Below are 55,751 nucleotides of genomic sequence, written 5' to 3'. Positions count from 1 at the left end.
ATGATTTCTGAGGAAACTCAGGCGGCAGAAGAGGAGACCGGCGGCATTACCGATAAAGAGCTGCGCAGCGTGTTCTGGCGCTCGTTCCAGATGGAGTTCTCCTGGAACTATGAACGGCAGATGAACCTGGCGTTTGTTTACGCGATGATCCCGGTGCTGAAAAAGCTGTATACCCGCAAAGAGGATCTGGCCTGCGCGCTGAAGCGCCACCTGGCGTTCTTCAACACCACGCCGCACATCGTCACGCTGATCCTGGGCATAACGGCGGCGATGGAAGAGAAAAACAGCCAGTCGAAGGGCATGGACGCGGCCTCCGTGGACAGCGTAAAGGCCTCGCTGATGGGGCCGCTGGCCGGGCTGGGCGACTCGTTCTTCTGGGGCACGCTGCGCCTGATTGCTACCGGCATCGGCACAAGCCTCGCCCTTAAAGGCAGCATTCTTGGTCCCATTCTGTTCCTGCTGGTGTTTAACATCCCGCACCTGGCCGTGCGTTTCCTGTTTACCCGCTGGGGGTACGTGCTGGGAACCGGCGTGCTGCAGCGTATCCAGAAGAGCGGGATGATGGAGAGCCTGACCTATGGCGCATCGATAATCGGCCTGATGGTGGTGGGGGCAATGACCGCCTCCATGATTGATATCACCATTCCTATTACCTTCGGGACGGGGGATGCGAAAACCCACGTGCAGGACATCATCAACGACGTCATGCCTGCTTTACTCCCGCTGCTGAGCTTTGGCATCGTCTACTGGCTGCTGGGCAGAAAGGTTAAACCGCTGGCCATTCTGGGCGGCATGGCGGTGGTGGGAATATTAGGTTCATGGATTGGTTTATTCTGAGGATTATACAATGTCAACCATGCTGGATTATATCGACCGGGAGTCAGAGGCGCTGGGGGTTATTCTTAATGAATACGAGGCTAAGCTTGCGCCGCTAAAAGAGTACCTGGCTAACAAAACTGTAAATAAAATAATGATTCTGGCAACGGGATCGTCATATAACGCGGTGCTCTGCGCGAAGTATTATTTCGAAGATCGCTTCGGGATACTGGTAGATATTAAAGAACCTTATAATTTCACCCATTATGAACGGCTGGATCCGACAACGGATTTGGTTATTGCGGTGTCACAGAGCGGTAAAAGCGCGTCGACGCTTGAGGCTGTGAAAAAGGTGCAGGCACAGCGCATTCCAGTCTTTTGCCTGACCTCTAATCCCGCAAGCCCGGTTGCTCAGCAGGCCGACGGCGTGCTGGATATTAACACCGGCATTGAAAGCGTGGGGTTCGTGACGCTGGGCTTCAGCGCCACGGTGCTGAACCTGTTGCTCATCGCCCTGACCGTTGCCGAACACGGCGGTCTGCCTGAGGCGGGAGAAAAGGAACGGGCGCTGGCAGAGCTGAAGGATATAGCGCTGGCGATACCGGGCGTGATAGACAAAACCAACGCCTTCATCGCTCGCCATCGGCAGCATTTCATCGGGGCGCAGCGCTTTGTGGCGACTGGCTATGGCGCGCTGGTTGGCGTGGCGAAGGAGTTCGAAACGAAGTTCACCGAAACGGTGCGGCTGCCCTCCAGCGGCTTCGAGCTGGAGGCCTACATGCACGGCCCGTACCTTGAGGCCAGCGCAAAGCACACAATCTTTTTCATTGAAGACCGGCCCCATGCGCGCAGCGCTGCGTTACGGGACTATATGCGGCCCGCGCTGGGCGGCGCGTTTACCGTAACCCTGGCTGCGGAAAGTAATGACGAGAATACGCTGGCGCTGGATTATTCAGTAAGCCATAACTTTGCGCCTTTATTATTAATAGTCCCGTTCCAGCTGCTGGCTTTTAATATCGCCACGGCGAAAGGCACGGATCTAAGTGTGCGTATTTTTGATGATTTTGACAGAGTGCTTAAAAGCAAAATTTAATTCCTTTTCAGGAGAATAACTATGTTAGGTTTTAATCAGGACGAGTACCTGACCAGTGCTCGCGATATTATCTCTGCGCGTAAAGTTGCCGAGCAGGTGGCCGGAAATATTCACGACGCCGGGTTTAATAATATATTTTTCGCCTCGGTGGGCGGTTCGCTGGCACCGATGATGGCCATGCAGGAGTTTGCCAAAGAGGTGACCGCGCTGCCGGTTTATACCGAGCAGGCGGCGGAGTTAATCTCTAAGGGAAATAAAAAGCTCACTAAAGACTCTGTGGTGATTACGCTTTCAAAATCAGGCGATACTAAAGAGTCGGTGGCGATTGCCCGCTGGTGCAAAGAGCAGGGCATTCGCGTGGTGGCCATCACTAAAAATGCGGACTCGCCGCTGGCCGAAGCGGCAACCTGGCACATCCCGATGCAGCACAAAAACGGCGTGGAGTTTGAATACATGCTGCTGTACTGGCTGTTCTTCCGCCTGGTCGCGCTCAACGGCGAGTTCAGCGGCTACGATCGTTTTGCAGGCCAGCTGGAGCTGCTGCCGGAAAATCTGTTACAGGCTAAACGCAAATTTAACGATCGCGCCGACGAGATTGCCAGCCGCTACCATAACGCGGAGTACATGATGTGGATCGGCGGGGCCGAGATGTGGGGCGAGGTCTATCTGTTCTCGATGTGTATTCTGGAAGAGATGCAGTGGAAACGTACCAAATCGGTCAGTTCGGCGGAGTTTTTCCACGGCACGCTGGAGCTGCTGGAAAAAGACGTGCCGCTGTTTCTGGTGAAAGGGGAAGGGAAGTGCCGCGCGCTCGACGATCGAGTGGAAGCCTTTGCCAGCAAGATCACCGACGATCTGGTGGTTATCGATCCTCGTGAATTTGCGCTTAACGGCATTGACGACGAGTTCCGCTGGATAATGGCGCCGTGCGTGGCCTCAACCCTGCTGGTGGACAGGCTGGCCGCTCATTTTGAACATTACACCGGGCACAGCCTGGACATCCGACGCTATTACCGTCAGTTCGACTACTAACAGCCCTGTCGGATGACGCTGCGCTTATCCGACCTACGAACCAGGTGGAGTGGATAAGCGGCAGCGCCACCCACCAGATATGAAAAACTTCGTAGGGTGGATAAGCGGCAGCGCCATCCACCAAATATAAATAATGCGTAGGGTAGATAAGCGGCAGCGCCATCCATCAAATATGAATGATGCGTAGGGTGGATAAGCGGCAGCGCCATCCACCAAATATAAATAATGCGTAGGGTAGATAAGCGGCAGTGCCGTCCATCAAATATGAATGATGCGTAGGGTGGATAAGCGGCAGCGCCATCCACCATTTTTACGCGCAAAACGGATTATGAAACGAAGTTAGCCGCCTGCTTCAGCACCAGATCGCACGCCTTGGTTTTCACCTTCTCCGCCAGCGGCGAGCTGCCGATGGTGGTCAGATCCAGCTGCTGGCCTTTGCCGGTATTCAGCAGGCCCATCAGCCCCTGGTTGTAATCCGGTTTTTCAACCGCCTTCGCGGTGTCTTCCATGCCGAGCTTGTTCATCAGCTGGCTTTTCAGGTTTTCAGTGCTGGTCACGGAAGCCAGCTTGTTCTTCGCGCAGTACTCCATCACGCCCGCCGCGTTGGTCATACTGTTGGCGCTAAGCGCCTGGTTGCCGCCGTTCAGCAGCCCGGTCAGCGTAGAGAGGGACAAGCCGCTGCTTGCGGTGCCCGCGGTGGAGGATGCACCGCTGCTGTTGCTCAGTTCACTCGCTGCGCTGGAGAGCTGGTCCTGCCAGCTTGCCGCCACCGCCTGGCCTGCAAGTACCGATGATGCCAGCGCCAGAGCGCAGATTACTTTGCTTGCTTTCATCTTGTTATTCCCTTTCGTTAGAGCTATCAGCTCTCGAGTATAACGTCTTGCGGCGAACGGACGGATGTAGAGAGTTCCTAATCTCTATGGCCCGATATATCTCAGTACCACTTTTACCGCCATTTCACGATAATGGGCAGTGTTCTGCGCCGGATCGACACCCTCTTCAAAAAGATTCGAAAACGTATAGCTGTTGGCGACATGGTGGAAGCTAAAGCTACTGATCAGACGGTGAACGTCTTTGGCGTTAATCGATTTGCTGAACAGATGCGCAGCCTGGCCGCGGCTTAGCACGTCCTCCAACAGCGTTAACGCGCTGCGGTTCACCTCACGCAGCCAGGTGGACTCTTTTACAAAGCGCCCGCGCTGCATGTTCTCCATGCAGATGATGCGAATGAAATCCGGGTTGCTGGCGTGGAAATCAAACGTCCACTCAACCAGCTGTACCATGGCTTCAACAGGGGGCAGGTCGGCGAGATTCAGCCTGCGTTCTGCGCTACGAATTTGGGTATAGACGTATTCCAGCACCTGGATATACAGCAGCTCTTTGTTCTTAAAGTGATAAACCACCATGCGCTTTGTGGTACCGGCTTTTTCGGCGATCTGCTCCATGCGTGCGCCGTTAAGGCCAAATTCGGCAAATAGCTCGATGGCACTAAAAAAGATTTTCTCCTTCAGGCTCGCCTCTTCAAAGCGTTCAGGGAGATAGATCTCGTGGCTTTCCATGCTGGCTCCTTCTGAATAAATCTAAAAAGTTATTATATAACCGGGAGTTGGTTATTGAATCATAAGGTTCGTTTTGTGAACGATATGTTTAAAAAATGTGATCCAACCCAGCGCGATGCTTGTGCTTATACACTAACTTCTACTGTTCCCGGGTGTCGTGTTGCGAATACTATCACTGACGTGGCGCCTTTCCACGGCGCGGAGAATCTTTATGTCGGATATAAAAGTCATGGATGTAAGAGAGTTAATCGATCACAGCCCGCTGGGTCGCTACCAGAAACTGATTGTGCTGCTGGGGTTCTGCGTGATTGCCCTCGACGGATTTGATATCGCCATTATGGGGTTTATCGCGCCGGTGCTGAAGACGAGCTGGGGCGTCACCAACCATGAGCTGGGTTTTGTCATCAGCGCAGCGCTTATTGGTCTGGCGCTGGGGGCGATGCTGTCCGGCCCGCTGGCCGACTGGCTGGGTCGTAAGAAGATAATCATCAACAGCGTGTTTTTCTTTGGCTTCTGGACCATTGCTACCGCCTTTTCCCACAACGTTGAACAAATGATTTTCTTCCGCTTTATGACCGGACTGGGGCTTGGGGCGGCAATGCCCAATATGGGCACGCTGGTGTCGGAATACGCGCCGGAGAAGAAACGCTCATTTCTCATCACGGTGATATTCTGCGGCTTTACCTTTGGCGCGGCGAGCGGCGGATTTGCGGCGTCGTGGATGATCCCCCATCTGGGCTGGCATTCACTGATGGCGCTGGGCGGAGTATTGCCGCTGCTGTTTGTTCCCCTGCTGATGTGGAAGCTGCCAGAGTCCGTGCGGTTTCTGGTCAGTAAACGAGCCGAGCAGCAGTGCATTCGCCAGATTGTGGCAAAGCTGTATCCCGGCGTTGTGAAGGCGGACAGCGAGTTTATGATCCCGCCGCCGCCTGCGGTGAAGCGTGGCTCGATAGCGATTGTTATGTCGGGGCAGTACCGCTTTGGCACCCTGATGCTGTGGCTGGGCTATTTTATGGGCCTGTTCCTGGTCTACGTGCTGGGGAGCTGGCTGCCGTCAATGGTCAATCAGATTGGGCTGACGGTGGCGCAGGCAGCGGTGATCGCCGCGCTTTATCAGGCTGGGGGCACCATTGGCTCGCTGTTTGCCGGTTGGTTGATGGACAGGATTAACCCGCACTGGGCGCTCGGATTGATGTACGCCACCGGCGGCGGCATGACGATTGTGATTGGCCTGGCGGGGCATAGTTTTATGCTGCTGGGGGTGCTGGCATTTTTCTGCGGCTCCTGTCTCAACGGAGCGAATACCGGAATGAACGCGCTTTCTGCCAGTTTCTACCCGACGGAAGCCCGCGCGACGGGATCGAGCTGGATGCATGGTATCGGACGCATCGGGGCCATTCTGAGCGCTTTTGCCGGTGCGGAAATGATGTCCCTGGGCCTCTCGTTCCAGACGGTATTCTTTATTCTCGCCGTGCCGGCCATGATCACTGCGGTGGCTATTTTTGCTAAGGGAAAGCGGGAGGCTGAAAGTAACGATCCCGCTGAGAAGGCCACCTTCACCCCAGCCCTCTCTCTGAGGGAGAGGGAGTAAATTGTGTTACACACGTGGGCGCTTGCGGTAGAGCCACAGGCCCGGCAGGGAGAGGCCGATGGAAAGCGCGCCCACGATAAACGACGCCTTCAGGAAGTTAGTCATCAGCAGTATCATCAGGTCTTCGCTGTAGCCGAAATGACTCATCTTTACGGCGGATATCATTGCGGTATAGGCGGAAATACCGGGAAACATCGGGATAACCGCCGCAACGGTGAAGACTTTCGGGTGCGCGAGATACCAGCGTGACCACTGAATACCGATAGTGCCGATTAGAATGGCGGCAACGAACGAACTCCATTCAATATTAATTCCTGCCGCCATCAGCGCCATGCGTGAACCGTGGCCAATCGCCCCCAGCAATGCGCAGTAGGGCAACGCCCGACGTGGGACGTTGAACACCATCGCGAAGCCGGCCGCCGGAATCGCTGCCAGCGCCATGTCTTGCAACAGCGCCAGAATAAAATCAGCTATACCCATCCGCGCAGCCCCCACAGAGACATTGCCATGATGACGCCGATGCAGGTTGCAAGCGTCAGCAGGCTGGCCATCGCCCAGCGCGCAAGTCCGGTATTCACATGGCCTTTAAACATGTCGGCCACGGCATTGATTAGCGGAAAGCCGGGTACCAGCAGCAGCACGCTGGCCGCCATGGCGATATTAGAGGTACTGGCAAACGGCCCTTTGGCGATCAGCAAGCCGGAAACGGTAGTCGCCACGAATGCCGTGATACAAAAGTTGATCTGCGGGTGAAGGTGACGCTGGGTGAGTATTTGCCGTACGGACATCGCCAGCGTGCTGGCAATAAAAGTGACAAACGCCCCGTCCCAGCCGCCGCGGTTGAGCTGACAAAAACAGCCGCAGGAGAGACCGACCATCAGCACCACCAGCCAGCGCGGATAGCGCAGCGGCTTGATATGGGCAAAGCGCTTGTGCACATCTTTATGATCCAACAGCTTATGTTCGGTCATGATCACAATATGCTGCACCTCGGTGACGACGTGCATGTTGATGCCGCGATCGACATTTTTCCGTGTGGTTGTCAGGCAGTGGCTGTCTTTAATGGTGCTCAGGACGATAGCATTAGCCGAAATGGAGCTTTCCACGCTGTCCATGCCCAGCGCCAGACCCAGGCGGGTGGACAACTCTTCGACCAGTGCGCTTTCAGCGCCGTGCTGCAATAAAAAAAGGGCGCACTGAATAGATAACCGGGTGGCTTCCCGCTGCATGTGAGTTTCTGTCTGCATGCTTTACCCTGGAGGATGAAATAAGGAGCGAAATGCTCAAATAAAAGCCTCTCATTAGTAACATAACCCCCCACCCACGCTCTGACGTGCCAGATCAATCTTTGCTCACATAGCTCAGCTGATGCACGATTTCACTAAAGTTTGAGCCCGCCCTCACTTCTGAGTAATTTTCGAAAAGTGCACGTTTTAGTCAGTTATTGGCCTTCTTTTTAACCGTCAGGCTGGCAAAAATGCAGGTGAATACATTTTAAAAACAAACTTAAAACAAAATTACAACATAACGATGAGTGAGCAAGCCCTATGAAAACTCAGGTGGTGATTATTGGTGCCGGACCTTCTGGTCTGCTGCTAGGACAGCTGCTGCAAAACGCAGGGATTGGCAATGTGATCCTTGAGCGGCAGTCCCCGGACTACGTGCTGGAACGCATCCGCGCGGGCATTCTTGAACAGGGGACTGTCGATTTGCTGCGTGAGGCTGGCGTCGCTAAGCGTATGGATGCCGAAGGGCTGGTGCATGAGGGTGTTGAGTTCCTTTTTGACGGCAGGCGCATCCCCGTTCCGCTCAAGGAGCTGACAGGGGGCAAGACGGTAATGGTTTATGGGCAGACCGAAGTTACACGTGATTTGATGGAAGCGCGGAAGGAAGCTGAAGGCGTCTCTTTTTACAACGTTGGCAACGTGCAGCTGTTCGATTTAAAAGGTGACTCGCCTTATGTCACTTTTGAAAAGCATGGAGAAACCTGCCGCATCGATTGCGACTTTATCGCCGGGTGCGATGGCTTCCACGGTGTTTCGCGGCAGGCAATTCCCGGCGATATTCTGCGTGAATATGAGCGCGTCTATCCCTTCGGCTGGCTGGGGCTGTTATCCGACACTCCTCCAGTCAATCACGAGCTGATTTACGCGCATCATGAGCGAGGCTTTGTTTTATGTAATCAGCGCTCACTAACCAGAAGCCGCTACTATTTGCAGGTGCCGCTGACGGACGGTGTCGAGGCCTGGTCTGACGACCGATTCTGGTCAGAGCTGAAGCGGCGGCTCCCTCAGGCGCTGGCTGACAAGTTAGTGACTGGTCACTCACTTGAAAAAAGTATTGCGCCGCTGCGCAGCTTCGTTGTTGAACCCATGCAGTACGGAAACCTTTTCCTCGTCGGTGATGCGGCACATATCGTTCCCCCCACCGGGGCAAAAGGGCTGAATCTTGCCGCCTCGGATGTGAATTATCTCTACCGCATTTTGCGTAAGGTTTATTTTGAAGGGCGCAGGGATTTGCTGGAAAGCTATTCGCCGATGGCGCTCAGGCGCGTCTGGAAAGGGGAGAGATTTAGCTGGTTTATGACCAATCTTCTGCATGACTTTGCGGGTCAAAACGAATTTGACCGTAAAATGCAGCAGGCCGACCGGGAATATTATCTCGGCTCCCGCGCCGGTTTGACGACAATCGCAGAGAACTATGTTGGCCTGCCGTTCGAAGAGGTTCGCTGAGGGCTTTTGCTGCAGCCGGATTGGCAAACGCATTGAATGAACTACACTTATTTGGGGGCTGGCCTCAGCCTTGAACCGAATGCGAGCGTGAGATGAGCCTGAATAATTCGATCCCCGTCTTTAAATTGTATGGCGAGAACCTGAACTGGCCAACCCGGGATTTGCTGCACTGCGAGTCAATTCACAGCCGCAGCAGCCTGTATGAATGGCATATCCGCGTCCATCAGCATGCGGACCTGGTGCAGTTACTCTATCTCCACAAAGGCCAGGCTGAGGTCGAGATTGAAGGGACGATCCATCACATAGAGCAGGCGTGTATCCAGGTTGTCCCTGCGCTCTGCGTGCATGGTTTTCGCTTTTCACCGGGTACTCAGGGTTACTCTCTCTCTTTTTCTGCCCCGCTGCTTGCGCAATTTGAACAGCAGTTTGGGCAGCCGTTACAGGTGCTGACTAAAGCGCTGTGCGTGCCTGTTAATGATTCCCGCAGCCAGATAAATACCCTGTTTCGCACTTTGCAGAGCGAATATGAAGGGGAGGCAGAGGCTCGCGATATGATGATTCACTCGTTAATTGGCGCGCTGCTCGTCTGGCTAAACCGACAAAATGTGCCAGAGCTTCCCGGAGGCGTACGTATCGAGCGTAAGCGGGCGGTGATCCGCTCGTTCAATAAGCTGGTTGAAAACCACTATCGTGACCATCTTCCTGTTTCGCACTATGCAGGCGTGATTGGGCTTTCGAGTGTGCATCTCAATAATCTTTGTCAGGAGTTTCATGGTCAGAGCGCGCTAAACGTGATCAATCAGCGTTTGCTGCTGGAAGCTAAACGCAGCCTGCACTATACGAGTATGACCATAAGTCAGGTTTCTGATTATCTTGGTTTTAGCGACGCGACTTATTTCTCTCGTTTTTTCCGCCGCTATGTAGGCACGACACCTAAAGCATTTCGCCGGGATGCAGAGCAGGTTATTGTGCATTTTTAGATGACATTAATCGCTTATTTACTTTTATTAGCCACTATTCGTATTGGTACTTAATGTTATATTCAGTGGGGCTTGCATCTATTTGTTTTATCCGTTGGCAATAATGGCGCTAACGCTTCAATTTCAATCTCAGTTAATATGCATTAACATTGTGCGCAGGCTTTGTGGCTGATATTAATTGATGTCATAAATATGAGCTGCAATATATATGTGTTTGGCAGAGAATAACCTGGGCGAGAAAGGATTGGCATGAATATTTTAGAACCAAAACGCAATATCCATGTGGCTATCAATATCCCTTGCGCAATCGTTGCTCTTGGTGTGCAACACTGTATCAGTGAGATAGCGGAAATGAAGTCCCTGAGCCTGACTGTGAGCCACCTTGAGCAGCCTCCATTGGTCACACCACTTCCTCCGGGCTCGATAGTCATACTGGATATCAGCGCCTATCCAGCTCAGGTTGCTGAGGCGATGACACTCCTTCACGCCAGACAATTTATGCAGCCCGAAACCTCTGTGATTATTTTGACCAGTAACAAGAATCCTCGTCTACTCAGTTATCTTTCGGCGCTGGATGTTCGGGCAATTATATCCTGTTATGAGTCCATGACGATTTTTAGAAATTTATTCATTAGGTCAATGGTTCAGGGAGAAGAGACAGACTTAAGCCCCCTGATTAAAATGATGATAAAGGAAGAACTGCCGAAAAAACTGACGGTTCGCGAAATTCAGGTGTTGGATAAACTTTTCCACGGTAAAAGTGTCAGTGTCATTGCAGAAGAGCTGGGGAGAGATATTCGCACAATCAGCACGCATAAACGGCGCGCAATGGAAAAATTAAACCTGAAAAATGAAAGAGACCTTCACCAGTTAGGCTGTGATTTATCAGGACAATAAATCACCCAAGGAGAATACTATGAAAGGAATTCATAGCTTAAGATTTTTACGCAATCCTGCTTGTCGTGTCATTGTTATTAGTCGAATCCCTCTTCTGTGTGAAGGGCTTCGAGTGATGATATCTCAGGAGTCTGCCGATGCCTCGTTGATGAGCCTCTCCTCCCTGCTGGATTTACGTAAATCACAGTTGGCTGGTATCAATGTGGTAGTCGCTGATTTAAGCGAAAGCACGTCAAATATTCACGAACTGCTGAATACCATCACTGAACTGCAGCACCATTCTCGTCATCTCTACTGGATTTTTCTGCTGCCTCCCTCACTGATTGATATAGCTGTTGAGCGGATGTTTACCTTGCGTACCTCTTTGATGTCCATCTGCGAGCCCGTTGAGAATCTTGTTGAACAGATTTTTAACTGTGAGGAGCGCTATAGCTATATCAGTCCTGCACTGCTGCAGGAAAAATCCCTTTTTCAGCCCTCCGGGAATGAAACCTGTGAGACTCATTTAACTTTTTCCGAGCGCAGCGTGTTAAGGCTGCTTGGCAAGGGGTGGCGCATCAATCAGATTGCGACCTTGCTAAAGAAAAGCAATAAAACGATCAGCGCCCAGAAGAAAAGTGCAATGCGCAGGCTGGCCGTGGATAACGATGTGGCTCTCTTTGCCTGGATTGTCAGTGACAGAGGAATGAGGGAGTTGAACTTGCTGTCGTTAAGGAGCGAGCTTGAAAAACCTGGCGCTAATGTGCAGGTAACGGATCTTCATGACTATCATTGAAATAAAAAAGGCCGCTGTGCGGCCTTTCAGACTGATGACAAACCTAAAGCGAAGGCGTTTCGCAAAGATTTCACCGAACAAATAACAAGGAAAATCAATTCATTGATTTTCGCCTGCTTACCACAAAGAAGGAAAAACCACGCTTTTTCCTTCTTTGTCAGCAATCTAAAAGGCCGCTGTGCGGCCTGTCAGACTGATGATAAACCTAAAGCGAAGGCGTTTCGCAAAGATCTCACCGAATAAATAACAAGGAAAATCAATTCATTGATTTTCGCCTGCTTACCACAAAGAAGGAAAAACCACGCTTTTTCCTTCTTTGTCAGCAATCTAAAGGCAAACATCCACCCATTTTGCGCCAGTGAGTTCGGCGAGACGGTCGGGTGAGATGCGCACGGCACTGTGTACTGCACCTGCGGCAGGCAAAACTTCCGCGTAGTGTTTAAGTGAGACATCGCAATAAACGGCGAGGGGATTCTCCAGCCCAAAAGGGCAAACGCCACCGACGGGATGACCGGTCCAGGTGACGACTTCATCGCTGCTGAGCATGCGGGCTTTGGCGCCAAAGGCGGCCTTAAGCTTTTTGTTATCCAGCCGTGCATCGCCTTTCGCGACGATAAGAATGACATCATTTTTGATTTTTAACGACAGCGTCTTGGCTATCTGGCCGGGTTGTACATTGTGCGCGGCGGCGGCGAGTGCAACGGTGGCAGTGCTTTGGCTGAGTTCGATAATATCGATATCGGGGGCGTGGTCAGCAAAAAATTGCTGAACGGACTGCAGACTCATGTGTTTCTCCTGATTTAGCTGCAAATAATTTCGCATAAGGTTGTGCTTTCTGTAAACCGCTTATAATCATTAGCCCTGCTTAATTTCATTTATTTGTCGATCTTCTTCACAATCACTGCAACCGGTTACAGTAACCGGTTGCAGTGCGGTAAAGAGCAGGGAATACTGAATTTGTAACCCCCCTGTACCTAATAATAAGAGCTGTCTATGAAACGTATCCTTTTATGCTGTGCCGCTGGTATGTCTACCAGCATGGTCGTGAACAGGATGAAGCAAGCTGCTTTAGTGCAACGGATTGACGTAGAAATAAAAGCAGTAGGTATTGAAGAGTTCACTGACGTGATGCCCGGTTATGATTGCTGTTTACTCGGCCCACAAATTAAATATCGTCTGGAGGATTTTAAAGCGCAGGCAGCACCTAAACAGATCCCGGTCACGGTGATTAACTCTATGGATTACGGAATGATGCGCGGCGATAAAATTCTCGCTGACGCACTCGCGTTGATAGCCTGACAGGAGAATAAAAATGTCTTCTAACCATGCCGCCTTTAATTTGATTTTCCGGTTTGTTGAAAACTATGTCAGTCCGGTTGCCGGACGTATCTCTTCCCAGCGCCACGTTATGGCTATCCGTGACGGCTTTATTTCCGCCATGCCATTTATGATCGTCGGCTCATTCCTGCTGGTCTTTGCTTATCCGCCGTTCTCGCCAACCACGACCTGGGGCTTCGCCCGCGCGTGGCTGGATATGGCAAAACAGTTTGAGGGGCAAATCCTCACGCCGTTTGATATGACGATGGGCATCATGTCGATCTATATCTGTATGGCGATTGCCTATAACCTCGGCAAGCACTATGTGAAGTCACATGCGCTGGATCCTTTCATGTGCGCCATGCTGTCTCTGATGGCATTCCTGCTGGTTGCTGCACCGAAAACGAAAGGCACCATGCCGGTCGACAGTTTGGGCGGAACGGGGATCTTCACGGCGATTCTGGTGGCGGTGTACTGCGTGGAGCTGATGAGGTTCCTCAAGGCGCACAATATCGGGATCAAGCTGCCGGACCAGGTGCCGCCGATGATCAAAAACTCCTTTGATCTGCTGATCCCGGTGCTGGTCGTGGTGCTGACGCTTTACCCGCTAAGCCTGCTGATCCAGTCTCAGTTCGATATGCTGATCCCGCAGGCCATCATGTCCGTATTCAAGCCTCTGGTTTCCGCGGCGGATTCGCTGCCGGCAATTCTGCTGGCGGTGCTGATTGGCCACCTGCTGTGGTTTGCAGGCATTCACGGTGCGGCCATTATCTCCGGCATGCTGCAAATGTTCTGGCTGACCAACCTTGGGATGAACCAGAGCGCGCTGGCGCAGGGTGCGCCGCTGCCGCATATCTTTATGGAAGCCTTCTGGACCTTCTTTATCGTTATCGGCGGTTCCGGGGCCACCATGGGCCTGGTCATCTGCTACCTGCGTAGCCGTTCAGCACATCTGCGCTCTATCGGGCGTCTGAGCGTAGTGCCAAGCTTCTTTAACATCAACGAGCCGGTTATTTTCGGTACGCCAATCGTCATGAACCCGGTTTTCTTCATTCCCTTCCTGCTGGCACCAATGGTTAACGCCGTGCTGGCATGGGGAGCGATGAAGCTGGATCTGATTGGCCGCGTGATTTCCGTTGTACCCTGGACGGCTCCGGCACCAATTGGTGCGGCCTGGGCGCTGGGCTGGGACTTCCGCGCGGCGATTCTGGTGGTGCTGCTTGCCGTGGTGTCCGCCATCATCTACTTCCCGTTCTTCAAAGTGTACGAAAAGCAGCTGCTTGAGCAGGAAGCCGAAGAGGCGCAAAAAGCCTCTGGCGAAGAGAGCCAGCAGGCGGCGTAAAGGTAAGTTGTGAAAACGGCGGGGAAACCCGCCGTTTGTTTTAGATGCTTTTTTGTGGGCTGGATAAGCGCAGCGCCATCCACCGGACGTTGTCAGAGGCTATTTTAAGGTGCAGTCACCGCAGCCCTGAACGCCTGGCAGCTTATAGCGCTGGCAGCAAGTGCGGCGCACCAGCAGTCCCTCACGGGGCACGACGGTGCGGTAGAGCGGGTTATCCTGTCCGTCCGTCAGCAGCTTCTCGAAGAAGCATGCCTGACGTAGTTCGGCGACAGCTTCATCACTCAGCAGGTCTTTGAGTTCGCCAAGGAACCAGTTGATGAGATACCCCGTATTCGCCCAGATAAGCTTGCCGTTGATATCTCCGCTGGCTTCAAGCGCATCCACCACCGGCTTCATCCCTTCGCTAATCAGCTTCTCCACACGCAGGCGCAGCGGTAAGACGGTTGTCGCGCTGTCTTCTTTAACGTCCAGCCAGAAGCTCTCTGCCCGGCCCGTTTCGTGAAACTTAACGTGGATATGCTCCGGGCTGATATTCAGTGCGCGAGAGTGAGTGACCAGCGCCATCAGCAACGGCGGCACAAGCAGACCGAGATACCACTGAGCCCAAAGGGATTTCAGCGGCTTGCCTTCGCGGGACTGCTGCGGATCGTTGCGGTAGATATGGTCTGAATAGCAGGCCATCAAGGACGTTAGCGTGGCGGGTTGCGCCCACTGGTAAAAGGTCAGGGCGTTAGCCGGTGCGCATTCGCTAAGCTTAATGAAATCGTTAAAGTAAGCGCGATGAAGGGTGAAATGGTCGCGTAGATCGTCGGCAAAGGCGGGCAACGCGCGCGTATACGGCGTTTGCCATGCTATGTCATCGATAAATCTCTGGGACTGCAGCGCCATTGCCTGATACGACCGGGAATCTAAATGATAATGATTGCCAATCCTAGCTACAGGCAAAAGCGTTAGCAAGGTGAATTTGTGCGTTCCGCAAGAGAAAGCTCAAATCTCAGGCGGCCTGCAAATTATCGCTGGTCAGAATGCTGTTACGTCCCTGGTCCTTCGCCCGATATAGCGCTTTGTCGGCCATCTCCAGCGCTTCTTCAATGCCGTCGTCCAGTAAAGGGGCAATACCGATGCTTATCGTCACGTTTGTTGCTACCTGCTCATTAAACAGGTGCAGAATTCTAAGATCGTAAACACGCAGGCGAATGCGCTCTGCGGTCTCCATCGCGTTTTCGGCATCGGTATTTGTCAGTAAGACCATAAACTCTTCTCCGCCGTAGCGGGTCACAATGTCCCTTGAGCGCACCACATCACGAATGGCAGCGGAGACGCGAATCAGCGCCTGGTCACCCATGCTGTGGCCATAGTTATCGTTGTAAGCCTTAAAATGGTCAATATCGAGCAGCAGCACGTAATGATTGCCGCTGCCGGCTGCCATCACCGTCTCCAGGCGGCTCTGAAAGCCACGGCGGTTATAGAGGCCGGTGAGCGGGTCGATCATGCTCAGGTCGGTGAGTGTCTCTTTCTCTTCCAGCAGCTTGTTCATCAGCCGTTGGGTGAAATTATCATTTCTGCGCTGAATAATATGCTGGATGGTGATGCCCACCCCCGGCAGGGCGACAGAGTAGAGCACTCGCAGCCAGTGTTCCCCCTGGTCGAGCCAGAGAATGGTCAGCGTTGCGGGCAGACAATGTAAGATAAAGGCCTGTAAATTATTGATAAAAGAGATGGCACCGATAAATAACATCGTCAGCAGGGCGATGATTAAAAACGAGGCGTCGGTATTGGGAATCGCATCATTTTTGATAATGATGTGCCATGCCCATAATAAGCCGAGGGCAAAAGAAGTATAATTTATATTAATTAATCTTTGTTTATCAATTAATTGCCATGCAAGTAATGAGGCGCTGATAAGCAAAATCAAACCAACGGGCACGGTAAACGGCATCGTTTGATGGATGGGGCTTGCCAGGCTGAAACAGGCAGAGATTGCGTTGAGTAACAGGAATAAACGTAAGGAAAGCTGATGCTTACCTTTCAGTAATGCCCGCCAGGTTTTTGCACTCATAGATAATTAGATTCTTTCGCCCAGATGTCGGGGTTGTCACTGCGTGATAGATAAAAGTTATTTTTGCGGATAACGAAGTAACGTCAGTTGTTATTGATTAGTGAATTTTCTTAACGTTATTGCTCAATCTATCACCTTCATGAATGTATGTCATCTGATGAAATGCAGCCGTCAGCGGTCAATATGCTGACAAATGAGAAAGCTTATCATATGATATTGGTTATCATTACCAATTGATGAGATAGCCCATATGTTGCATCGACAGCTGGAAAGCGCCTGGGGGATGATCGTGCCGGGTTTGATTGTCGCCGCGCTGGTGTGGATGGATCTGTCGTTCAGCCAGTGGCGGATGCTGGTAGTCATTGGCCTGCTTGCGTCAAGCGTCATGCTCTATCACAAGCGGCTGCGCCATTACGTGCTGCTGCCATCGGGCATTGCGTTCGCCAGCGGGCTTGCGTTGGTCATCATGAATTTTGGAATGAAATAAAAACGAGGTGAAAGCATGCAGAAAACAACTGAGGACTTACTGGATCACTTCTGGGAAACAACCAGAAAGTGGTGCGAAGAGAGGGACTTGAACCCTCACGTCCGTTAGGACACTAACACCTGAAGCTAGCGCGTCTACCAATTCCGCCACCTTCGCACAGTTTTTCTAAGCTTGCGCTTAAAGGTCAGATATCGCCTTCGCATGGTGCGAAGAGAGGGACTTGAACCCTCACGTCCGTAAGAACACTAACACCTGAAGCTAGCGCGTCTACCAATTCCGCCACCTTCGCGCAGTGCGAACGATATCTTGCGTGGTTGTTGGTGGTGCGAAGAGAGGGACTTGAACCCTCACGTCCGTAAGAACACTAACACCTGAAGCTAGCGCGTCTACCAATTCCGCCACCTTCGCATACCTGTAATACCGAAGTATCACAACCACGGAGGCGCATTCTAGATGTTTTCTGAGCTTCGTCAACAGTTAATTTGGCACCGCTTTCGCAATTGCTGCAAAAAGCGGCGCTGGGGCGTGTTTAGCGCTTCTTCGCCTTGGCTGCACGGGCCAGTACGGCACGGTAAACTTTAAAACGACCTGTTTGTGCGATGACCTCATGGCTGCCAAACACTTCGTCCAGCACGTTCGGGTAGGCCAGGAAGGCGTTGGCAACGATGCGGAGTTCGCCGCCCATGTTCAGATGACGAGCCGCCCCGCGGATCAGCTGGTGGGCCGCATCCAGGCTGGTCTGCATGCCATCGTGGAACGGTGGGTTGGAGATAATCATGTCGAAACGGCCATTGATTTCTGAATAGACGTTGCTGGCGATCACCTCACCTTCGATGTCGTTTGCGGCAAGCGTTGCGCGGCTGGCTTCCACTGCCGTAGCGCTGACATCACAAAGCGTCAGACGAACTTTCGGAGAGTGGCTCTTCAGCGTCATCGCCAGCACGCCCGCGCCGCAGCCGACATCCAGCACTTTACCTTTGGTATGCGCGGTCAGGGTGGAGAGCAGCAGCTTGCTGCCGGTGTCCAGGCCATCGCGGCTGAACACGCCCGGCAGGGTTTTCACCGTCATGCCTTCGTGATCGTACTCATCCCACCACGCCTGTTGGTCAAACTTAGGTTGCGTTTCGAGGCGACCATGGTACAGACCGCAGCGGCGCGCGCTGTCGATTTTGGTCAGCGGGCAATAGTCTTCAAGGATTTGTTCCGCACTCCGCACGCCGCTGCGGTTTTCACCCACAACGAATACGTCACAGCCAACCGGCATCAGGGAGAGAATGTTCATCAGCTGGAATTGCGCTTCCGGCTTGTTCTTCGGCCAGTAGTAAATCAGCGTATTACAGTCACCGACGATGTCGGCTCCCGCAACAAGTCCGTACTGTGCATTTTCACCCATCTGGGCGCTGAGCACCTGCCAGTGGTGGAACTGTTGGGTATGAGCGCGGCTTTCCGCGGTGTCGAAACGGGCGGGTAGATCGTCTTGAAGATCACCGGCAAACAGGACGCGGCTTTCGGTAAAATCATCGCTGTGGCGCAGCAGCACTTCGCTTGCCGGGGTTAACGCAGTCATCAAATTACTCCTGGAAAATCAGATCCAGGATTATAGAGGTTTAATGGCGCACATTCGATGTATTTGCTATATTTGCGCCCCAATTGGCACTCTCAAAAGGTTTCGCTATGACTTCGCGACGCGACTGGCTGTTACAGCAACTGGGCATCACCCAGTGGGAGCTGCGGCGACCGTTGGTGTTGCAGGGCGAAATTGCCGTCTCGCTGCAGGCGAATACCCGGCTGGTGATGGTGGCCGAAGACCTTCCGGCTCTCAGCGATCCGCTGGTCGGCGACGTACTGCGCGCGTTGGCACTGCTGCCTGCACAGGTCATGCAGCTCACGCCGGAACGTGCGGCAATGTTGCCCGCAGACTTGCCCTGCCACAGCTGGCGTCTGGGTGTCGAGGCACCGCTTTCTCTTCCCGGCGTGCAGTTGACGACGCCTGCCTTAAACGAGCTTTATCATAATGGCACCGCCCGACGGGCGCTGTGGCAGCAAATTTGCAAACATGAACATGATTTCTTCCCTGACGCCGGATGATTTGCCGGCGGCGTACGTTATCGAACAGCGCAGCCATGCTTTCCCGTGGAGTGAAAAGACCTTCGCCAGCAACCAGGGCGAGCGCTATTTCAATTTGCGGCTCGATGTCGACGGCAACATGGCGGCGTTTGCCGTCACCCAGGTCGTCCTCGATGAAGCGACGTTGTTTAATATCGCGGTCGATCCCGCCTGGCAGCGCAGAGGATTAGGCCGCCAGCTGCTGGAACATTTAATCCGCGAGCTGGAAGCAAAAGATGTCTTTACCCTGTGGCTTGAAGTGCGCGCCTCGAATGCCGCAGCCATTGCGCTCTACGAGAGTCTTGGCTTCAACGAAGCGACGATTCGCCGCAACTATTACCCGACAAAAGAGGGCAGGGAAGACGCGATTATCATGGCGTTACCGCTTGGTTGAAACGATAAGAAAGGTGTGTTGATGAACTGGGACTGGATTTTATTTGATGCCGACGAAACGCTGTTTACCTTTGACGCTTTCGGCGGCTTACAGCGGATGTTTCTCGACTACAGCGTGACGTTCACCGCTGAAGATTTCCAGGATTACCAGGCAGTGAATAAACCTTTGTGGGTGGATTACCAGAACGGTGCCATCACTGCCTTACATCTGCAACATCAGCGTTTTCAGAGCTGGTCGGAAAGACTGAATGTGCCGGCAGGTGATTTGAACGCCGCATTTCTGAATGCCATGGCCGAGATTTGTACCCCGCTGCCGGGTGCGGTCTCTTTGCTCAACGCGCTGAAAGGCAAAACGAAGATCGGCATTATCACCAACGGCTTCACGGCGCTGCAGCAAATCCGCCTTGAGCGTACCGGCCTGCGCGATGCTTTCGACCTGCTGGTTATCTCCGAACAGGTTGGCGTCGCCAAGCCGGATCCCCGCATCTTCGATTATGCTTTTGAGCAGATGGGCAACCCGCCGCGCGACCGCGTGATGATGGTGGGGGACACCGCCGAATCAGACATTCTGGGCGGCAACAACGCAGGCATTGCAACCTGCTGGCTAAACGCCCATGGGCGCGCTCTGCCAGAGGGGATTCACCCCACATGGCAGGTATCCTCTCTAAGTGAACTGGAGCAACTGTTGTGTAAGCCATGATTGAGAATATTAACAAAGAAGGGAAAAACGTGGTTTCCCCTTCTTTGTCGGTAAGCAGCCGAAAATCAATTAATTGATTTTCCTTGTTAATATTCCGGTGAGCTTTATTCAGTTCACAATCGCATAAAGTTTGTCATCCTGCGGATGATTGTTGATTGTTAAACCCACACTGATGGGTAAAATAGCCGCCAGAAAACGTTCATTCGTCGCGTGGCCCCGCGCCGCGCGCATTCACAGAAGATACAATTATGACTTTGTCTCCTTTCCTGCAAGAGGTGTCGAAACGCCGCACCTTTGCGATCATTTCCCACCCGGATGCCGGTAAAACGACCATCACTGAAAAAGTGCTGCTGTTCGGACAGGCAATCCAGACCGCCGGTACCGTTAAGGGCCGTGGCTCAAGCCAGCACGCAAAATCTGACTGGATGGAAATGGAAAAGCAGCGTGGTATCTCCATTACCACGTCCGTGATGCAGTTCCCATACCGCGACAGCCTGGTTAACCTGCTCGATACCCCAGGGCACGAAGACTTCTCTGAAGATACCTACCGTACCCTGACGGCGGTGGACTGCTGTCTGATGGTTATCGACGCCGCGAAAGGTGTAGAAGATCGTACCCGCAAGCTGATGGAAGTTACCCGCCTGCGCGACACGCCAATCCTCACCTTTATGAACAAGCTGGACCGCGACATCCGCGATCCGATGGAAGTGCTGGATGAAGTGGAGCGCGAGCTGAAAATCGCCTGTTCCCCTATCACCTGGCCTATCGGCTGCGGCAAGCTGTTCAAAGGGGTTTATCACCTCTATAAAGACGAAACTTATCTTTACCAGACCGGCAAAGGCCACACTATCCAGGATGTTCGCGTTGTTAAGGGGCTTAACAATCCTGAGCTGGAAGCTGCCGTGGGTGAAGACCTGGCCGCGCAGCTGCGTGATGAGCTAGAGCTGGTGCAGGGTGCCTCTCACGAGTTCGATCGTGAGCTGTTCCTTGAAGGTGAGCTGACCCCAGTCTTCTTCGGTACCGCACTGGGTAACTTCGGCGTGGACCATATGCTGGATGGCCTGGTGGAGTGGGCGCCCGCGCCAATGCCGCGCAAGACCGACAGCCGCGAAGTTGAAGCAGCGGAAGAGAAGTTCTCCGGCTTTGTCTTTAAAATTCAGGCCAACATGGACCCGAAACACCGCGACCGCGTGGCGTTTATGCGCGTGGTGTCCGGCAAATACGAAAAGGGCATGAAGCTGCGCCAGGTTCGTACCGGTAAAGACGTAGTTATCTCCGACGCGCTGACCTTTATGGCGGGCGATCGCTCCCACGTTGAAGAGGCGTACCCGGGCGATATTATCGGCCTGCATAACCACGGCACCATCCAGATTGGCGATACCTTCACCCAGGGCGAGATGATGAAGTTCACCGGTATTCCGAACTTCGCCCCTGAACTGTTCCGCCGTATCCGTCTGCGCGATCCTTTGAAACAGAAGCAGCTGCTTAAGGGCCTGGTTCAGCTTTCAGAAGAGGGCGCGGTGCAGGTCTTCCGCCCAATCGCCAATAACGATCTGATCGTTGGCGCGGTGGGCGTGCTGCAGTTCGACGTGGTTGTGGCTCGTCTTAAGAGTGAATACAACGTTGAGGCGATTTACGAATCTGTAAACGTTTCTACCGCTCGCTGGGTCGAAAGCAGCGACGTGAAGAAGTTTGAAGAATTCAAACGTAAGAACGAAATGCAGCTGGCGCTGGATGGTGGTGATAATCTGGCGTATATCGCGCCGACGATGGTCAACCTCAATCTGACGCAGGACCGTTACCCGGAAGTTGTGTTCCGCAAAACTCGCGAGCACTGATCCCCGCGCAGGGCGCGGCAGCCGCCGCGTCCCGCTACTTTTCCAGTCTTATTAACCCCTTACGGAATACTCTTAATTACCCCGCTTTCTCCTTCGTTTGCCGCTTTTTCAACCGTTCAGACATGCAATTTTGCGATAGTGATCTATATTTAACAATGTAATGACAAGTTACATGGATAAATGTCCCACAAATAACAGATTTTACGGGATGTTTTTCAAGGTAAATTTGTAATCGCGATATTAATAACTGCTTTAACTCATGAAAGGCGATATATCGAACAGGGCGAGTAGCCGTAAAGTTTGGTTATCCATGAAGCCGATGACTGAGAGCAAGCTTAGGTGAAACAAGCCTTTTCAGCAAAGCTGCCACGTTGTGGCTTAGAGCTCAAATTCTGAGCAAACTTACAGGAATAAATCGATGACTACGACTAAGATTTCGAAAACTCTGCTGGCGGTAGTTCTGGGCTCGGTTCTGGCAAGCGGCACGGCCCTTGCGGAAGACACCATGATGAACAAAACTGAATCTACAGCTGATAGCGCAGGGAAAAAAATCGATAGCTCTATGAATCAAGTCGGTAACTTCATGGACGACAGCTCCATCACTGCGAAAGTGAAAGCGGCGCTGGTTGACGATGAGAACATTAAAAGCACCGATATTTCGGTGAAGACCGATAAGAAAGTGGTGACGCTGAGCGGCTTCGTTGAAAGCCAGGCCCAGGCCGAGCAGGCGGTTACCGTTGCCAAAGGCGTGGAAGGCGTCTCTTCCGTGAGCGATAAACTCCACGTTCGCGATGGCAAAGACAAATCCGTAAGCGGTTATGCGGGCGATACCGCAACCACAAGCGAAATCAAAGCTAAACTGTTAGCAGACGACATCGTGCCGTCTCGTAACGTGAAAGTAGAAACCACCGATGGTGTTGTTCAGCTTTCAGGCCATGTGAAGTCTAACGCTCAGTCCGAGCGCGCTGAGAGCATTGCCAAGGCCGTTGACGGCGTTAAAAGCGTTAAAAACGACCTGAAAGTACAGTAATAGCAGCATAGCAAAACTCTTTCCCTCGGGGTGTCCGGGGGAAGCAGTCAGCACTACCGCTACTCATACATCGCCAGTGGGAAAGCCTGAAGGGCACTCATTAAGAAGCGATTAGAGTTCACTATGGTTTAAGGAGAGGCTTATGTTTCGTTGGGGCATTATTTTTCTGGTTATCGCGTTGATTGCAGCAGCGTTGGGCTTTGGTGGCCTTGCTGGTACCGCAGCAGGTGCTGCAAAAATCGTCTTCGTGGTAGGTATTATTCTGTTCCTGGTCAGCCTGTTTATGGGCCGTAGACGTCCATAGCGTGCTATAACAGTTAGAGACCGACCAGAGAGCCAGTCAATTGACTGGCTCTCGCATTTTGTGGGTTGTCGGATGACGCTGACGCTTATCCAACCTACAATGCTCTGAGTGCGTAGGGTGGATAAACGAAGTGCCATCCACCAATAAAAACAAAATTAGGAAGCAGGGTGGGACTACGTATACCCGTAACGCTCGGCAATATTGCGCCGCTTGCGTCAAAACCGTTTAGTCCCGGCAAGCTTGCCATCATTTGTGAGGGTGGCGGACAGCGTGGGATATTCACCGCCGGGGTTCTGGACGAATTCATGCGCGCAGAATTCAACCCGTTCGATTTTTTCCTCGGCACCTCTGCCGGCGCACAAAATTTATCCGCTTACGTCTGTAACCAGCCCGGTTACGCACGCCGCGTCATCACCCGCTTTACCACGACCCGCGATTTCTTCGACCCGCTGCGTTTTGTCCGCGGGGGAAACCTTATCGATCTCGACTGGCTCGTGGAGTCGACAGCGGCCAAACTTCCTCTGTCTATGTCCCACGCGGACAAACTTTTCGAGACAGGCAGGCAATTTTATATGTGCGCCTGCCGCAGCGATGACTATGCGCCGGGGTACTTCTCGCCGACAGATGCCACCTGGCTGAATATCCTTAAAGCCTCAAGCGCCATACCTGGCTTTTACCGTACGGGCGTGGACATCGATGGCATTAGCTATCAGGACGGCGGGATAAGCGATGCTATCCCGGTGCGGGAGGCCGTGCGCCTTGGCGCGGATACGCTGGTGGTGATCCGCACAGTTCCTTCCCAGATGTATTACACCCCGCAGTGGTTTAAACGTATGGAACGCTGGCTGGGCGACAGCAGCCTGCAGCCGCTGCTCAACCTGGTGCATCATCACGAAGCCAGCTACCGCGAAATCCAGAGTTTTATCGAAAAGCCGCCAGGCAAGCTGCGCATCTTTGAAATCTATCCGCCGAAACCTTTGCAGAGTATCGCCCTCGGCAGCCGCCTGCCGTCGCTGAACGCCGACTATAAAACCGGGCGTATGTGTGGGCGCTATTTCCTTGCAACGGTGGGAAGATTGCTGGCCGAGACGCCGCCAATTAAACGCCACCGCCCACGCATTGTGGCGCCAGGACCGCTGGTGGTACCGCCTGCGGCCGTAGCCAATGAGCTACTGATCAAACCTGTCGTTGGCGCAGCGGAAGCTAACGATGCTTCGTTTAACAATGAGGACAGCGCGTGACGACGACGTTCTACGATACCCACTGTCATTTCGATTTTCCGCCGTTCACCGGCAGTGAAGCCGCAAGCATTGAGCTGGCAAACCAGGCGGGCGTGGAGAAAATTATCGTTCCGGCCATCGAAGCAGAGCGCTTTGCGACGGTGCTGGCGTTAGCCAAGCAGCATTCAGCCCTGTATGCCGCCATCGGGCTGCACCCCATTGTCATCCCTAAACATAACGATGCGTCACTTGCGCTGCTTGAACATCATCTGCAACAACAGCCTGAAAAGCTGGTGGCGATAGGGGAGATCGGGCTGGATCTTTATATGGACGATCCCTTGTTCGACCGGCAGGAAACGATCCTCGATGCGCAGCTAAAACTGGCAAAACACTACGATCTACCGGTGATCCTGCATTCACGTCGTACCCACGACAAACTCGCCATGCACCTGAAACGCCACGCCCTGCCTCGTACCGGGGTGGTACACGGTTTTGCCGGAAGCCTGCAACAGGCGGAGAGGTTTATCGACCTGGGCTATTACATCGGCGTCGGCGGGACGATTACCTATCCACGCGCCGGTAAAACGCGGGATGTGATGACCCGTTTGCCACTCTCATCCCTGCTGCTGGAAACAGATGCCCCGGATATGCCCCTTAACGGTTTCCAGGGACAACCAAACCGCCCCGAACGCGTTGCCGACGTTTTTAAAACGCTCTGCGAACTGCGTGCTGAACCTCCCTCAGAGATCGCCAATGCGTTGATTTACAACGCAGACAAATTATTTTGTTGGTAACTATTCAGCAAAATGATGTGATCGCCGTCACTATATAAGACAAACGTTTGCTTAGATTTGTATAAATTCGTGATGGCGCTGGCAATCTGCCCGACTTCTGCCGTTATAATCCGCGCGTTGGGGGAAAGCCCTTAGGCTTTTCCTGTTTTTTACTATGCACAGGGAATCTGTATGCAAATCCTTATGGGTCTGGTCGGCATGATAGTTCTGCTGCTGATCGCTGTTCTTCTTTCCAGCAACCGTAAAGCCATTAACCTGCGTACCGTTCTCGGCGCGTGGATCATTCAGGTGGGTATCGGTGCGCTGATCCTCTATGTACCTGTTGGACGTCAAGTCCTGCTTGCCATGTCCGAAGGGGTCGCGAACGTTATTGCTTACGGCAACGCGGGGATCTCTTTCCTGTTTGGCGGGCTGGTTTCTGACAAGATGTTTGAAATCTTCGGCGGCGGTGGCTTTGTCTTTGCGCTGCGCGTACTGCCGATTATCGTCTTCTTCTCTTCTCTGATTGCGGTGCTCTACTACCTTGGCATCATGCAGCTGGTTATCCGCATCCTCGGTGGCGGCCTGCGTAAGGTACTGAAGACCTCCCGTACCGAATCACTTTCTGCTACCGCGAACATCTTCGTTGGCCAGACTGAAGCGCCGCTGGTTGTGCGCCCCTATATCGCAACCATGACCCGCTCCGAGCTGTTTGCGGTGATGTGTGGCGGGCTGGCTTCCGTTGCTGGCTCCGTTCTTGCGGGATACGCGCAGATGGGCGTGCCGCTGGAATACCTGATTGCCGCGTCGTTCATGGCGGCCCCCGGCGGCCTGCTGTTCGCCAAGCTGATCCTGCCTGAAACCGAAGTGCCAGACGATGCGCCCGAGCTGGAATCGATGAAAAACGATCCGGATCGCCCGGCCAACGTGCTGGACGCTGCCGCTTCCGGCGCGGCTTCCGGTATGCAGCTGGCGCTGAACGTCGGCGCAATGCTGCTGGCATTCGTTGCCCTGATTGCCTTGCTGAACGGGATGCTCTCCGGGATTGGCGGCTGGTTTAACTACCCGCAGCTTTCCATGGAGCTGATCCTGGGCTGGGTGTTCTCACCGCTGGCGTGGATTATCGGCGTGCCGTGGAGCGAAGCGAACGTGGCTGGTTCGTTCATCGGCCAGAAGCTTATCATCAACGAATTCGTAGCTTACCTGAACTTTGGCGAGTACCTGAAAGATGATGCCACCGTTGCGGCGGCGGGCTTGCAGGTCATTTCTGATCATACCAAAGCAATTATCTCCTTCGCGCTGTGTGGATTTGCTAACCTTTCTTCTATAGCCATTCTGATTGGTGGCCTGGGCAGTATGGCGCCAAATCGCCGCCATGAAATTGCCCAGCTTGGCCTGAAGGCCGTTGCGGCGGGTACGCTGTCTAACCTGATGAGCGCGACCATCGCGGGCGTGTTCCTCTCGCTGTAACGGCAGAGAGCAAATGTTATAATTTTAACATTGTGCGAAAACCAATGGCTGGCGCGATGCCGGCCATTTTCGTTTTCTGAAGCCCTTTTTAACAGGTTATTTTGTTCGTTAAATCACATATACTGTGGAGAGTATGTAATCCCGCCTTTGGCTTTTGTGATTCGAAACACAAAATTGCCCAGGTAGTGAGTGTTAGAATTATAACATTGCTACCGGCAATGTGCGGTGAGAGGGATCTCAACGTGATGGCGACAAGGGTTGCCTCTCCTCTTCATGGAACCAAGTCCGCTCCAACGTGTTGAGTTTCGAAGCCTGAGACTTCTGTATCTTTTGTTGGAGAGTGTTATGACCGATTTAACTGCAAGCAGCCTGCGCGCGCTGAAACTGATGGACCTCACCACCCTGAACGACGATGACACCAACGAAAAAGTCATCGCTCTGTGCCATCAGGCGAAAACCCCAGTAGGCAACACTGCGGCTATCTGTATCTACCCACGTTTTATCCCTATTGCGCGTAAAACCCTGAACGAGCAGGGCACGCCGGATATCCGTATCGCAACCGTCACCAACTTCCCGCACGGCAACGATGATATCGACATCGCGCTGGCGGAAACCCGCGCTGCTATCGCCTACGGCGCAGACGAAGTGGACGTTGTCTTCCCGTACCGCGCGCTGATTGCCGGCAACGAGCAGGTTGGTTTTGACCTGGTGAAAGCCTGTAAAGAAGCCTGTGCGGCGGCCAACGTCTGGCTGAAAGTGATCATCGAAACCGGCGAACTGAAAGAAGAAGCGCTTATTCGTAAAGCGTCTGAAATCTCCATCAAAGCTGGTGCGGACTTCATCAAAACCTCGACTGGTAAAGTGCCGGTGAATGCCACGCCTGAAAGCGCGCGCATCATGATGGAAGTGATCCGTGATATGGGCGTTGAGAAAACCGTTGGTTTCAAACCAGCAGGCGGCGTGCGTAGCGCTGAAGATGCGGCTCTGTTCCTGTCTATCGCAGACGATCTGTTTGGCGCAGACTGGGCCGATTCCCGCCACTACCGTTTCGGCGCGTCCAGCCTGCTTGCCAGCCTGTTAAAAGCGCTGGGTCACGGCGACGGCAAAAGCGCCAGCGGCTACTAATCACTTCTGGCGGCGGTCTGTCCGATCGCCGCTTTTACCTGATCACTTCAGGGGGTTACTTTGTTCCTCGCTCAAGAAATTATTCGTAAAAAACGTGACGGCTTGACGTTAAGCGACGAAGAGATTCGTTTCTTTATTAACGGCATTCGCGACAACACCATTTCCGAAGGGCAAATTGCCGCGCTGGCGATGACCATCTTCTTCCATGACATGACCATGCCGGAGCGCGTTTCGCTGACCATGGCCATGCGCGATTCCGGGACGGTGCTGGACTGGAAGAGTCTGGATCTGGGCGGCCCAATCGTTGATAAGCACTCCACCGGCGGCGTGGGCGATGTCACCTCCCTGATGCTTGGCCCGATGGTGGCGGCCTGCGGCGGCTTCATCCCGATGATCTCTGGCCGTGGCCTTGGCCATACCGGCGGCACCCTCGACAAGCTCGAGGCGATCCCTGGCTTTGATATTTTCCCGGACGATAACCGCTTCCGCGACATCATTAAAAATGTCGGCGTGGCGATTATCGGCCAGACCAACTCGCTGGCCCCGGCGGACAAGCGTTTCTACGCCACGCGTGACATTACCGCGACCGTAGACTCCATTCCGCTGATCACCGCCTCCATCCTCGCGAAAAAACTGGCCGAAGGGCTGGACGCGCTGGTGATGGACGTGAAGGTGGGCAGCGGCGCATTTATGCCAACTTATGAACTCTCTGAGCTGCTGGCGGAAGCGATTGTTGGCGTTGCCAACGGCGCGGGCGTCAAAACGACAGCGCTGCTGACCGATATGAACCAGGTGCTGGCCTCCAGCGCGGGTAACGCGGTTGAAGTGCGTGAAGCGGTGCAGTTCCTGACTGGCGAGTACGTGAATCCGCGTCTGCATGAAGTGACCATGGCGCTGTGCGTGGAAATGCTGATTTCCGGCAGGCTTGCCAAAGATGACGCGGAAGCCCGCGCTAAACTTCAGGCGGTGCTGGACAACGGCAAAGCTGCTGAAGTCTTTGGCCGCATGGTTGCGGCACAGAAAGGCCCGGCGGACTTCGTGGAAAACTACGCGAAATATCTGCCAACCGCCGTGCTCAGCAAAGCCGTTTACGCGGACCGCACAGGTTTCGTCAGCGAAATGGACACCCGTGCGTTAGGCATGGCGGTAGTTTCCATGGGCGGCGGCCGTCGTCAGGCAGCCGATACTATTGATTACAGCGTCGGCTTCACCGACATGGCTCGCCTGGGCGAGAGCGTGGATACCTCACGTCCGCTGGCGGTGATCCATGCGGCAAGCGAAGCCCAGTGGCAGGAAGCGGCGCGCGCCGTGAAGGCGGCAATCAAAGTTAACGATACTCAGCCGACAGAAACGCCAACGGTCTATCGCCGAATCACCCAATAGCGGTATACTGATCCGATCGCTTTTTTACAGAGCACAAGGTACGGAGAACAATATGAAACGTGCATTTATTATGGTGCTGGACTCCTTCGGCATCGGTGCTACAGAAGACGCTGACCGCTTCGGCGACGTCGGTTCTGATACATTCGGGCACATTGCGGAAGCCTGTGCCAAAGGCGAAGCGGACAACGGCCGTAAAGGGCCGCTGAACCTGCCAAACCTGACCCGTCTGGGCCTGGTTAAAGCCGCTGAAGGCTCTACCGGTAAAATCCCGGCGGGCATGGACGGTAAAGCAGAAGTTATCGGTGCTTACGGCTGGGCGCATGAGCTTTCATCCGGTAAAGATACCCCGTCTGGCCACTGGGAAATCGCGGGCGTGCCCGTGCTGTTCGACTGGGGATACTTCTCCGACGTGCAGAACAGCTTCCCGCAGGAGCTGCTCGACAAGCTGGTTGAGCGCGCGAATCTGCCGGGTTACCTCGGTAACTGCCACTCCTCCGGCACCGTGATCCTGGACGAACTGGGCGAAGAGCACATGAAAACCGGCAAGCCGATTTTCTATACCTCCGCCGACTCCGTGTTCCAGATTGCCTGCCACGAAGAGACCTACGGCCTGGATAAGCTTTACGAGCTGTGTGAAATAGCCCGTGAAGAGCTGACCGAAGGCGGCTACAACATCGGCCGCGTTATCGCTCGTCCGTTTATCGGCGACAAGCCGGGCAACTTCCAGCGTACCGGTAACCGTCACGACCTGGCCGTTGAGCCACCGGCGCCCACCGTGCTGAAAAAACTGGTCGAAGAGAAAAACGGTCAGGTAGTTTCCGTGGGGAAAATTGCGGACATCTACGCCAATGTCGGTATCACTAAAAAAGTGAAAGCGACCGGTCTGGACGCGCTGTTCGACGCCACCGTCAAAGAGATGAAAGAAGCGGGCGACGACACCATCGTCTTCACCAACTTCGTTGATTTCGACTCATCCTGGGGCCACCGCCGCGACGTCGCCGGTTATGCCGGTGGTCTGGAGCTGTTCGACCGCCGCCTGCCGGAGCTGATGGAACTGCTGAAAGAGGACGATATTTTAATCCTCACCGCGGACCACGGCTGCGACCCGACCTGGAAAGGCACCGACCATACTCGTGAGCACATCCCGGTACTGGTCTATGGCCCGAAAGTGAAGGCCGGCTCTCTTGGCCACCGTGAAACCTTCGCGGACATCGGTCAGACCGTGGCGAAACACTTCGGTGTGTCGGATATGGACTACGGCAAAAACATGCTGTGATACCCGTTGCCGGATGGCGCTACGCTTATCCGGCCTACGTGAAACCGTTTGCAGGCCTGATAACGCACAGCCGCCGTCAGGCAAAAATAAATTAAAAGGACAGAATAATGGCAACGCCACACATTAACGCAGAGATGGGTGATTTCGCAGACGTCGTACTGATGCCGGGCGATCCGCTGCGTGCGAAACACATTGCGGAGACTTTCTTCGAAGACGTGCGCGAAGTGAACAACGTGCGCGGCATGCTGGGCTACACCGGGACTTATAAAGGCCGTAAAGTGTCCGTTATGGGCCACGGTATGGGTATTCCATCCTGCTCTATCTACACCAAAGAGCTGATCACCGATTTCGGCGTGAAGAAAATCATCCGCGTGGGCTCCTGCGGCGCGGTTCGTGCCGATGTGAAACTGCGTGACGTGGTTATCGGTATGGGCGCATGTACGGATTCCAAAGTGAACCGCCTGCGTTTCAAGGACCATGACTTTGCGGCTATCGCAGATTTCGATATGGTGCGTAACGCGGTTGATGCGGCGAAAGCGCTGGGCGTTGACGCTCGCGTGGGCAACATCTTCTCCGCAGATCTGTTCTATACGCCAGACCCGCAAATGTTCGACGTAATGGAAAAATACGGCATCCTGGGCGTGGAAATGGAAGCGGCTGGTATCTATGGCGTGGCAGCAGAATACGGCGCGAAAGCGCTGACCATCTGCACCGTCTCCGACCATATCCGTACGCACGAGCAGACCACCGCCGCCGAGCGTCAGACCACCTTCAACGACATGATCAAGATTGCCCTTGAATCCGTGCTGTTGGGTGACAAAGAGTAAATTTTGCTCTTAGTGAAAAAGGCGCCTCAGGGCGCCTTTTTTGGTTGTCAGTATCTATTCACGGATAGTTCAAAATTTGTCATTCTGGCTTTATCTTTCATTTTATTAGCGCTATAAATCTATTCATGTATCTATTCATGAATCTATCCAATGAGCGCACTGACTGATTTATTACTTCATGGCCCACAGTCAGCTAACCAGCTGCGCCAGCGGCTGGGTGTTAGTCAGGCAACCTTTTCACGCCTCGTTAATGCCGAAAGCGACGTCATCAAAGCCGGGCAGGCAAGATCAACTCGTTATGCTTTGATTAGACCGGTGCGCCAAATCAGGCAGTTTCCGCTATGGCAAATCGACGATGCGGGGCAGGCGTGGCGGTTTGGCGATCTATATCCAGTCTGGCCGCAGGGCAGCTGTCTGGTGATATTGAACAACGGTGCCGCGCAGTGGTACGACGGATTACCCTGGTATTTAACTGACCTGCGCCCGCAGGGATTTTTAGGGCGGGCATGGGGACGCAGATTAGCCCAGCGAGCCGGGTTGCCGGAAGATATTCGCCTGTGGCAGGAAGAAGATGTGCTCTTCGCTTTATCGCAACAGGTACCGGAAAACCTGGGCGGCTGGCTGGTGGGGGAGCAGAGCTATCACCGCTGGTTTGAACTACCTTCGCCACAGGCTATTCCTGAAGCGGACAAACTTTCTCTGTACGCCGCACTGGCGGCTAACGCGCTTTCCGGGGAGGTTGCTGGCTCGTCTGCGGGGGGCGAGCAGCCAAAATTTACCTGCTATTCGCAAACCGAAGCTGGCCCCGCCCAGGTAATCGTAAAATTTACTCCCGCTGTGCAAAACGAAAATAGCCAGCGCTGGGCGGATTTGCTTCACGCGGAGGCTCACGCGCTAACTATCCTGAATCAGGCTGGTATTGCTTCATCCCACGCAACCGTTATAAGAAGCGGCCTACGCCAGACCTTCCTTGAGGTCGTTCGCTTTGACTGCAGTGGGGCGCAGGGGCGGAAAGGCATTGTCTCTCTTGAGGCCGTGCAGGCAGAGTATGCCTGCGGGCCAAAATACTGGCCTGCTGCCATTGCCGAACTGTTAAAGCAAAAAATCGTAGAGCCTGCGACGCTACGTTTAGCGCAGAAAATCTGGGCGTTTGGCCGATTGATTGCCAATAGTGACATGCATGCGGGAAATCTTTCTTTCTTCCTGTCCGATATGCCTCTCAGGCTGGCGCCGGTGTACGACATGTTGCCAATGGCGTTTGCGCCAAACAGCGTTGGGAGCATGCGAAGAGAGTCAGTTATGCCGCTGATAGACCCGCTGGTACCGGGGGAGGTATGGCGTGAGGTGATGCCGCTTGCTCGTCAGTTCTGGCTGGAATTAAGCCAGAACCATGACATCAGCAACGCTTTTCGGGAGATAAGCCGTTCAATGCTGAATGAGCTGGACGTTGTGGCAGACAGCATCACGCGCCTGGCCTAACGCACCGTCTGAGCAATCCACTCGCTGACTTCCAGCAGTTCTGGTTCCTGTTCGGGGAAATCCACAATCAGCGTTTCGCACTGCTGTTGCAGCATGTCGCTGCGGTACAGACAGCCTTGCAGGCGGGCAGCGAGGGCTTCAAGTGGTGCAGGGTTCAGGCTGTCGGTGAAAATTTGCGTGCGGGTGATGTGGCCTTTCTCTACGTCAAAATGCAGTTCGATGCCGCCCCAGGTGAAGCGCTGATCCAGCATGTGGCTGAACGCAGGCGCCTGGCCGAAGTTCCACTCCCAGCTGCTTTGCCTGGCGAAGGTCTCCGTAAAGCCCGGCAGGTCCGGCAGCGCATCTGGCGAGATGTGTTCGGCTTCTACGCGTTCGCCGTAGTAAGCAAAGAAAGCCTCGCGTACCGCATCGCTGATTTGTTCGTGGGTCACGCCCGGCAGTAAATCGCTAAGGTTGGCGACCCGCCCGCGTACGGAGGTAATCCCCTTGGCCTGGAGCTTTTTCTTGTCCGGGTTCAGATAGTTCGCCAGACGGCTTAAATCCGCGTTCAGCAGCAGCGTGCCGTGGTGAAAACCGCGATCCATCGTCTCTTTATAAGCTGAGCCTGATACTTTGCGCGCGCCGTCAGGCGTTGCCACTTCCAGATCGTTTCGCCCGGAAGCCGCCGCTTTTATGCCAAGCGAGTTCAGCGCGTTGACGACAATCGCCGTCGAGACGCTTTTATCGTACTCCGGTTTTCCGGCCATAAAGGTAAAGCAGGTATTGCCCAGATCGTGGAACACCGCGCCGCCGCCGCTGCTGCGCCTTGCGAGCCGCACGTTGTCCTCTTCCATACGTCTGGTGTTGCACTCTTTCCACGGGTTTTGCGCGCGGCCGATGACGACCGTATCGGCATTGCGCCACAGGAACAGCACCCGTTGAGTGGCTGGCATCTGGCGGAAAATACATTCTTCAACAGCCAGGTTAAACCAGGGATCGTGTGAATCAGAAATCAGCAGGCGTAGCGTCGACATATCAGGATTCCTTTTCTTCGTCTTCTTTCACTTCGGTGTTGGCGGTCAGCAGGAAAGGCGATTGCTGCCAGCGAGTGCGTTTGCCCTGCAACAGCGTGCGGGTAAGAACAATGCCAATTGCCAGCGCCAGCAGCATCATCAGGCGCAGAATATTGGTGGTGTTATCCACCTGTTTGGCTTCCGTTGGCAGGGTGTGGGTATCGAGCGTGATACGCAGGTAGCCAATCGGGCTGTCCTTATCAACAATAGGCTCAACGATTTGCTGATTGAAGTAACCGCCTGCTTTTTTGCCATCCAGCGCCAGACGATCCCGCACGCCGACGCCTTCACCCGCGCGGGCCACCTGATCGCCTTCGCTATCATAGACGCCAGCATCAAGTATGCGGCTGTCGCGGGTCAACAAGGTCAGCATGGTATTAATGCGTTTTTCATCCGGATTTTCGGATTTCATCATGGGAGTCAAAGTATAACTAACCTGACGAGCGAGGGTGCGGGCCAGCTCTTCCAGCTGAACGTTGCGCGCCTGCTGATGGCCCTGGCTGAACCAGGACGCGCCCTGCATTAAGGCGACCAAAAGTGCGAGGCAGATAAGTACAATCACTGCGCGATGAAGCCTGAATTTCATTTTTGCCCGAGCCATTTTGCACCTTTGATAAATTGCTTACTTTAATGTGTCAACGCAAAGCAGAAGTGGCACCTTCACTGCGAGACAGAAATGTCCTGCCGAAGCTCACAAGGTCCGTTTGACCGCTTCGGTATAAACTTCCGAGCTCTCTCTTTATCCCGACAGATACGACAACCTTTTCATCGATGACCTAATATACCAGTCGATAACCGGAGGACCAGGGTTTTGTCTTGCAGCAATCAGGCATCCTACATAGCTTGTTAGCTTCAAAGCGTGGAGATTTGAGCACCTCTGCCAGCTTCTTATTCTGTAGTTCTCTAACCTTCGCGCCAGGTTTAAGCCATTCCTCTAATGCACGTTAGTCAAAGCCCAGAAGACACACTTTTTCTGAGTTCTGTCTGGCAGTTGGAATAGGGATAAAAAACACGGGCTCTGATACTTTTTTGGCATAACGAAAATGACAATTCATCATTTGTCATTGAGGTGAAACAATCATAAAGCTGAAAAAAGGAGCAACTATGCAAACCAGAAATTTATCTGAAAACCTTACTATCAGTTCGGTTGGCTACGGGGCCATGGGACTGAGCGAATTTTATGGCCAGACAGACGATCAGACTTCCCTGCAGTTATTACATAAGCTCATCGACCTGAATATTACTTTCATTGATACTGCAAACCTGTACGGACGGGGCCATAATGAGCGGCTGATCGGCCATTTTCTTGCCGGTCTGGATAAGGTCACGCGCAAGCAATTCAAAATTGCCACGAAGTGCGGAATCGATCGTTCACCCGATGAGTCGTACGCCCGCACCATCAACAATCAGCCCGACTATATTACGCGCTGCTGTAATGAGTCCCTCAAAAGATTGGGTGTTGAACGGATCGATTTGTTCTATCTCCACAGGGTCAGCCAGGCCACTCCAATCGAAGAGAGCATGGAATGTCTGAGCCGTCTCGTCAGGGAAGGTAAGATTGATCATATTGGCCTCTGTGAGGTCTCCGCTTCTACCTTGCGCCGGGCCCATGCGGTACACCCGCTTACCGCACTGCAGACTGAATATTCATTGTGGACGCGCGATATTGAGGACGAAATCCTTCCGGTAGTGAAAGAACTGGGCATAGGCCTGGTGCCTTACTCTCCCTTGGGGAGGGGGTTCCTGACCGGAAAATTCCGCAAAAACAGCGAATTTGCTGAAGGCGATTTCCGTAAAAACAATGAGCGATTCACGCAGGCAAGCCTCGATCATAACATCCAGCTTCTTGACGTAATCGAGCCGCTGGCTGAAAAATACGATTGCACTACGGGGCAAATAGCGCTGGCTTGGTTGCTAGCGCAGTATGACAATCTGGTACCTATTCCCGGGACCAAGCACATCACTTTCCTGACTGAAAATGCACAGGCGGTCGATATCATTCTCGAGGAATCAGACATTGCCTTGCTAAACGATATTCACCAACACGTTGAGATCAGAGGTGGTCGGTACTCTGAGGAAGGCATGAAAGGCGTTAACGCCTAAAACCTGCAGGCATAGCCACAAACCGGGCTATGCCCTAATACTGGTCACCTTAAATGACCAGTATTTCCCTTTCAGGACATTTTGGCTTTTTCTCTGATAATCCTCGGATATCTTCGCTCTGCTTTTCCCGACGGCTGAGTTTCAGTTGCTCGATAATTGAAATAACGTGGCTGCTGATAACCTCTGTCTGCCGGCCCAGCTTTGCTTCCCGGTGACTGTAAGGGTCATCGCCTGGTGGATAAGCTCAGTGGATAGAATCAGAAAGGCTGCGAGCGTACTCTGAGAAGATGGCGGGCTTATGAAGGCTCCGTGTAAAAAGGGTCCATGATGAACATGAACCCTTTTTTCACAAGCCACCGTTCGGTCAACCAATCTAGAAGCGATCGACATTAGCAGATGCCCGGTTTTTTTATTCACATCAGCGCAGGGCCTGCCTGGCTGATGTTCTCAACGATAAACACTCAGCGCCACCCCCTCACCGCCGCCAACACATAGTGCTGCCATGCCACGCTTAGTATTATTGCGTACTAGACTATGCACGAGCGTCACCAGGATACGGCATCCTGAAGATCCGATTGCATGACCGAGCGCAATTGCACCACCGTAAGGGTTGATGCGCTCCGATGGAATCCCCGTCTGGCTGATCACTGCCAGCGCCTGGGCTGCAAAGGCTTCATTCGACTCTAGCTGTTCAACGTCTTCAGGTTTCCAGCCCGAACGGGAAAGACAGTTTGCGATCGCCTGTACCGGCGCTGCGCCCATTAATGCCGGCTTGATACCCGAGTTGGCAAACTCCCCCAGCGAGGCGAGAATCGTTAGGCCACGTGCGGTCGCCGTATTGCGAGTGCAGAGAAGGACTGCCGCAGCGCCGTCATTAAGTGAGGATGCATTCCCTGCGGTCACAGTTCCGCCCTTCCTGAAAACAGGTTTCAGCTGCCCGAGTTTTTCGATGCTGGTTTTACGGGGACCTTCATCCGTACCTACCCGCAGGGTCTCGCCTTTTCTGTTCTGCCATTCCACAGGAACAATTTCGCCGTCAAAAATACCCTTTGCCTGCGCGTTCAGCGCCTTAATGTGGGACAATAGGGCGAATTCATCCTGCATTGCACGACTGATACCAAATTTATCCGCAACGTTTTCGGCGGTGATCCCCATGTGATTATCGTCAAATGCATCCCAGAGCCCGTCAGACACCAGGCTATCCTTCATGCTACTGTCTCCAAGCCGTGTCCCGGTACTCGATGACGTCAGGATGTGCGGTGCGCTGGACATACTTTCCTGCCCTCCGGCGATAACAAACTCCGCCTCCCCCATCAGCAGCGCCTGCATGCCAAGATGTACCGACTTGAGACCTGATCCACAAACCTTGTTAATAGTCAGGCACTGCGTTTCAACAGACAGCCCGGCATTCAGAGCGGATTGCCGTGCCGGATTCTGGCCGCAACCGGCCGTCAGGACCTGTCCCATTATGACCTGAGAAATTTCAGTGGCCTTCACGCCAGAATCGTCAAGAAGTGCACGAATGACACAGCTTCCCAGTGCGACTGCGGAATGATCCGACAAAGACCCCTGGAATGCGCCAGTTGCCGTGCGTTTTGCAGAAACGATAACGACTTCACTCATCAGTTTTCTCCTTGCGTCCGGGTAAAGTATTGCCGGTTGCCGCCATAGCGGCGCGATAAGCTGTCAGTCCGTTCATGCACGCTGGTACGCCGGCGTAAACGGCCATCTGTATCACGATTTCGAGCAGCTCTTCGGGGGTAACGCCGGTATTAAGCGCCGCTCTCATGTGTAACTCGAGCTGAGGCATGGCGTTACCTAGCGTCACAAGTGATGCCACAGTGAGCATTTCCCTTGTTCTGAGATCCAACCCGGGACGGCCAACCACAGCGCCAAATGCATAATCGGTAATCAGGGCAGGCAAGGTGGCGTCAAGTTCACCCAGGCGTCCGGTCACTTTATCGGCCAGACCGGGTTCAAGACGATCCATGATGTCTCTGCCATAGCGCGTGAGATCGTTAGTTTGACTCATAAGATTTCTCCAGCACGGTTTGAGTGGGTGCTACGCGAGTTGGGATAACTGCCACGAGCAGCACAGAAAGTCCGATGGCGGCCCCCGATACGATATAGAGCATGGGGATAGAAAAAGCGGATACCATCCAGGCTCCGGCAAAAGCCCCGAAACCGATAGCAGTATTGAAAAATGAAACGTAAACCGCTGAAGCTGGGAAGGTTTTGTCTTCCGCCAGGCGTAAGACCCACGTCTGGAACCCTACGAAGATCCCGGATACGGCCACGCCCCAGATAACCATCGCAGCGAAGACTGCGGTATCTGAAAGTGCTGCCCCGGACAACCCCAGAAATATCAGTACCGCGCAGATAAGCAGGACCGACATGGAAACCGTGGCCTTGAGGCATTTATCTATAATCATCCCCGTCAGAAAATTGCCAGCGAGGCCTGCGACACCGTAAATAAACAGGACAACCGGTATAGTTGAGGTAGCAAGGGCATTCTGTGTATTCAGCCAAGGTTCAATGTAAGTAAACGCGGCGAAGTGCGCGGTCACAGCCAGTAACGTAGCCGTATAAATTTTCCACAGCGCAGAGGATTTAAGCACGCCTTTAAGTGCTTCCAGACCGATGGCACTTTTGGTGGTTATCTGCGGGACAAGCACGCTGATGCCGACAAAAGCGATCACGCTGAGCCCCGCCATCAGCCAAAATGCTTGTCTCCAGCCGAGGTGAATACCGATATAATTTGATACCGGTACGCCAAACACACTAGCAGCCGACACCCCTCCAAAAACAATCGATGTTGCGGCGCCGATGTATTTGGCCGGTACGATGGAAACTGCCGTTGCCCCGATCATCGACCAGAAGGCGCCGTGAGCCAGCGCACCCAGCACGCGTGCCGCAAGCAGTACCGCGTAAGTATTTACCGTAGCGGCAAGCACGTTTGACAGAAAAAGGATAACGGTCAATATGAGCAGGAGCCGCTTCTTGGCAACATTGCCCAGAAAGACTGAAGCAAAAAGCGCACTCAGTGCGCCGACCCAGGCATAAAGCGAGACCGTCATGCCCACCGCTGCTTCGGAAGAACGGAGTCCCTCTGCAATAGGTGTCAGCAAGCCAACAGGCGCCAGCTCTGTAGTGACAATGGTGAAAGTTGAAAGAGCCAGAATAAACAGGGCAAGCCATGACCTCAAGGACATATCCTGCGGGGATTTTTCTGTGTTCATATTTTTTACCTCTGGAATGGTTAAATAACTGGCCAACTCTGGTTTATCCCGTGTCTGGCAAGTTCCGTATATTTCCCTACACAGACGGGATAGCCGACGGATTCGAGCATGGGGATGTCTGAAAGATCGTCTCCATAGGCATAGCAATCCGCAGCATTTATCTTTTTCTGACTACAGAAATTAATAAGCGCCTCTTTCTTTCCACTGCCAATTGTCTGTGGTGTCCCTATTTCCCCCGTTATTATCCCTTCATCCGTTAGTTCCAGCGGTGCGCAGAGGATATCGGTTACGCCCAGATAACTTGCAACCGGTGAAAGAACGGGGCGCATAGATCCAGAGATAAAAACAGTAAGCATCTTATTAGCCTGATGTTTTTTCAGGGCTGTCACTGCGCTATTTATGAATAATCCGGAATCTAGCCTCTTAGCCCTAAACCAGTTTTCACCGGCTTCTTCTAGCTCTTTATAGTTCACGCCGGCAAACTGTCTGTAATATTCTCTGTTAAGCTGTTCGCGTGGAGTTCCATTTTTCACTGCGGAACGAAAGTGAGTCATATAGCTTTCGAGCTTGTCATCGTCATTGTTCTCACGACACCAGAAGTCGTAAAAATCAAACATGCTTTTAACAGTTATAAGCGTCTCATCGACGTCAAAAAAAGCGGCTGATGTATGCAAGGTTTATTCCTCGTAACTCTTCCTACGACTTTTTTCCGGAAATTCTTTATGGTTTCCGGGGACACCTGCATCAGCCCAGCGCGAGGGCTCAATCTCAGTAATTACAACGGAGATTTTATCAAGCGGTGCGCCGGTATATTTATGCACGGCTAACGTGATATCTTCCTGCATCCCGGTAATTTCGCTTTCATCTTTTGCAGGCCAGGTGGTGATATGAACAAATGGCATATTTATTTCTCACTTTATAGTAATGAATTCATCGAAAGAGCGGCTTTTCAGTTTCAGATGAGCATGAATGTCTCCACCCAGGCCATAAAGCCCTATTGCGCCGCCATGGCTCTGGCGGGAGCTCATATAAAGAACGACAACGTTAATTATCCGATTTCCATTGCTTTCATTAGCTGGAAAAGGGTCAGGTAATTCTGCCCAGTATTCTGCATTGCCGTTGTGATCGGTGATGAATACGTTAGGTATTCCCAGCGGCCCCGGACGACTCGGATTTTCAGTCGCCAAATCTTTTTCACGCAGGCTCATGACGGTATAAACGCTATCAGGGACAAGATGTCGAAAAGAAAACTTAAAAAGGGCCTGCCTGCGGTCTTCCGAAAGTAATACCTCAAGCCTGCCTTCAGCCCGCATCCAATTTGCCAAAGTAATCGGATGGATATGGCGTTTGCCATCGCAGCTTCGATAATCTGCAATATAGCCTTCATGCAGAGGCCGGCTTGGGCGGTTTTCGGTGTTTGCCTGAGGCCGTTGCTCAGGTGCGAACAACATTCCGTAATTGTTCAACGGAACGGGCAAGGGAAGAGTGTGCAGGATAATATCCTTACACTCTTCCTGTGACATGTCCTCAATGTCGCGCAGTATCTTATAGGGTGCCACTTCTCCGAATGCAGGAAGTTGGCTGTCTGCGGAAACAATGACGCTGCGCCATTCCAGTCCGTTATCTCCGGGGACCATACCGACCACCACAAAATTACCTTCCTGGTCCATTACCTCCGCAGGGGGGTAAAGCGGCCCCTGCGTGGTAGCAGCCAGATTATATTTCTGACTACTTAATTCAGGCATGCACTACCCCGATCATCGTGCCTTTCTGTTCCACAATTGCCGCCTGCATGGCCGCCTCAGCTAGTGACTTTTCCTTTTCAGAAATCAGCCCCGAGGAATACACCGTGAACGATACGTCCATGGTTGCGCAAAGCGTCTGGTGCTGAGTCACGCGAATCTTAGCTTTGAAGCGTCCTCTGCGTTCGTTAACATCTTTTTCAAGGTATTCAAAATGGACCAGCGCAGGTAAAGGAAACAGAAAGCTTGAAAAGTTAATCGCCATACTGTTGATAACGTAGTAACGTCCCGTTTCCTGTTTATAGATAAACTCTTCGGTCACGGCGATAAAAGCCTGACGACTTGCTTCCACCAGAAGCATCCCCTGAATGTGCTGGCCGGTCTGATGATCGGCCATAAGTTCACAGCGTTCATCGATCAGCAACGGCATGGTAAAAAGGTCACCGTTATGTTCAGTTCGCTCCGCTGAACCAATAAGAACATTCTGCTCAAGCCGCTTATGACAGTGTGCATTCTTTTTATCGTTAACTAGTTTTTCCAGAGAGCACATTTTAAGCTTATTTCCATGCACGGCATTTCTCGCCTGATTTGAAATGACTTTCCCTGCAAAATCTTTACGTATACCCTGCCCAATGATAATTTCATGTTCTTTATCAATAATATTAGCAGGGATCTGCGTTAGTAATTCAAGTTGAGAAATGGTCAGGACGTCTTTGCCGTTTGCAAATTCATTAAACATATCGCCGACAACAACAAGTTTTTTACAGTTCATTTGTTAATTCTCTAGCATCAACAGGCACGATAGATACGGGTATACAGACCTTCATTACCGCCGGTGATATAATTATCGCCAGCCTGCTGGATAATTTCCTTATAGCGTGCATTGGTAAAGGGTTCTTTATAATCGTCTTTATTGCCGTTAAAGGCAGAGATGAACATTACGCCCGGCACACCGCTGATGAGTGAGTGAAACGCTTCGAAGCTTTCAATTTTATCTTTATTATCTCTTACGACATTGAAAATGGTTTCATCACGCCACTGGCGGTATTGCTGATAGTTATGCGCTGGTACTTCTACGTGGCGAAGTTGAATATACTCCGTTTCAGGAAGGTCATTTTCATTGTCAATAGGAGATTCGACAAATTTAAGCAATTCTCTACGGATATCTGCAGAAAGAACATCAGCAAAGTTATGGAACATGGAATCAAGTTCTTCTTCTACCCATGAGATCTCTTTAATGTCATTAAATGAACGAAGTTCCAGCAATTCATTCACCCCCGGCTCTTCACATAAATAATATCGCTTGCTTTCAGTGTTTTTTAAGGATGAAAGAGTATCAGTAGAAATGTTGTTTTTTAATGGGAAACGCGATACCAGCACATAGTTAGATGACATTATTATCTCCGAAAGGATATTGGATTAAGTTTCGGAATGAATTTATCAATCTGTGACGCAGATGGAATTGTTAAGTTTGTAATATAATTTTTATATTAATGTTAAATGCTTTGTTTTGGTTTGGTTTTTCTTGATATGTCCGTGCATTTAAAAATGGTAGAGTAAGACTTTTGATAGACCGGATTGTATCGATGGCTACCGCAGGTCACCTCATCAGTAACAACCTTCCCAGCGTTAAACAGCTTCAGTGTTTTCTTGCCGTGGCGCATGAACTGAACTTTCGCAGAGCCGCCGAACGGCTCAGAATGACCCAGCCTCCGTTAACTCGTCAGATTAAGTGTCTTGAAGCCGTTCTGGAGCGTCAACTGTTCAGCCGCAGCACACATGATGTCAGCCTGACAGACGCTGGCCGCGCCTTGGTAATAACAGCAGAGAAGATCCTTCAGCAGCTCAGCGAGCTGAAAACAGACTCACTTTCATCAGAGAAGACCCTGCGCATCGGTTTGACCCGGACTATGAATTTTGAGTTAATTGAGCCTGTTAACAAACAGCTTAGTAAGCTGAATGTCGGCGACGACGTTGAAATACCGAACCTGACTTCCGCCCAGCTGCTTCAGTGCCTGACGAAGAACACGCTTGATCTCGTCCTTACCGGGGAAAAGGGGGCCGGCCATGAAGATATCGTTCAGTATCGATGGGTCTGTCGCGAGCCGCTTCTGTTAGCAATGCCAGCGATGCACCCTGCAAGTCTTAAAGAAAAGGTATCGCTGGCAGACGTCTGTGATTTACCGCTCTTCTGGTTCGCCAGAAGCGCCAACCCGTCGTTCTATGACAAGTGCGAAGGCTATTTTGATCAGCTTCAGTTCCCCCTTAAAAGGGTAAAAGAGCCGGATGATTCACTCGTGATGCTTACTCATATAGCGAGGGGTAAGGGAGTTGCCCTGATGCCTCAGTCGAAATGCACCTTTAATCAGGAAGGGCTGTGCTACAGAGAGCTCACCGACGACGAATCGCAGACACTAAACATAGACGTCTACGCTGCAACCCGGCTTGATGAAAAGCGTGAGGTCATCCTGAATGCTCAGGATGAGTTGTGTAATAACCGTCTTCCAGACTGAAAAATGGGGGTTAATTACCCCTTCCCACCTATAGCCAGTACCCGCAAGGTAGGCATTTCATACCCGCGTTATTGTCTCACGCTTCATTTTGTCTTCAGTGTTTAATTTCTGGCAACAGTAATGCGGGTAATTGGGGAAAAAGGGAGAGCGGCGGTTTAGTTCTTTTCGACTGGGAGAGATTCAGCACGGGTAATTCAGCCATTGACCTCACCCCACTTATAAAGGGAATGGGTTCTAAACAAAGATTTAGGTTGACTGGCATAAGACATGGATTGTCCGCTGCTCGCTCTTAGCAGGTATTGGCCGTTACATATGAGATTTACCATAACACCCTAATTGTACGCACTGCTAAAACGGCCTCAGGGCGTTTCTGACGGATAAGCGGTAAAACCGGCAACAAACCACCCGAAAACCCGCCAGAAACGCACAGGCAGCATTCTGGCCCAGAGTGATGTGGGGCTGACTGACTCCTGAATAATCTGGAGCCGATCGAGCTCTTTATGACCCATGCTAATTATCTCTTTGCCATGAAATATTCACTCAAAATACAATGGGTGACATTTCTGATTTGGTCAAAGGGGACATGACCGCATAGTCTTAACATTGCATACTTTAATGTTGCCAGAAGCGGCGTGGACAGGGTAGCCTCATGCGTTGTTTTGTTCTGGATACCCTTCATCCTTCAAATTGCAGGGGTGTTGGCTGCACTCCCTTACCCCAGTCACTTACTTAAGTAAGCTCCTGAGGATAAGCTCCCTTGCCGCCTACCTGGAATTCGAATGCTAAAGGGTATAATAATCTTATTCAGGAGCCGTAATGCCAAATAGTCTGACCTGGTGCGATCTGCCGAACGATGTTGCTCTCTGGCCAGGATTGCCGCTATCCCTTAGTGGCGACGAAGTGATGCCGCTGGACTACCGTGCTGGCCGCAGCGGCTGGCTCCTGTACGGCCGGAACCTCGACAAGGCATGTCTGAACCGCTATCAGCGCAAGCTGGGGGCTGCGATGGTTATCGTCACCGCCTGGTGTGTGGAAGATTATCAGGTTATTCGTCTGGCGGGCTCTCTGACGCCAAGAGCAACGAAGCTTGCTCACGAAGCCGGGCTGGATGTGGCACCGCTGGGCAAAATTCCTCATCTGCGCACGCCAGGTTTGCTGGTGATGGATATGGACTCTACCGCAATTCAAATCGAATGCATTGATGAAATTGCCAAACTTGCCGGTACGGGCGAAATGGTGGCGGAAGTCACCGAGCGCGCCATGCGCGGCGAGCTGGATTTCACCGCCAGCCTGAAACAACGCGTGGCGACACTGAAAGGCGCTAACGCTTCGATATTACGCCAGGTACGCGATGAGCTGCCGCTGATGCCGGGGCTGACGTCGCTGGTGCTGAAGCTGGAAGCCCTGGGCTGGAAGGTGGCGATTGCCTCCGGCGGTTTCACCTTCTTCGCGGAATATCTGCGCGACAAGCTGCATCTGACCACCGTCGTGGCCAACGAGCTGGAGATCTGCGACGGTAAGCTGACCGGCGAAGTGATCGGCCAGATAGTCGATGCCCAGTTTAAAGCCGAGACGTTAAAACGTCTGGCAGCCAAATATGAGATCCCCGCCGAGCAGACCGTTGCGATTGGCGACGGAGCTAATGATTTACCGATGATTCAGGCCGCCGGGCTGGGCATTGCCTATCACGCGAAGCCGAAGGTGAATGAGAAAACCGAAGTGACCATCCGTCATGCCGATCTGATGGGCGTCTTCTGCATTCTCTCCGGCAGCCTGATTCAGGAAGAAAGATAAGAGGATATTAAGGTGGCGAAAGCTCCAAAACGCGCATTTGTCTGTAATGAATGTGGTGCGGATTATCCGCGCTGGCAGGGGCAGTGCAGCGCCTGTCATGCATGGAATACCATCACCGAAGTGCGCATCGCCGCCTCGCCAACCGTTGCGCGTAACGAACGCCTGTCCGGCTATGCGGGCAGCGCGGGCGTCAGCAAGGTGCAGAAGCTCTCTGACATCAGTCTGGAAGAGCTGCCGCGTTTCTCCACCGGTTTTAAAGAGTTTGACCGCGTGCTGGGCGGCGGCGTGGTGCCGGGCAGCGCCATTCTGATAGGTGGTAACCCTGGTGCGGGTAAGTCGACTCTGCTGCTGCAAACCCTGTGCAAACTCAGCGAACAGATGAAAACGCTGTACGTCACCGGTGAAGAGTCCTTGCAGCAGGTCGCCATGCGCGCCCATCGTCTGGGCCTGCCGACCGCTAACCTGAACATGCTCTCAGAAACCGGCATTGAGCAGATCTGCATGATTGCCGAAGAAGAAGCGCCGAAGCTGATGGTTATCGACTCCATCCAGGTCATGCACATGGCGGACGTGCAGTCCTCACCCGGCAGCGTGGCGCAGGTGCGTGAGTCCGCCGCTTACCTGACCCGCTTTGCCAAGACACGCGGTGTGGCGATTATCATGGTCGGCCACGTCACCAAAGACGGCTCGCTTGCCGGGCCAAAGGTCCTTGAGCACTGTATCGACTGTTCGGTCATGCTGGACGGCGATGCGGATTCCCGCTTCCGCACCTTGCGCAGCCATAAAAACCGCTTCGGTGCGGTGAACGAACTGGGCGTGTTTGCGATGACGGAGCAAGGGCTCCGCGAAGTCAGCAACCCGTCCGCTATCTTCCTGAGCCGGGGCGATGAAATCACGCCGGGCAGCTCGGTGATGGTGGTCTGGGAAGGGACTCGCCCTCTGCTGGTAGAGATTCAGGCGCTGGTGGATCAATCCATGATGTCCAACCCTCGCCGCGTGGCGGTGGGGCTGGAGCAAAATCGCTTAGCCATTTTGCTCGCCGTACTGCACCGCCACGGCGGGTTGCAGATGGCGGATCAGGACGTATTCGTTAACGTCGTCGGCGGCGTGAAGGTCGCGGAAACCAGCGCGGATCTGGCCCTCCTGCTGGCGATGGTCTCCAGCCTGCGAAACAGGGCGCTTCCGCATGACTTAGTGGTCTTTGGCGAAGTGGGGCTGGCCGGCGAAATCCGTCCTGTACCTAGTGGCCAGGAGCGTATCTCCGAAGCGGCAAAGCATGGCTTCAAACGGGCCATCGTGCCGCAGGCTAACGTGCCGAAGAAATTGCCGGAAGGGATGCAGGTCTTTGGCGTGAAAAAACTCTCTGATGCGCTGTCGGTGTTTGACGACTTATAATTGATTATTAATCCTATTTTGCAGGAGCAGGGAGCATGTCGTCTTTCGAATACCTGAAGACCGCTATTCGTCAGCAGAGCGTTACGTTGCAGCAGGTGGCGGAAGCCTGTGACATGACCAAGGGCTATCTCAGCCAGCTGCTGAACGCCAAAATCAAAAGCCCGAGCGCCCAGAAGCTGGAAGCGTTACACCGTTTCCTGGGGCTGGAATTCCCGCGCCGGGACAAAACGGTCGGCGTGGTGTTTGGCAAATTTTATCCGCTGCATACCGGGCATATCTACCTTATCCAGCGCGCGGCAAGCCAGGTCGACGAGTTGCATATCATTATGGGCTACGACGAAACCCGCGACCGCTTGCTGTTTGAAGACAGCGCAATGTCCCAGCAGCCAACCACGGGCGACCGCCTGCGCTGGCTGCTGCAGACCTTCAAATACCAGAAAAATATCCGCATTCACTCGTTCAATGAAGAGGGGATGGAGCCGTATCCGCACGGCTGGGACGTTTGGAGCCGCGGTATCAAAGCGTTTATGGAAAGCAACGGCATCAATGCCGACCGCATCTACACCTCAGAGGAGAGCGATGCGCCGCGCTTCACCGAACACCTCGGCATTGAGTCGGTGCTTATCGATCCGCAGCGTACCTTCATGAACATCAGTGGTGGGCAGATCCGCGAAAACCCGTTCCGCTACTGGGAATACATCCCCACAGAAGTTAAGCCGTTCTTCGTGCGTACGGTGGCGGTGCTGGGCGGCGAGTCTAGCGGCAAGTCGTGGATGGTGAACAAGCTCGCCAACATCTTTAACACTACCAGCGCGTGGGAGTACGGGCGTGATTACGTCTTCTCCCATCTTGGCGGTGACGAGATGGCGTTGCAGTATTCAGACTACGACAAAATCGCCCTGGGCCATGCACAGTACATTGATTTTGCAATCAAATACGCTAATAAAGTTGCCTTTATCGATACCGACTTTGTCACCACGCAGGCGTTCTGTAAGAAATATGAAGGGCGTGAACATCCGTTCGTCCAGGCGCTGATCGACGAGTACCGTTTCGACCTGGTGATCCTGCTGGAAAACAATACGCCGTGGGTGGCGGACGGATTGCGCAGTCTGGGCAGCGACGCCGACAGAAAGTCGTTTCAGAACCTACTGGTCTCGATGCTGGAAGAGAACAACATCAGCTACGTACACGTAGAAGAGTCAGACTATGACTCGCGTTTCTTACGCTGCGTTGATCTGGTGAAGGAGATGCTGGGCGGGCAGGGGTAGCAGGCTGCGGTTAGGTTGTTTTGTAGGGTGGATAAGCGCTTAGCGCCATCCACCACCTTCGCAATACAGGCGGGTGACGCTGCGCCAACCCGCCCTACGAATACAAAACTTACTTAGTAATACGCTTGTACTTGATACGCTTAGGCTCCAGCGCATCCGCACCCAGGGTGCGTTTTTTGTACTCTTCGTATTCGGTAAAGTTGCCTTCGAAGAATTCAACTTTGCCTTCATCCTGGTAATCCAGAATGTGGGTGGCGATACGGTCAAGGAACCAACGGTCGTGGGAGATAACCATTGCGCAGCCCGGGAACTCCAGCAGGGCGTTTTCTAACGCGCGCAGGGTTTCGATATCCAGGTCGTTGGTTGGTTCATCAAGCAGCAGCATGTTGCCGCCAACCTGTAGCAGCTTCGCCAGGTGCAGACGACCGCGCTCACCGCCGGACAGTTCGCCCACGCGCTTGCCCTGGTCAACGCCTTTGAAGTTAAAGCGGCCCACGTAGGCGCGGCTTGGCATCTCGGTGTTGCCGATACGCATGATATCCTGGCCGCCGGAGACTTCTTCCCACACGGTTTTGCTGTTGTCCATGGAGTCACGGAACTGATCCACGGACGCGAGCTTCACGGTTTCGCCCAGCTCGATGGTGCCGCTGTCAGGCTGTTCCTGACCGGACATCATGCGGAACAGGGTAGATTTACCCGCGCCGTTCGGACCGATGATACCCACAATCGCACCTTTCGGTACGGAGAAGGAGAGGTCTTCGATCAGCAGTCGGTCACCGTAGGATTTACGCAGGTTGGTAACCTCAACGACCTTATCGCCCAGACGTGCGCCCGGTGGAATAAACAGTTCGTTGGTTTCGTTACGTTTCTGGTATTCGGTGCTGTTAAGTTCCTCAAAGCGAGCCAGACGCGCCTTGCCTTTCGACTGACGGCCCTTAGCGCCCTGACGTACCCACTCAAGCTCTTTCTCAATGGATTTACGGCGGGCCGCTTCCGTCGATGCTTCCTGAGCCAGACGCTGGTCTTTCTGCTCAAGCCAGGAGGAGTAGTTGCCTTCCCACGGAATACCTTCGCCGCGGTCCAGCTCCAGGATCCAGCCTGCTACGTTGTCCAGGAAGTAACGGTCGTGGGTGATGGCCACAACGGTACCTTCGAAGTCGTGCAGGAAGCGCTCCAGCCACGCCACGGATTCCGCATCCAGGTGGTTGGTTGGTTCGTCGAGCAGCAGCATGTCTGGTTTTTCGAGAAGAAGACGGCACAGCGCCACGCGGCGGCGTTCACCACCGGACAGGTTGGCGATTTTCGCATCCCAGTCAGGCAGACGCAGGGCGTCGGCGGCGCGCTCAAGCTGCACGTTCAGGTTGTGGCCGTCGTGCGCCTGAATAATCTCTTCAAACTTGCCCTGTTGGGCGGCAAGCTTATCGAAGTCAGCATCCGGTTCGGCATATTTTGCGTACACCTCATCCAGACCTTTCAATGCGTTAACCACTTCGGCAACGGCTTCTTCAACGGACTCGCGGACCGTGTGTTCCAGGTTGAGCTGCGGTTCCTGAGGCAGATAGCCAATTTTCAGGCCTGGCTGCGGGCGGGCTTCACCTTCGATGTCGGTGTCAATGCCGGCCATGATGCGCAGCAGAGTAGATTTACCCGCACCGTTAAGACCCAGTACGCCGATCTTGGCGCCAGGGAAGAAACTGAGCGAGATATTTTTAAGAATATGGCGTTTCGGCGGAACAACTTTGCCGACACGATGCATGGTATAAACGAATTGAGCCACTGTGCGACTTCGCCTCTTTTTCGTGATGTAAGATGATGCGTTTCAAAGGCGAAGTGTAGCCGTTTTCAGCTGTTAATCCCAGCAGGGCGCAAGGGTAGTGTTAAGCCTGACGGGCAAAATGCAGTTAATCGTAAAATATCGGCTTCCGGCGTGGCGTATCCTGTGCCCCCTGGTTAGCATGAACATATCGCGGCGGCATGATGCTGCCAGCAAACTAACGAGGAGAACTTGTGGGTAAGACCAGACAAGTCGTATGGCGTATGTTAGCAGCAGGCGTTTGCCTGGCGACATTAGCCGGTGTCGCGCGGGCTGAAACGCTTGACGAACAGCGTAGCCGCTACGCGCAAATCAAACAGGCGTGGGACAACAAGCAGATGGACGTGGTGCAACAAATGATGCCCGCCCTGCGCGATTATCCGCTTTATCCTTATCTCGAGTATCGTTTGATCACCGATGATTTAAAAAATGAGCCAGCGGTAGCCGTCAGCCAGTTCATCCAGGCCAATCCAACCTTGCCGCCAGCGCGCTCGCTGAAATCCCGCTTTGTTAACGAGCTGGCGCGTCGTGAAGACTGGCGCGGCCTGCTGGCGTTTAGCCCGGAGCCGCCGGGCACCACAGAATCAAAATGTAACTACTACTACGCGAAATGGAATACCGGCCAGGCGGATGCCGCATGGGTCGGAGCAAAAGAGCTGTGGTTAAGCGGGAGGAATTTACCTGCCAGCTGCGACCGTCTGTTCTCGGCCTGGCGCTCGTCCGGCACCCAGGATCCGCTTGCTTATCTGGAGCGCATTCGTCTGGCGATGAAAGAGGGCAATACCTCGCTGGTCACCAGCCTGGCGAACCAGATGCCTGCGGACTATCAGACGATTTCAAGCTCGCTGATCGCCCTGCAAAGGGATCCCAACACGGTGCTGACTTTCGCCCGCACCGTTGGCGCGACAAACTTTACCCGTCAGGCTGCCGCAGTGGCCTTCACGCGCGTTGCTCGCCAGGATGTGGAAAACGCCCGCCTGATGATCCCGTCGCTGGTCCAGGCTCAGCAGCTCAACGACGAGCAGGCGCAGGAGCTGAAAGAGACGGTAGCCTGGCGCCTGATGGGCAACGACATTACTTCTGAACAGGCCAGCTGGCGCGACGATGTGATCATGCGTTCCCAGTCCACTACGCTGGTTGAGCGGCGCGTGCGTATCGCGTTGGGCGCAGGGGATCGCGCCGGGTTAAACACCTGGCTTGCACGTCTGCCAATGGATGCGAAAGAGAAAGATGAGTGGCGCTACTGGCAGGCAGATTTACTGCTGGAGCGTGGCCGCGAAGCCGAAGCAAAAGAGATTCTTCACTCCCTGATGCAGCAGCGCGGGTTCTATCCGATGATTGCTGCTCAGCGTCTTGGTGAAGAGTACCCTCTGCGTGTAGACAAATCCGTAGCGGTCAATCAGGCGCTGGTGCAAGGGCCTGAAATGGCACGTGTTCGTGAACTGATGTACTGGAACCTGGATAACACCGCACGTAACGAGTGGGCAAACCTGGTCAGGAGCCGCAGCAAATCAGAGCAGGAAGGGCTGGCTCGTTACGCGTTCGATCAGGACTGGTGGGATCTCAGCGTACAGGCAACCATTGCCGGCAAGCTGTGGAATCATCTCGAAGAGCGTTTCCCGCTGGCTTATAAAGACACTTTCGCCCGCTATGTGAGCGGCAAAGATATCTCGCAAAGCTACGCGATGGCCATTGCTCGCCAGGAGAGCGCCTGGAACCCGAAAGTACGCTCGCCAGTGGGGGCCAGCGGCCTGATGCAAATTATGCCGGGTACGGCCACCCATACGGTGAAGATGTTCAACATTCCTGGTTACGTCAACAGCGGACAGCTGCTGGATCCAGAGACTAATATCAATATCGGCACCAGCTATTTGCAGTACGTCTATCAGCAGTTTGAGAACAACCGTATTTTTGCCTCCGCTGCGTATAACGCCGGCCCTGGACGCGTCAGAACCTGGCTTGGCAACAGCGCCGGACGTATCGATGCGGTAGCTTTCGTTGAGAGCATTCCGTTCTCGGAAACGCGCGGATATGTGAAGAACGTGCTGGCATATGATGCGTACTATAAGCATTTCATGGGTAAATCAGCACCGTTGCTCACGGATGCAGAGTGGCAGCGTCGTTATTGATTTGCGGGAGATTATGTTATGCTGCTGTACTAGTTAAATAGTATGGTGGCCTGACATGACCCAGCTCTCTCAGTACTCGGCAGAACAGGCCGAGCAAAGTAATCAGGAGTGGCTCCGCTTTGTGGACTTGCTGCAAAGTTCGTTTGATAAGCAGCTTCACCTGCCGCTGCTGGCGCTGTTCCTGACGCCTGATGAGCGTACCGCGCTGGGAACCCGCGTGAGAATTATTGAAGAGTTGCTGCGTGGAGAGATGAGCCAGCGCGAGCTGAAAAACGAGCTGGGCGCTGGCATTGCGACTATTACCCGCGGTTCAAATAGCCTGAAATCCGCGCCCCCTGAGTTAACTAAATGGCTGGAGCAGGCGCTGCTTCAGGCGCGATAAATGGCGTTATGAAACGGGCTTAAGGCCAGGACTACCGCCTGGTAATAAACGCTGCTACGCGTGAGCTTGCCGGCGGTAAATATGCCAATGGCTCCCTCTTTACGGCCTATCTGGTCGATCCCCGTGTATTCGGACATCACCGGCCCCAACGCTTCCCCTGCATCTATCTTCTCCAGAATAACGTCCGGAAGCGGCAACGTTGCAGACCGGGCTTCGCCACGCTGATTCTGGTTTTCAATGACCACCCAGCTGAAGGTGCTGCCTTCGTCGATCCCCGCCTCAATCGCCACCCAGAAATCGGCCTCCTGGCGAACCTGGCGGGAATTCATGATGCGCTGACGTGCGCCAGTTCGCGTTTCAATGTTTCCGAGCGGCTGTTCCGGCACACCGCTATCGACGACAACGGATTCAATATGGCAGGATCCTTCACCAAAGATTTCGTGAAAAGCCTGCAGAATCGCCTGAATTTTGGAAGGATTGGTTGTAGCGCACACGACATGGTACATAATCACTGAAACTCATTAGCATTTTTGATGCCGCAGTATAACGGATAAAACGCATGTTACAGGTATACCTTGTTCGCCATGGTGAAACGCAGTGGAATGCAGAACGCCGCATTCAGGGGCAGTCAGACAGCGCGCTGACTGCAAAAGGGGAGCGTCAGGCCTGGCAGGTGGCTGAGCGAGTGAAAGCCCTCGGTATTACTCATGTCATCGCCAGCGATCTTGGCCGTACGCGTCGTACCGCTGAGATCATTGCTGAAGTCTGCGGATGCGATGTCTCGCTGGATGCGCGTCTGCGTGAGCTGGATATGGGCGTGCTTGAACGCCGGCCTCTGGACACCTTAAGCGAGGAAGAAGAGAGCTGGCGTCGTCTGCTGGTCAACGGCACGCCGGACGGGCGTATCCCGGAAGGGGAGTCGATGCTGGAGATGAGCGAGCGAATGCATGAGGCGCTGAATGCCTGTCGCGAACTCCCTGCGGGCAGCCGTCCTCTGTTGGTGAGTCATGGGATGGCGTTGGGCTGTCTGGTGAGCACGATTCTGGGCTTACCAGCCTGGGCTGAGCGTCGCCTGCGGCTGCGCAACTGTTCTATCTCGCGGGTCGATCACCAGGAAAGTCCGTGGCTTGCGCCTGGCTGGGTGGTGGAAACCGCAGGGGACATCTCGCATCTGGACGCCCCTGCGTTAGACGAACTGCAGCGTTAACGACGCACCGGGATCAGGTACTCGCAGCGAATTTGCATTGGCCTGTCCTGCGCCCGAGCTTCATCCTGCGGGAAGAATCGTTCAATATCCTGACCCTTACGACGGGTCAGGTTCAATGATGGCATGCAGGTTCCGTAGATGGTCAGGATAAAGTCCTGTAGTCCGGTGCCAGGCCCTTCATAGTCAAACTGAACGTATTCGCCGCCTTCCAGCGTCACCGGATGCGAATCCGGCAGGAAGCCGTTGGCCATCTCCGGCGTCAGCGCGGTGGTGTAAAACACCTCCTGCTCATCGTCTTTTTCAATGCTTGGGCGCGGCTCATGTAAACCATACAGCACGCGTGGCAGCGTCGGTGCATTGCCCAGGAACTGAGTCCAGAACTGAATGCGCATTTCGTTTCGGAAATCTGAAATTTGTTCCAGGGTGCAGCTGTAGCTCTGCGTGACGCCGACGAGATGCGTTTCTGGCAGAGTCACAAACGTCGCCTGTGGTGGCGTAAACTCACCTAAACGCAGCGGTGGGCGCATACCAAATGCACTCCAGTCCGGCGCGCGGCGATATAACGCTGGCGTCTGAGCAAATTGCTTCTTAAAAGCGCGCGTAAAGGTTTGCTGAGAGTCAAAACGGTATTGCAGTGCAATATCGAGAATAGGGCGTGCGGTAAGACGTAAAGCCACGGCAGATTTAGACAAACGACGAGCGCGGATATAAGCGCCGATGGCGTGTCCCGTGACTTCTTTGAACATCCTTTGTAGATGCCACTTGGAATAGCCTGCCTTTGCCGCAACATTGTCTAAAGCAAGGGGTTGATCCAAATGGCTTTCCAGCCAGGTAAGCAGATCGCGAATGATCCCAGCCTGATCCATATAATTTCCTCATCCTGCCCAGCTAATGCTGTAATTATGGTCGGATAATAGCACTTTTTGCTCCTGAGACATTCAGAGTTTTTTTTGACAAGTTGTGCCAAAATGAACGCCGTCACGATGGAAATTTGTTAATAATGTGATATTAAACGATTTTTTTCCTCGGGGCTGAATAGTCAATCAGAGCAACCTTCATTAATGGTAACAATATGAAATATAAAGTTTTAGCCGTAGCAGCTGCTTTGTTGATGCTTTCTCAGGGCGTTATGGCCGAGCAAATCGGTTCAGTGGATACCGTGTTCAAAATATTCGGCCCGGACCACAAGATCGTCGTTGAAGCTTTTGACGATCCTGATGTTAAAAATGTCACCTGCTATATCAGCCGCGCCAAGACCGGCGGCATTAAAGGCGGCCTGGGTCTGGCTGAAGATACTTCCGATGCGGCCATTTCCTGCCAGCAGGTTGGTCCGGTAGAGCTGAGCGACAAAATCAAACAGGGCAAAAAAGACGGTGAGGTGGTGTTCCAGAAACGCACCTCATTGGTTTTCAAAAAGCTTCAGGTGGTTCGTTTCTACGATGAGAAGCGTAACACCCTGGCCTATCTGGCCTATTCAGACAAAGTTGTCGACGGTTCGCCGAAAAACGCATTGAGCGCCGTACCGATCATCCCCTGGAAATAAAAGATGAGCCAGGGCACCATCTGGTTGGTTGAAGATGAGAGCAGTATCGCCGATACGCTCATCTACACCCTTGAGCAGGAAGGTTTCAGCGTTCGGAGTTTCGATCGCGGCCTGCCTGTGCTGGAGGCGGTAAAACTCTCACGCCCCGATCTGGCGATTCTGGATGTAGGACTGCCGGATATAAACGGCTTTGAGCTTTGCAGACGCCTGATTGCAGAGCATCCGCAGCTGCCGCTGCTGTTTCTGACGGCGCGTAGTGAAGAGGTGGACAGGCTGATCGGCCTGGAAATCGGTGCGGATGATTACATCGCCAAACCGTTTTCTCCGCGTGAAGTCTGCGCCAGGGTCCGCACCGTGCTGCGCCGTCTGCAAAAACAACAGCAGAACCAGACCGGTGACGTGCTGCGCGTCGGCCAGTTCGAACTGAACGAAATGGCGGCGCAGGTGAGCTGGTGCCAGCAGCCTTTGCCGCTGACGCGCTACGAATATCTGCTGCTGAAAACGCTTCTGCTCTCCCCCGGCAGAGTATTTTCGCGCCAGCAGCTTATGGAGTTGGTGTGGAGCAACGCCGAAGAGAGCATCGACAGAACCGTTGATACCCATATTAAAACCCTGCGCGCCAAGCTACGCGCGATAAACCCCGAACTCTCACCCATCAATACGCTGCGCGGTTTAGGCTACAGTCTGGGAGCCGGTTAATGCGTATAGGCCTGCGCCTGCTGCTGGGCTATTTCCTGATTGTGGCAATTGCCGCCTGGTTTGTGCTGTCGATTTTCCTCCAGGAAGTGAAACCAGGGGTGAGGCGGGCCACCGAAGGAACGTTAATTGACACCGCCACGTTACTGGCCGAATTTGCTCAGGCCGATATGAAAGCCGGTAACCCTGAACACGGGCAGCTGGCGCAGGCTTTTTCCCGCCTGAATCAGCAGCCTTTCAAAGCCAATATCAGCGGTATCACCAAAAGCAG

Annotated in this window: 58 protein-coding genes, 3 tRNA genes and 2 pseudogenes (3 of these 63 only partly in view); 38 read left to right on the top strand and 25 right to left on the bottom strand. The window is 53.3% G+C overall.

All coding sequences use genetic code 11. The annotated features are described in order from the left end of the window. Window positions 1–11: the final stretch of a PTS mannose/fructose/sorbose/N-acetylgalactosamine transporter subunit IIC gene (locus HYQ67_RS03185; RefSeq protein WP_202301417.1), read on the top strand. The gene continues 769 nt to the left of window position 1, outside the view; only the last 11 of its 780 coding nucleotides appear in the window; the start codon falls outside the window, past its left edge; its stop codon occupies window positions 9–11. After that, on the top strand, window positions 1–837 hold the 3' portion of the coding sequence (locus HYQ67_RS03180) for a PTS system mannose/fructose/sorbose family transporter subunit IID (RefSeq protein ID WP_202301415.1). The gene continues 12 nt to the left of window position 1, outside the view; the window shows 837 of its 849 coding nt (coding positions 13–849); the start codon falls outside the window, past its left edge; its stop codon occupies window positions 835–837. The genes HYQ67_RS03185 and HYQ67_RS03180 overlap by 23 nt, the downstream gene beginning before the upstream one ends. A gap of 10 nt (window positions 838–847) precedes the next feature. Beyond that, a complete protein-coding gene (locus tag HYQ67_RS03175; RefSeq protein WP_237391052.1) occupies window positions 848–1,909 on the top strand; it encodes an SIS domain-containing protein in 1,062 nt (353 codons plus the stop codon). 21 nt (window positions 1,910–1,930) lie between these two features. Next, window positions 1,931–2,941, top strand: coding sequence for an SIS domain-containing protein (locus HYQ67_RS03170; RefSeq protein ID WP_202301413.1), 1,011 nt, complete (start codon window positions 1,931–1,933; stop codon window positions 2,939–2,941). A gap of 326 nt (window positions 2,942–3,267) precedes the next feature. On the opposite strand, the gene HYQ67_RS03165 is transcribed toward HYQ67_RS03170, so the two are convergent. Both HYQ67_RS03165 and HYQ67_RS03160 read right to left on the bottom strand, forming a co-directional pair. Continuing rightward, entirely contained in the window at window positions 3,268–3,774 is a 507-nt protein-coding gene (locus HYQ67_RS03165) for a YjjA family protein (protein WP_202301411.1), read from the bottom strand. Window positions 3,775–3,858: 84 nt separating this feature from the next. After that, the gene (locus HYQ67_RS03160; RefSeq protein WP_202301409.1) at window positions 3,859–4,500 is read right to left on the bottom strand and encodes a TetR/AcrR family transcriptional regulator; all 642 of its coding nucleotides are present in this window, start codon (window positions 4,498–4,500) and stop codon (window positions 3,859–3,861) included. Between the two features lie 211 nt (window positions 4,501–4,711). On the opposite strand from HYQ67_RS03160, the gene HYQ67_RS03155 reads away from it, so the two are divergent. After that, window positions 4,712–6,091 (top strand): MFS transporter, encoded by a 1,380-nt coding sequence (locus HYQ67_RS03155; protein ID WP_202301407.1) that lies wholly within the window; start codon window positions 4,712–4,714, stop codon window positions 6,089–6,091. Window positions 6,092–6,097: 6 nt separating this feature from the next. Here HYQ67_RS03155 and HYQ67_RS03150 read toward each other — a convergent pair whose 3' ends face one another. Continuing rightward, on the bottom strand, window positions 6,098–6,571 hold the full coding sequence (locus HYQ67_RS03150; RefSeq protein ID WP_202301405.1) for a threonine/serine exporter: 474 nt from the start codon (window positions 6,569–6,571) through the stop codon (window positions 6,098–6,100). Continuing rightward, on the bottom strand, window positions 6,562–7,338 hold the full coding sequence (locus tag HYQ67_RS03145; protein WP_202301403.1) for a threonine/serine exporter family protein: 777 nt from the start codon (window positions 7,336–7,338) through the stop codon (window positions 6,562–6,564). Before HYQ67_RS03145 ends, HYQ67_RS03150 begins: the two co-directional genes overlap by 10 nt. A 300-nt stretch (window positions 7,339–7,638) precedes the next feature. Here HYQ67_RS03145 and pobA point away from each other — a divergent pair, with 300 nt between their 5' ends. The 4 genes from pobA (at window position 7,639) to HYQ67_RS03125 (ending at window position 11,475) form a co-directional block, all read left to right on the top strand. Then, window positions 7,639–8,823: a 4-hydroxybenzoate 3-monooxygenase gene (gene pobA, locus HYQ67_RS03140; protein ID WP_202301401.1), complete on the top strand. Its 1,185-nt coding sequence runs from the start codon at window positions 7,639–7,641 to the stop codon at window positions 8,821–8,823. 92 nt (window positions 8,824–8,915) lie between these two features. Next, a complete protein-coding gene (locus HYQ67_RS03135) occupies window positions 8,916–9,803 on the top strand; it encodes a helix-turn-helix domain-containing protein (protein ID WP_202301399.1) in 888 nt (295 codons plus the stop codon). A 249-nt stretch (window positions 9,804–10,052) separates the two neighbouring features. Continuing rightward, entirely contained in the window at window positions 10,053–10,700 is a 648-nt protein-coding gene (locus tag HYQ67_RS03130) for a helix-turn-helix transcriptional regulator (RefSeq protein WP_202301397.1), read from the top strand. A 19-nt stretch (window positions 10,701–10,719) separates the two neighbouring features. After that, on the top strand, window positions 10,720–11,475 hold the full coding sequence (locus tag HYQ67_RS03125) for a LuxR C-terminal-related transcriptional regulator (protein WP_202301395.1): 756 nt from the start codon (window positions 10,720–10,722) through the stop codon (window positions 11,473–11,475). A gap of 327 nt (window positions 11,476–11,802) precedes the next feature. Here HYQ67_RS03125 and HYQ67_RS03120 read toward each other — a convergent pair whose 3' ends face one another. Further along, window positions 11,803–12,261, bottom strand: a complete 459-nt coding sequence (locus HYQ67_RS03120; RefSeq protein ID WP_202301393.1) for a YbaK/EbsC family protein — start codon at window positions 12,259–12,261, stop codon at window positions 11,803–11,805. Between the two features lie 207 nt (window positions 12,262–12,468). Here HYQ67_RS03120 and HYQ67_RS03115 point away from each other — a divergent pair, with 207 nt between their 5' ends. After that, a complete protein-coding gene (locus tag HYQ67_RS03115; protein WP_202301392.1) occupies window positions 12,469–12,774 on the top strand; it encodes a PTS sugar transporter subunit IIB in 306 nt (101 codons plus the stop codon). A 13-nt stretch (window positions 12,775–12,787) separates the two neighbouring features. Continuing rightward, window positions 12,788–14,134 (top strand): PTS sugar transporter subunit IIC, encoded by a 1,347-nt coding sequence (locus HYQ67_RS03110; RefSeq protein WP_202301391.1) that lies wholly within the window; start codon window positions 12,788–12,790, stop codon window positions 14,132–14,134. A 99-nt stretch (window positions 14,135–14,233) separates the two neighbouring features. On the opposite strand, the gene fhuF is transcribed toward HYQ67_RS03110, so the two are convergent. Both fhuF and HYQ67_RS03100 read right to left on the bottom strand, forming a co-directional pair. Continuing rightward, window positions 14,234–15,022: a siderophore-iron reductase FhuF gene (gene fhuF, locus HYQ67_RS03105; RefSeq protein ID WP_202301390.1), complete on the bottom strand. Its 789-nt coding sequence runs from the start codon at window positions 15,020–15,022 to the stop codon at window positions 14,234–14,236. Window positions 15,023–15,128: 106 nt separating this feature from the next. Next, window positions 15,129–16,193: a GGDEF domain-containing protein gene (locus tag HYQ67_RS03100; RefSeq protein ID WP_202301389.1), complete on the bottom strand. Its 1,065-nt coding sequence runs from the start codon at window positions 16,191–16,193 to the stop codon at window positions 15,129–15,131. 250 nt (window positions 16,194–16,443) lie between these two features. On the opposite strand from HYQ67_RS03100, the gene HYQ67_RS03095 reads away from it, so the two are divergent. Next, window positions 16,444–16,680, top strand: coding sequence for a DUF1435 domain-containing protein (locus HYQ67_RS03095; RefSeq protein ID WP_202301388.1), 237 nt, complete (start codon window positions 16,444–16,446; stop codon window positions 16,678–16,680). A 69-nt stretch (window positions 16,681–16,749) separates the two neighbouring features. Here the strand turns inward: HYQ67_RS03095 and HYQ67_RS03090 are convergent. The 4 genes from HYQ67_RS03090 to rsmC form a co-directional block, all read right to left on the bottom strand. Further along, a tRNA-Leu gene (locus HYQ67_RS03090) sits at window positions 16,750–16,836 on the bottom strand. A gap of 46 nt (window positions 16,837–16,882) precedes the next feature. After that, window positions 16,883–16,969 (bottom strand) — tRNA-Leu (locus HYQ67_RS03085). A 32-nt stretch (window positions 16,970–17,001) separates the two neighbouring features. Further along, window positions 17,002–17,088 (bottom strand) — tRNA-Leu (locus HYQ67_RS03080). Between the two features lie 121 nt (window positions 17,089–17,209). Beyond that, complete coding sequence (rsmC, locus tag HYQ67_RS03075) at window positions 17,210–18,247, bottom strand: 16S rRNA (guanine(1207)-N(2))-methyltransferase RsmC (protein ID WP_202301387.1); 1,038 nt, start codon at window positions 18,245–18,247, stop codon at window positions 17,210–17,212. A 107-nt stretch (window positions 18,248–18,354) separates the two neighbouring features. Here rsmC and HYQ67_RS03070 point away from each other — a divergent pair, with 107 nt between their 5' ends. The 14 genes from HYQ67_RS03070 (at window position 18,355) to yjjJ (ending at window position 32,604) form a co-directional block, all read left to right on the top strand. Then, complete coding sequence (locus tag HYQ67_RS03070) at window positions 18,355–18,768, top strand: DNA polymerase III subunit psi (RefSeq protein WP_202301386.1); 414 nt, start codon at window positions 18,355–18,357, stop codon at window positions 18,766–18,768. Then, window positions 18,737–19,180 carry a ribosomal protein S18-alanine N-acetyltransferase gene (gene rimI, locus HYQ67_RS03065; RefSeq protein WP_202301385.1) on the top strand — a complete coding sequence of 148 codons (444 nt, stop codon included), beginning with the start codon at window positions 18,737–18,739 and terminating at the stop codon, window positions 19,178–19,180. Before HYQ67_RS03070 ends, rimI begins: the two co-directional genes overlap by 32 nt. 21 nt (window positions 19,181–19,201) lie before the next feature. Continuing rightward, entirely contained in the window at window positions 19,202–19,879 is a 678-nt protein-coding gene (gene yjjG / locus HYQ67_RS03060; RefSeq protein WP_202301383.1) for a pyrimidine 5'-nucleotidase, read from the top strand. A gap of 248 nt (window positions 19,880–20,127) precedes the next feature. Continuing rightward, window positions 20,128–21,717: a peptide chain release factor 3 gene (gene prfC / locus HYQ67_RS03055; protein ID WP_202301381.1), complete on the top strand. Its 1,590-nt coding sequence runs from the start codon at window positions 20,128–20,130 to the stop codon at window positions 21,715–21,717. A 418-nt stretch (window positions 21,718–22,135) separates the two neighbouring features. Beyond that, entirely contained in the window at window positions 22,136–22,747 is a 612-nt protein-coding gene (gene osmY / locus HYQ67_RS03050) for a molecular chaperone OsmY (RefSeq protein WP_202301380.1), read from the top strand. A gap of 142 nt (window positions 22,748–22,889) precedes the next feature. Then, entirely contained in the window at window positions 22,890–23,051 is a 162-nt protein-coding gene (locus HYQ67_RS03045; RefSeq protein ID WP_002437547.1) for a DUF1328 domain-containing protein, read from the top strand. A gap of 167 nt (window positions 23,052–23,218) precedes the next feature. Then, window positions 23,219–24,292 carry a patatin-like phospholipase family protein gene (locus tag HYQ67_RS03040; RefSeq protein ID WP_202301378.1) on the top strand — a complete coding sequence of 358 codons (1,074 nt, stop codon included), beginning with the start codon at window positions 23,219–23,221 and terminating at the stop codon, window positions 24,290–24,292. Further along, complete coding sequence (locus HYQ67_RS03035; RefSeq protein ID WP_202301376.1) at window positions 24,289–25,065, top strand: TatD family hydrolase; 777 nt, start codon at window positions 24,289–24,291, stop codon at window positions 25,063–25,065. The genes HYQ67_RS03040 and HYQ67_RS03035 overlap by 4 nt, the downstream gene beginning before the upstream one ends. Before the next feature lie 171 nt (window positions 25,066–25,236). After that, window positions 25,237–26,514, top strand: coding sequence for a NupC/NupG family nucleoside CNT transporter (locus tag HYQ67_RS03030; protein ID WP_202301374.1), 1,278 nt, complete (start codon window positions 25,237–25,239; stop codon window positions 26,512–26,514). Between the two features lie 345 nt (window positions 26,515–26,859). After that, window positions 26,860–27,639, top strand: coding sequence for a deoxyribose-phosphate aldolase (gene deoC, locus HYQ67_RS03025; RefSeq protein WP_202301372.1), 780 nt, complete (start codon window positions 26,860–26,862; stop codon window positions 27,637–27,639). Between the two features lie 60 nt (window positions 27,640–27,699). After that, a complete protein-coding gene (gene deoA / locus HYQ67_RS03020; protein ID WP_202301370.1) occupies window positions 27,700–29,022 on the top strand; it encodes a thymidine phosphorylase in 1,323 nt (440 codons plus the stop codon). Window positions 29,023–29,074: 52 nt separating this feature from the next. Continuing rightward, the gene (gene deoB / locus HYQ67_RS03015; RefSeq protein WP_202301368.1) at window positions 29,075–30,298 is read left to right on the top strand and encodes a phosphopentomutase; all 1,224 of its coding nucleotides are present in this window, start codon (window positions 29,075–29,077) and stop codon (window positions 30,296–30,298) included. A gap of 107 nt (window positions 30,299–30,405) precedes the next feature. Next, window positions 30,406–31,125 (top strand): purine-nucleoside phosphorylase, encoded by a 720-nt coding sequence (deoD, locus tag HYQ67_RS03010; RefSeq protein WP_202301367.1) that lies wholly within the window; start codon window positions 30,406–30,408, stop codon window positions 31,123–31,125. Between the two features lie 150 nt (window positions 31,126–31,275). Continuing rightward, window positions 31,276–32,604 carry a type II toxin-antitoxin system HipA family toxin YjjJ gene (gene yjjJ, locus HYQ67_RS03005; protein WP_202301366.1) on the top strand — a complete coding sequence of 443 codons (1,329 nt, stop codon included), beginning with the start codon at window positions 31,276–31,278 and terminating at the stop codon, window positions 32,602–32,604. Here the strand turns inward: yjjJ and lplA are convergent. The 3 genes and pseudogenes from lplA to HYQ67_RS02990 form a co-directional block, all read right to left on the bottom strand. Continuing rightward, window positions 32,601–33,617, bottom strand: coding sequence for a lipoate--protein ligase (gene lplA / locus HYQ67_RS03000; protein WP_202301365.1), 1,017 nt, complete (start codon window positions 33,615–33,617; stop codon window positions 32,601–32,603). The two genes, yjjJ and lplA, sit on opposite strands and share 4 nt — an antisense overlap. 1 nt (window position 33,618) lies before the next feature. Beyond that, complete coding sequence (locus HYQ67_RS02995; protein ID WP_202301364.1) at window positions 33,619–34,257, bottom strand: YtjB family periplasmic protein; 639 nt, start codon at window positions 34,255–34,257, stop codon at window positions 33,619–33,621. A gap of 90 nt (window positions 34,258–34,347) precedes the next feature. Further along, window positions 34,348–34,600: pseudogene (locus tag HYQ67_RS02990) on the bottom strand (type II toxin-antitoxin system RelE family toxin); the annotation flags it as partial. 160 nt (window positions 34,601–34,760) lie between these two features. Here HYQ67_RS02990 and HYQ67_RS02985 point away from each other — a divergent pair. Next, a complete protein-coding gene (locus HYQ67_RS02985) occupies window positions 34,761–35,759 on the top strand; it encodes an aldo/keto reductase (RefSeq protein WP_202301363.1) in 999 nt (332 codons plus the stop codon). Between the two features lie 447 nt (window positions 35,760–36,206). Here HYQ67_RS02985 and HYQ67_RS02980 read toward each other — a convergent pair whose 3' ends face one another. From HYQ67_RS02980 to HYQ67_RS02945, 8 genes are read right to left on the bottom strand one after another with little or no spacing between them, the layout of a single operon-like run. Beyond that, window positions 36,207–37,382, bottom strand: a complete 1,176-nt coding sequence (locus HYQ67_RS02980) for an acetyl-CoA C-acetyltransferase (protein WP_202301362.1) — start codon at window positions 37,380–37,382, stop codon at window positions 36,207–36,209. Continuing rightward, complete coding sequence (locus HYQ67_RS02975; RefSeq protein ID WP_202301361.1) at window positions 37,375–37,791, bottom strand: carboxymuconolactone decarboxylase family protein; 417 nt, start codon at window positions 37,789–37,791, stop codon at window positions 37,375–37,377. The genes HYQ67_RS02980 and HYQ67_RS02975 overlap by 8 nt, the downstream gene beginning before the upstream one ends. After that, complete coding sequence (locus HYQ67_RS02970) at window positions 37,778–38,998, bottom strand: MFS transporter (protein WP_202301359.1); 1,221 nt, start codon at window positions 38,996–38,998, stop codon at window positions 37,778–37,780. The genes HYQ67_RS02975 and HYQ67_RS02970 overlap by 14 nt, the downstream gene beginning before the upstream one ends. Window positions 38,999–39,018: 20 nt before the next feature. Beyond that, window positions 39,019–39,672, bottom strand: a complete 654-nt coding sequence (locus HYQ67_RS02965) for an HAD family hydrolase (protein WP_202301357.1) — start codon at window positions 39,670–39,672, stop codon at window positions 39,019–39,021. Between the two features lie 3 nt (window positions 39,673–39,675). Continuing rightward, the gene (locus HYQ67_RS02960) at window positions 39,676–39,900 is read right to left on the bottom strand and encodes a tautomerase family protein (RefSeq protein ID WP_202301355.1); all 225 of its coding nucleotides are present in this window, start codon (window positions 39,898–39,900) and stop codon (window positions 39,676–39,678) included. 9 nt (window positions 39,901–39,909) lie between these two features. Continuing rightward, window positions 39,910–40,743: a hypothetical protein gene (locus HYQ67_RS02955; protein ID WP_237391051.1), complete on the bottom strand. Its 834-nt coding sequence runs from the start codon at window positions 40,741–40,743 to the stop codon at window positions 39,910–39,912. Further along, window positions 40,736–41,512: an AfsA-related hotdog domain-containing protein gene (locus HYQ67_RS02950; protein WP_202301353.1), complete on the bottom strand. Its 777-nt coding sequence runs from the start codon at window positions 41,510–41,512 to the stop codon at window positions 40,736–40,738. Before HYQ67_RS02950 ends, HYQ67_RS02955 begins: the two co-directional genes overlap by 8 nt. Before the next feature lie 17 nt (window positions 41,513–41,529). Then, window positions 41,530–42,135: a hypothetical protein gene (locus HYQ67_RS02945; RefSeq protein ID WP_202301351.1), complete on the bottom strand. Its 606-nt coding sequence runs from the start codon at window positions 42,133–42,135 to the stop codon at window positions 41,530–41,532. Window positions 42,136–42,326: 191 nt separating this feature from the next. Between HYQ67_RS02945 and HYQ67_RS02940 the strand changes: the two genes are divergently transcribed. The 5 genes and pseudogenes from HYQ67_RS02940 (at window position 42,327) to nadR (ending at window position 47,710) form a co-directional block, all read left to right on the top strand. Next, window positions 42,327–43,253, top strand: coding sequence for a LysR family transcriptional regulator (locus HYQ67_RS02940; RefSeq protein ID WP_202301349.1), 927 nt, complete (start codon window positions 42,327–42,329; stop codon window positions 43,251–43,253). Window positions 43,254–43,339: 86 nt separating this feature from the next. Next, window positions 43,340–43,501 (top strand): annotated as a pseudogene (locus tag HYQ67_RS23930) (aminoglycoside phosphotransferase); the annotation flags it as partial. A gap of 568 nt (window positions 43,502–44,069) precedes the next feature. Further along, window positions 44,070–45,047, top strand: coding sequence for a phosphoserine phosphatase (serB, locus tag HYQ67_RS02935; RefSeq protein WP_202301348.1), 978 nt, complete (start codon window positions 44,070–44,072; stop codon window positions 45,045–45,047). Between the two features lie 12 nt (window positions 45,048–45,059). After that, window positions 45,060–46,442: a DNA repair protein RadA gene (gene radA, locus HYQ67_RS02930; protein WP_202301347.1), complete on the top strand. Its 1,383-nt coding sequence runs from the start codon at window positions 45,060–45,062 to the stop codon at window positions 46,440–46,442. Between the two features lie 35 nt (window positions 46,443–46,477). Continuing rightward, entirely contained in the window at window positions 46,478–47,710 is a 1,233-nt protein-coding gene (gene nadR, locus HYQ67_RS02925) for a multifunctional transcriptional regulator/nicotinamide-nucleotide adenylyltransferase/ribosylnicotinamide kinase NadR (RefSeq protein ID WP_202301346.1), read from the top strand. Window positions 47,711–47,819: 109 nt separating this feature from the next. Here the strand turns inward: nadR and ettA are convergent, their stop codons facing one another. Then, the gene (ettA, locus tag HYQ67_RS02920) at window positions 47,820–49,487 is read right to left on the bottom strand and encodes an energy-dependent translational throttle protein EttA (protein WP_202301345.1); all 1,668 of its coding nucleotides are present in this window, start codon (window positions 49,485–49,487) and stop codon (window positions 47,820–47,822) included. A 230-nt stretch (window positions 49,488–49,717) separates the two neighbouring features. On the opposite strand from ettA, the gene sltY reads away from it, so the two are divergent. Both sltY and trpR read left to right on the top strand, forming a co-directional pair. Beyond that, window positions 49,718–51,652, top strand: coding sequence for a murein transglycosylase (gene sltY, locus HYQ67_RS02915; protein ID WP_202301344.1), 1,935 nt, complete (start codon window positions 49,718–49,720; stop codon window positions 51,650–51,652). A 55-nt stretch (window positions 51,653–51,707) separates the two neighbouring features. Then, entirely contained in the window at window positions 51,708–52,034 is a 327-nt protein-coding gene (gene trpR / locus HYQ67_RS02910) for a trp operon repressor (protein WP_202301343.1), read from the top strand. On the opposite strand, the gene yjjX is transcribed toward trpR, so the two are convergent. Then, window positions 52,022–52,540, bottom strand: a complete 519-nt coding sequence (yjjX, locus tag HYQ67_RS02905) for an inosine/xanthosine triphosphatase (RefSeq protein WP_202301516.1) — start codon at window positions 52,538–52,540, stop codon at window positions 52,022–52,024. The two genes, trpR and yjjX, sit on opposite strands and share 13 nt — an antisense overlap. A gap of 53 nt (window positions 52,541–52,593) precedes the next feature. Between yjjX and gpmB the strand changes: the two genes are divergently transcribed. Continuing rightward, window positions 52,594–53,241, top strand: a complete 648-nt coding sequence (gpmB, locus tag HYQ67_RS02900) for a 2,3-diphosphoglycerate-dependent phosphoglycerate mutase GpmB (protein WP_202301342.1) — start codon at window positions 52,594–52,596, stop codon at window positions 53,239–53,241. On the opposite strand, the gene robA is transcribed toward gpmB, so the two are convergent. After that, window positions 53,238–54,107 (bottom strand): MDR efflux pump AcrAB transcriptional activator RobA, encoded by an 870-nt coding sequence (gene robA / locus HYQ67_RS02895; protein ID WP_202301341.1) that lies wholly within the window; start codon window positions 54,105–54,107, stop codon window positions 53,238–53,240. The genes gpmB and robA overlap by 4 nt on opposite strands. 206 nt (window positions 54,108–54,313) lie before the next feature. Between robA and creA the strand changes: the two genes are divergently transcribed. The 3 genes in view from creA to creC are tightly spaced (at most 3 nt apart) and all read left to right on the top strand, a layout consistent with a single transcriptional unit that may run on beyond the window. Further along, a complete protein-coding gene (gene creA / locus HYQ67_RS02890; protein ID WP_202301339.1) occupies window positions 54,314–54,784 on the top strand; it encodes a protein CreA in 471 nt (156 codons plus the stop codon). Window positions 54,785–54,787: 3 nt separating this feature from the next. Further along, complete coding sequence (gene creB, locus HYQ67_RS02885) at window positions 54,788–55,483, top strand: two-component system response regulator CreB (RefSeq protein WP_202301337.1); 696 nt, start codon at window positions 54,788–54,790, stop codon at window positions 55,481–55,483. Further along, window positions 55,483–55,751, top strand: the 5' end (the start) of a protein-coding gene (creC, locus tag HYQ67_RS02880) for a two-component system sensor histidine kinase CreC (RefSeq protein WP_202301335.1). 1,150 nt of this gene lie beyond the right edge of the window; only the first 269 of its 1,419 coding nucleotides appear in the window; the start codon lies at window positions 55,483–55,485; its stop codon lies beyond the right edge, outside the window. Before creB ends, creC begins: the two co-directional genes overlap by 1 nt.

It is taken from the genome of Dryocola clanedunensis subsp. sulfonylureivorans, assembly GCF_016756775.1.
Taxonomy (GTDB): domain Bacteria; phylum Pseudomonadota; class Gammaproteobacteria; order Enterobacterales; family Enterobacteriaceae; genus Dryocola; species Dryocola clanedunensis.
The sequence above is the reverse complement of the archived record's forward strand: the minus strand, read 5'-3'. Positions and strand labels throughout refer to the sequence as shown.

Bases quoted from the DNA above. Each gene is read 5' to 3' on its own strand.
- rimI (WP_202301385.1), top strand. From the start codon at position 18,737: ATGAACATGATTTCTTCCCTGACGCCGGATGATTTGCCGGCGGCGTAC.
- HYQ67_RS02985 (WP_202301363.1), top strand. From the start codon at position 34,761: ATGCAAACCAGAAATTTATCTGAAAACCTTACTATCAGTTCGGTTGGC.
- deoC (WP_202301372.1), top strand. From the start codon at position 26,860: ATGACCGATTTAACTGCAAGCAGCCTGCGCGCGCTGAAACTGATGGAC.
- trpR (WP_202301343.1), top strand. From the start codon at position 51,708: ATGACCCAGCTCTCTCAGTACTCGGCAGAACAGGCCGAGCAAAGTAAT.
- HYQ67_RS03145 (WP_202301403.1), bottom strand. From the start codon at position 7,338: ATGCAGACAGAAACTCACATGCAGCGGGAAGCCACCCGGTTATCTATT.
- HYQ67_RS02950 (WP_202301353.1), bottom strand. From the start codon at position 41,512: ATGAACTGTAAAAAACTTGTTGTTGTCGGCGATATGTTTAATGAATTT.
- lplA (WP_202301365.1), bottom strand. From the start codon at position 33,617: ATGTCGACGCTACGCCTGCTGATTTCTGATTCACACGATCCCTGGTTT.
- HYQ67_RS03115 (WP_202301392.1), top strand. From the start codon at position 12,469: ATGAAACGTATCCTTTTATGCTGTGCCGCTGGTATGTCTACCAGCATG.
- HYQ67_RS02955 (WP_237391051.1), bottom strand. From the start codon at position 40,743: ATGCCTGAATTAAGTAGTCAGAAATATAATCTGGCTGCTACCACGCAG.
- deoD (WP_202301367.1), top strand. From the start codon at position 30,406: ATGGCAACGCCACACATTAACGCAGAGATGGGTGATTTCGCAGACGTC.
- rsmC (WP_202301387.1), bottom strand. From the start codon at position 18,247: ATGACTGCGTTAACCCCGGCAAGCGAAGTGCTGCTGCGCCACAGCGAT.
- HYQ67_RS03130 (WP_202301397.1), top strand. From the start codon at position 10,053: ATGAATATTTTAGAACCAAAACGCAATATCCATGTGGCTATCAATATC.
- yjjX (WP_202301516.1), bottom strand. From the start codon at position 52,540: ATGTACCATGTCGTGTGCGCTACAACCAATCCTTCCAAAATTCAGGCG.
- HYQ67_RS03110 (WP_202301391.1), top strand. From the start codon at position 12,788: ATGTCTTCTAACCATGCCGCCTTTAATTTGATTTTCCGGTTTGTTGAA.
- HYQ67_RS03150 (WP_202301405.1), bottom strand. From the start codon at position 6,571: ATGGGTATAGCTGATTTTATTCTGGCGCTGTTGCAAGACATGGCGCTG.
- HYQ67_RS03100 (WP_202301389.1), bottom strand. From the start codon at position 16,193: ATGAGTGCAAAAACCTGGCGGGCATTACTGAAAGGTAAGCATCAGCTT.
- HYQ67_RS03135 (WP_202301399.1), top strand. From the start codon at position 8,916: ATGAGCCTGAATAATTCGATCCCCGTCTTTAAATTGTATGGCGAGAAC.
- pobA (WP_202301401.1), top strand. From the start codon at position 7,639: ATGAAAACTCAGGTGGTGATTATTGGTGCCGGACCTTCTGGTCTGCTG.
- gpmB (WP_202301342.1), top strand. From the start codon at position 52,594: ATGTTACAGGTATACCTTGTTCGCCATGGTGAAACGCAGTGGAATGCA.
- yjjJ (WP_202301366.1), top strand. From the start codon at position 31,276: ATGAGCGCACTGACTGATTTATTACTTCATGGCCCACAGTCAGCTAAC.
- HYQ67_RS03095 (WP_202301388.1), top strand. From the start codon at position 16,444: ATGTTGCATCGACAGCTGGAAAGCGCCTGGGGGATGATCGTGCCGGGT.
- HYQ67_RS03070 (WP_202301386.1), top strand. From the start codon at position 18,355: ATGACTTCGCGACGCGACTGGCTGTTACAGCAACTGGGCATCACCCAG.
- HYQ67_RS03170 (WP_202301413.1), top strand. From the start codon at position 1,931: ATGTTAGGTTTTAATCAGGACGAGTACCTGACCAGTGCTCGCGATATT.
- yjjG (WP_202301383.1), top strand. From the start codon at position 19,202: ATGAACTGGGACTGGATTTTATTTGATGCCGACGAAACGCTGTTTACC.
- prfC (WP_202301381.1), top strand. From the start codon at position 20,128: ATGACTTTGTCTCCTTTCCTGCAAGAGGTGTCGAAACGCCGCACCTTT.
- HYQ67_RS03045 (WP_002437547.1), top strand. From the start codon at position 22,890: ATGTTTCGTTGGGGCATTATTTTTCTGGTTATCGCGTTGATTGCAGCA.
- HYQ67_RS02960 (WP_202301355.1), bottom strand. From the start codon at position 39,900: ATGCCATTTGTTCATATCACCACCTGGCCTGCAAAAGATGAAAGCGAA.
- robA (WP_202301341.1), bottom strand. From the start codon at position 54,107: ATGGATCAGGCTGGGATCATTCGCGATCTGCTTACCTGGCTGGAAAGC.
- serB (WP_202301348.1), top strand. From the start codon at position 44,070: ATGCCAAATAGTCTGACCTGGTGCGATCTGCCGAACGATGTTGCTCTC.
- HYQ67_RS03160 (WP_202301409.1), bottom strand. From the start codon at position 4,500: ATGGAAAGCCACGAGATCTATCTCCCTGAACGCTTTGAAGAGGCGAGC.
- fhuF (WP_202301390.1), bottom strand. From the start codon at position 15,022: ATGGCGCTGCAGTCCCAGAGATTTATCGATGACATAGCATGGCAAACG.
- HYQ67_RS03125 (WP_202301395.1), top strand. From the start codon at position 10,720: ATGAAAGGAATTCATAGCTTAAGATTTTTACGCAATCCTGCTTGTCGT.
- HYQ67_RS03155 (WP_202301407.1), top strand. From the start codon at position 4,712: ATGTCGGATATAAAAGTCATGGATGTAAGAGAGTTAATCGATCACAGC.
- HYQ67_RS03165 (WP_202301411.1), bottom strand. From the start codon at position 3,774: ATGAAAGCAAGCAAAGTAATCTGCGCTCTGGCGCTGGCATCATCGGTA.
- HYQ67_RS02995 (WP_202301364.1), bottom strand. From the start codon at position 34,257: ATGGCTCGGGCAAAAATGAAATTCAGGCTTCATCGCGCAGTGATTGTA.
- creA (WP_202301339.1), top strand. From the start codon at position 54,314: ATGAAATATAAAGTTTTAGCCGTAGCAGCTGCTTTGTTGATGCTTTCT.
- HYQ67_RS03175 (WP_237391052.1), top strand. From the start codon at position 848: ATGTCAACCATGCTGGATTATATCGACCGGGAGTCAGAGGCGCTGGGG.
- HYQ67_RS02975 (WP_202301361.1), bottom strand. From the start codon at position 37,791: ATGAGTCAAACTAACGATCTCACGCGCTATGGCAGAGACATCATGGAT.
- osmY (WP_202301380.1), top strand. From the start codon at position 22,136: ATGACTACGACTAAGATTTCGAAAACTCTGCTGGCGGTAGTTCTGGGC.
- HYQ67_RS03030 (WP_202301374.1), top strand. From the start codon at position 25,237: ATGCAAATCCTTATGGGTCTGGTCGGCATGATAGTTCTGCTGCTGATC.
- deoB (WP_202301368.1), top strand. From the start codon at position 29,075: ATGAAACGTGCATTTATTATGGTGCTGGACTCCTTCGGCATCGGTGCT.
- nadR (WP_202301346.1), top strand. From the start codon at position 46,478: ATGTCGTCTTTCGAATACCTGAAGACCGCTATTCGTCAGCAGAGCGTT.
- HYQ67_RS03120 (WP_202301393.1), bottom strand. From the start codon at position 12,261: ATGAGTCTGCAGTCCGTTCAGCAATTTTTTGCTGACCACGCCCCCGAT.
- HYQ67_RS02970 (WP_202301359.1), bottom strand. From the start codon at position 38,998: ATGAACACAGAAAAATCCCCGCAGGATATGTCCTTGAGGTCATGGCTT.
- creB (WP_202301337.1), top strand. From the start codon at position 54,788: ATGAGCCAGGGCACCATCTGGTTGGTTGAAGATGAGAGCAGTATCGCC.
- HYQ67_RS02940 (WP_202301349.1), top strand. From the start codon at position 42,327: ATGGCTACCGCAGGTCACCTCATCAGTAACAACCTTCCCAGCGTTAAA.
- HYQ67_RS02980 (WP_202301362.1), bottom strand. From the start codon at position 37,382: ATGAGTGAAGTCGTTATCGTTTCTGCAAAACGCACGGCAACTGGCGCA.
- HYQ67_RS02945 (WP_202301351.1), bottom strand. From the start codon at position 42,135: ATGTCATCTAACTATGTGCTGGTATCGCGTTTCCCATTAAAAAACAAC.